This is a genomic window from Pseudalkalibacillus hwajinpoensis (assembly GCF_015234585.1).
In the GTDB taxonomy this organism is placed as follows: Bacteria; Bacillota; Bacilli; order Bacillales; family Guptibacillaceae; genus Guptibacillus; species Guptibacillus hwajinpoensis_B.
Genome location: NZ_JADFCM010000001.1, coordinates 1499457 through 1557127 on the forward strand (window position 1 = coordinate 1499457; position 57671 = coordinate 1557127).

60 protein-coding genes, 1 other RNA gene, 1 pseudogene and 1 other annotated feature (2 of these 63 cut by a window edge) are annotated in these 57671 nt (G+C 40.4%); of the genes and pseudogenes, 54 read left to right on the plus strand and 8 right to left on the minus strand.

Annotated elements, in window-relative coordinates; all coding sequences use genetic code 11:
- The 9 genes from IQ283_RS07200 to yajC form a co-directional block, all read left to right on the plus strand.
- A protein-coding gene (locus IQ283_RS07200) for a YhcN/YlaJ family sporulation lipoprotein (protein ID WP_194219411.1) crosses the window boundary here: on the plus strand, positions 1-245 show its final stretch. Its footprint begins 382 nt before the window's first position; 245 of the gene's 627 nt are visible here — the last part of the coding sequence; its start codon lies off the left edge, out of view; the stop codon is at positions 243-245.
- A 114-nt stretch (positions 246-359) separates the two neighbouring features.
- Positions 360-1109, plus strand: coding sequence for a YebC/PmpR family DNA-binding transcriptional regulator (locus IQ283_RS07205; RefSeq protein WP_194219412.1), 750 nt, complete (start codon positions 360-362; stop codon positions 1107-1109).
- Positions 1110-1211: 102 nt separating this feature from the next.
- The gene (locus IQ283_RS07210; protein ID WP_194219413.1) at positions 1212-1748 is read left to right on the plus strand and encodes a BofC C-terminal domain-containing protein; all 537 of its coding nucleotides are present in this window, start codon (positions 1212-1214) and stop codon (positions 1746-1748) included.
- Between the two features lie 127 nt (positions 1749-1875).
- The gene (gene ruvA, locus IQ283_RS07215) at positions 1876-2478 is read left to right on the plus strand and encodes a Holliday junction branch migration protein RuvA (RefSeq protein ID WP_194219414.1); all 603 of its coding nucleotides are present in this window, start codon (positions 1876-1878) and stop codon (positions 2476-2478) included.
- 12 nt (positions 2479-2490) lie between these two features.
- A complete protein-coding gene (ruvB, locus tag IQ283_RS07220; RefSeq protein WP_194219415.1) occupies positions 2491-3489 on the plus strand; it encodes a Holliday junction branch migration DNA helicase RuvB in 999 nt (332 codons plus the stop codon).
- Between the two features lie 2 nt (positions 3490-3491).
- Positions 3492-3689, plus strand: a complete 198-nt coding sequence (locus IQ283_RS07225) for a DUF2905 domain-containing protein (RefSeq protein ID WP_194219416.1) — start codon at positions 3492-3494, stop codon at positions 3687-3689.
- Between the two features lie 127 nt (positions 3690-3816).
- Entirely contained in the window at positions 3817-4863 is a 1047-nt protein-coding gene (queA, locus tag IQ283_RS07230; protein ID WP_194219417.1) for a tRNA preQ1(34) S-adenosylmethionine ribosyltransferase-isomerase QueA, read from the plus strand.
- Entirely contained in the window at positions 4860-6002 is a 1143-nt protein-coding gene (gene tgt / locus IQ283_RS07235; RefSeq protein ID WP_194219418.1) for a tRNA guanosine(34) transglycosylase Tgt, read from the plus strand. The genes queA and tgt overlap by 4 nt, the downstream gene beginning before the upstream one ends.
- Positions 6003-6042: 40 nt before the next feature.
- On the plus strand, positions 6043-6315 hold the full coding sequence (gene yajC / locus IQ283_RS07240; protein ID WP_194219645.1) for a preprotein translocase subunit YajC: 273 nt from the start codon (positions 6043-6045) through the stop codon (positions 6313-6315).
- 42 nt (positions 6316-6357) lie between these two features.
- Here the strand turns inward: yajC and IQ283_RS07245 are convergent, their stop codons facing one another.
- Positions 6358-6747: a TIGR04086 family membrane protein gene (locus IQ283_RS07245; protein ID WP_194219419.1), complete on the minus strand. Its 390-nt coding sequence runs from the start codon at positions 6745-6747 to the stop codon at positions 6358-6360.
- Positions 6748-6814: 67 nt separating this feature from the next.
- On the opposite strand from IQ283_RS07245, the gene IQ283_RS07250 reads away from it, so the two are divergent.
- Entirely contained in the window at positions 6815-8164 is a 1350-nt protein-coding gene (locus IQ283_RS07250; RefSeq protein WP_322098086.1) for an ArsB/NhaD family transporter, read from the plus strand.
- 156 nt (positions 8165-8320) lie between these two features.
- The gene (locus IQ283_RS07255; RefSeq protein ID WP_194219420.1) at positions 8321-8986 is read left to right on the plus strand and encodes a YetF domain-containing protein; all 666 of its coding nucleotides are present in this window, start codon (positions 8321-8323) and stop codon (positions 8984-8986) included.
- 33 nt (positions 8987-9019) lie between these two features.
- Here the strand turns inward: IQ283_RS07255 and spoVB are convergent, their stop codons facing one another.
- The gene (gene spoVB, locus IQ283_RS07260; RefSeq protein ID WP_194219421.1) at positions 9020-10573 is read right to left on the minus strand and encodes a stage V sporulation protein B; all 1554 of its coding nucleotides are present in this window, start codon (positions 10571-10573) and stop codon (positions 9020-9022) included.
- A 120-nt stretch (positions 10574-10693) separates the two neighbouring features.
- On the opposite strand from spoVB, the gene IQ283_RS07265 reads away from it, so the two are divergent.
- The 9 genes and pseudogenes from IQ283_RS07265 (at position 10694) to dtd (ending at position 21085) form a co-directional block, all read left to right on the plus strand.
- On the plus strand, positions 10694-11179 hold the full coding sequence (locus IQ283_RS07265) for a COG2426 family protein (RefSeq protein ID WP_194219422.1): 486 nt from the start codon (positions 10694-10696) through the stop codon (positions 11177-11179).
- Between the two features lie 89 nt (positions 11180-11268).
- Positions 11269-11526: a post-transcriptional regulator gene (locus IQ283_RS07270; RefSeq protein ID WP_226614507.1), complete on the plus strand. Its 258-nt coding sequence runs from the start codon at positions 11269-11271 to the stop codon at positions 11524-11526.
- 111 nt (positions 11527-11637) lie between these two features.
- A pseudogene (gene secDF, locus IQ283_RS24345) lies at positions 11638-13852 on the plus strand (protein translocase subunit SecDF).
- Positions 13853-13986: 134 nt separating this feature from the next.
- Positions 13987-14895 carry a cation diffusion facilitator family transporter gene (locus tag IQ283_RS07285; RefSeq protein WP_194219426.1) on the plus strand — a complete coding sequence of 303 codons (909 nt, stop codon included), beginning with the start codon at positions 13987-13989 and terminating at the stop codon, positions 14893-14895.
- 38 nt (positions 14896-14933) lie between these two features.
- Positions 14934-15269: a LapA family protein gene (locus IQ283_RS07290; protein WP_194219427.1), complete on the plus strand. Its 336-nt coding sequence runs from the start codon at positions 14934-14936 to the stop codon at positions 15267-15269.
- Positions 15270-15401: 132 nt separating this feature from the next.
- Positions 15402-17759, plus strand: coding sequence for a single-stranded-DNA-specific exonuclease RecJ (gene recJ / locus IQ283_RS07295; RefSeq protein ID WP_194219428.1), 2358 nt, complete (start codon positions 15402-15404; stop codon positions 17757-17759).
- Positions 17760-18272, plus strand: coding sequence for an adenine phosphoribosyltransferase (locus tag IQ283_RS07300; protein ID WP_194219429.1), 513 nt, complete (start codon positions 17760-17762; stop codon positions 18270-18272).
- A gap of 187 nt (positions 18273-18459) precedes the next feature.
- On the plus strand, positions 18460-20622 hold the full coding sequence (locus tag IQ283_RS07305) for a RelA/SpoT family protein (protein WP_371018278.1): 2163 nt from the start codon (positions 18460-18462) through the stop codon (positions 20620-20622).
- 19 nt (positions 20623-20641) lie between these two features.
- Positions 20642-21085 (plus strand): D-aminoacyl-tRNA deacylase, encoded by a 444-nt coding sequence (dtd, locus tag IQ283_RS07310; RefSeq protein WP_194219431.1) that lies wholly within the window; start codon positions 20642-20644, stop codon positions 21083-21085.
- Between the two features lie 92 nt (positions 21086-21177).
- Here the strand turns inward: dtd and IQ283_RS07315 are convergent, their stop codons facing one another.
- Positions 21178-22599, minus strand: coding sequence for an N-acetylmuramoyl-L-alanine amidase (locus IQ283_RS07315; protein WP_242057290.1), 1422 nt, complete (start codon positions 22597-22599; stop codon positions 21178-21180).
- A 149-nt stretch (positions 22600-22748) separates the two neighbouring features.
- Here IQ283_RS07315 and IQ283_RS07320 point away from each other — a divergent pair, with 149 nt between their 5' ends.
- The 4 genes from IQ283_RS07320 to ssrS all read left to right on the plus strand — a co-directional run bounded on the left by IQ283_RS07320 (position 22749) and on the right by ssrS (position 26668).
- Entirely contained in the window at positions 22749-22922 is a 174-nt protein-coding gene (locus tag IQ283_RS07320) for an RNA polymerase subunit sigma-70 (RefSeq protein WP_194219659.1), read from the plus strand.
- Between the two features lie 81 nt (positions 22923-23003).
- Positions 23004-23228: a binding site (T-box leader), on the plus strand.
- Between the two features lie 106 nt (positions 23229-23334).
- On the plus strand, positions 23335-24621 hold the full coding sequence (gene hisS / locus IQ283_RS07325) for a histidine--tRNA ligase (RefSeq protein ID WP_194219433.1): 1287 nt from the start codon (positions 23335-23337) through the stop codon (positions 24619-24621).
- The gene (gene aspS / locus IQ283_RS07330; RefSeq protein ID WP_194219434.1) at positions 24618-26405 is read left to right on the plus strand and encodes an aspartate--tRNA ligase; all 1788 of its coding nucleotides are present in this window, start codon (positions 24618-24620) and stop codon (positions 26403-26405) included. The genes hisS and aspS overlap by 4 nt, the downstream gene beginning before the upstream one ends.
- A gap of 79 nt (positions 26406-26484) precedes the next feature.
- Positions 26485-26668: non-coding RNA, 6S RNA (gene ssrS / locus IQ283_RS07335), on the plus strand.
- 610 nt (positions 26669-27278) lie between these two features.
- Here ssrS and IQ283_RS07345 read toward each other — a convergent pair.
- Both IQ283_RS07345 and IQ283_RS07350 read right to left on the minus strand, forming a co-directional pair.
- Positions 27279-27947 carry an RsfA family transcriptional regulator gene (locus IQ283_RS07345; RefSeq protein ID WP_194219436.1) on the minus strand — a complete coding sequence of 223 codons (669 nt, stop codon included), beginning with the start codon at positions 27945-27947 and terminating at the stop codon, positions 27279-27281.
- A 150-nt stretch (positions 27948-28097) separates the two neighbouring features.
- Positions 28098-29441 (minus strand): AAA family ATPase, encoded by a 1344-nt coding sequence (locus tag IQ283_RS07350; RefSeq protein ID WP_194219437.1) that lies wholly within the window; start codon positions 29439-29441, stop codon positions 28098-28100.
- A gap of 147 nt (positions 29442-29588) precedes the next feature.
- On the opposite strand from IQ283_RS07350, the gene IQ283_RS07355 reads away from it, so the two are divergent.
- The 18 genes from IQ283_RS07355 to IQ283_RS07440 all read left to right on the plus strand — a co-directional run bounded on the left by IQ283_RS07355 (position 29589) and on the right by IQ283_RS07440 (position 47667).
- Complete coding sequence (locus IQ283_RS07355; RefSeq protein ID WP_194219438.1) at positions 29589-30296, plus strand: YczE/YyaS/YitT family protein; 708 nt, start codon at positions 29589-29591, stop codon at positions 30294-30296.
- Positions 30229-30648 (plus strand): cysteine metabolism transcriptional regulator CymR, encoded by a 420-nt coding sequence (cymR, locus tag IQ283_RS07360; protein ID WP_160918687.1) that lies wholly within the window; start codon positions 30229-30231, stop codon positions 30646-30648. The genes IQ283_RS07355 and cymR overlap by 68 nt, the downstream gene beginning before the upstream one ends.
- A gap of 37 nt (positions 30649-30685) precedes the next feature.
- Positions 30686-31828, plus strand: coding sequence for a cysteine desulfurase family protein (locus tag IQ283_RS07365; protein ID WP_194219439.1), 1143 nt, complete (start codon positions 30686-30688; stop codon positions 31826-31828).
- A 44-nt stretch (positions 31829-31872) separates the two neighbouring features.
- Complete coding sequence (mnmA, locus tag IQ283_RS07370; protein WP_194219440.1) at positions 31873-32988, plus strand: tRNA 2-thiouridine(34) synthase MnmA; 1116 nt, start codon at positions 31873-31875, stop codon at positions 32986-32988.
- A gap of 108 nt (positions 32989-33096) precedes the next feature.
- The gene (locus IQ283_RS07375; protein ID WP_194219441.1) at positions 33097-33765 is read left to right on the plus strand and encodes a tetratricopeptide repeat protein; all 669 of its coding nucleotides are present in this window, start codon (positions 33097-33099) and stop codon (positions 33763-33765) included.
- A gap of 27 nt (positions 33766-33792) precedes the next feature.
- Positions 33793-36063 carry an SF1B family DNA helicase RecD2 gene (gene recD2, locus IQ283_RS07380; protein ID WP_194219442.1) on the plus strand — a complete coding sequence of 757 codons (2271 nt, stop codon included), beginning with the start codon at positions 33793-33795 and terminating at the stop codon, positions 36061-36063.
- Between the two features lie 177 nt (positions 36064-36240).
- Positions 36241-36429, plus strand: a complete 189-nt coding sequence (locus IQ283_RS07385) for a hypothetical protein (protein ID WP_194219443.1) — start codon at positions 36241-36243, stop codon at positions 36427-36429.
- A gap of 29 nt (positions 36430-36458) precedes the next feature.
- The gene (locus tag IQ283_RS07390) at positions 36459-37514 is read left to right on the plus strand and encodes an AI-2E family transporter (protein WP_242057263.1); all 1056 of its coding nucleotides are present in this window, start codon (positions 36459-36461) and stop codon (positions 37512-37514) included.
- A gap of 375 nt (positions 37515-37889) precedes the next feature.
- Complete coding sequence (gene alaS, locus IQ283_RS07395; RefSeq protein WP_194219444.1) at positions 37890-40523, plus strand: alanine--tRNA ligase; 2634 nt, start codon at positions 37890-37892, stop codon at positions 40521-40523.
- Positions 40524-40602: 79 nt separating this feature from the next.
- A complete protein-coding gene (locus IQ283_RS07400) occupies positions 40603-40866 on the plus strand; it encodes an IreB family regulatory phosphoprotein (protein WP_048312684.1) in 264 nt (87 codons plus the stop codon).
- 9 nt (positions 40867-40875) lie between these two features.
- Complete coding sequence (ruvX, locus tag IQ283_RS07405) at positions 40876-41295, plus strand: Holliday junction resolvase RuvX (protein WP_194219445.1); 420 nt, start codon at positions 40876-40878, stop codon at positions 41293-41295.
- Positions 41296-41307: 12 nt separating this feature from the next.
- A complete protein-coding gene (locus IQ283_RS07410) occupies positions 41308-41595 on the plus strand; it encodes a DUF1292 domain-containing protein (protein WP_194219446.1) in 288 nt (95 codons plus the stop codon).
- 273 nt (positions 41596-41868) lie between these two features.
- Positions 41869-43029, plus strand: coding sequence for an endolytic transglycosylase MltG (gene mltG, locus IQ283_RS07415; protein WP_242057264.1), 1161 nt, complete (start codon positions 41869-41871; stop codon positions 43027-43029).
- Positions 43030-43115: 86 nt separating this feature from the next.
- Complete coding sequence (locus IQ283_RS07420) at positions 43116-43760, plus strand: O-methyltransferase (RefSeq protein ID WP_194219447.1); 645 nt, start codon at positions 43116-43118, stop codon at positions 43758-43760.
- Between the two features lie 60 nt (positions 43761-43820).
- Positions 43821-44456, plus strand: coding sequence for a uridine kinase (udk, locus tag IQ283_RS07425; RefSeq protein WP_194219448.1), 636 nt, complete (start codon positions 43821-43823; stop codon positions 44454-44456).
- An 82-nt stretch (positions 44457-44538) separates the two neighbouring features.
- Positions 44539-45015 (plus strand): transcription elongation factor GreA, encoded by a 477-nt coding sequence (greA, locus tag IQ283_RS07430; RefSeq protein ID WP_194219449.1) that lies wholly within the window; start codon positions 44539-44541, stop codon positions 45013-45015.
- A gap of 148 nt (positions 45016-45163) precedes the next feature.
- Positions 45164-46891: a peptidoglycan D,D-transpeptidase FtsI family protein gene (locus IQ283_RS07435; RefSeq protein WP_206759436.1), complete on the plus strand. Its 1728-nt coding sequence runs from the start codon at positions 45164-45166 to the stop codon at positions 46889-46891.
- An 80-nt stretch (positions 46892-46971) separates the two neighbouring features.
- A complete protein-coding gene (locus tag IQ283_RS07440) occupies positions 46972-47667 on the plus strand; it encodes a DUF1510 family protein (protein ID WP_194219451.1) in 696 nt (231 codons plus the stop codon).
- Between the two features lie 31 nt (positions 47668-47698).
- On the opposite strand, the gene IQ283_RS07445 is transcribed toward IQ283_RS07440, so the two are convergent.
- Positions 47699-47905: a YrzA family protein gene (locus IQ283_RS07445; RefSeq protein WP_194219452.1), complete on the minus strand. Its 207-nt coding sequence runs from the start codon at positions 47903-47905 to the stop codon at positions 47699-47701.
- A 161-nt stretch (positions 47906-48066) separates the two neighbouring features.
- On the opposite strand from IQ283_RS07445, the gene IQ283_RS07450 reads away from it, so the two are divergent.
- From IQ283_RS07450 to IQ283_RS07475, 6 genes are all read left to right on the plus strand, one after another.
- Positions 48067-48705, plus strand: a complete 639-nt coding sequence (locus IQ283_RS07450) for a class I SAM-dependent DNA methyltransferase (RefSeq protein ID WP_194219453.1) — start codon at positions 48067-48069, stop codon at positions 48703-48705.
- Positions 48706-48724: 19 nt separating this feature from the next.
- Positions 48725-49429: a 5'-methylthioadenosine/S-adenosylhomocysteine nucleosidase gene (gene mtnN, locus IQ283_RS07455; RefSeq protein WP_194219454.1), complete on the plus strand. Its 705-nt coding sequence runs from the start codon at positions 48725-48727 to the stop codon at positions 49427-49429.
- Positions 49422-49889 carry an S-ribosylhomocysteine lyase gene (locus IQ283_RS07460; protein WP_194219455.1) on the plus strand — a complete coding sequence of 156 codons (468 nt, stop codon included), beginning with the start codon at positions 49422-49424 and terminating at the stop codon, positions 49887-49889. The genes mtnN and IQ283_RS07460 overlap by 8 nt, the downstream gene beginning before the upstream one ends.
- A 15-nt stretch (positions 49890-49904) precedes the next feature.
- Complete coding sequence (locus IQ283_RS07465) at positions 49905-50828, plus strand: PLP-dependent cysteine synthase family protein (protein ID WP_194219456.1); 924 nt, start codon at positions 49905-49907, stop codon at positions 50826-50828.
- Between the two features lie 3 nt (positions 50829-50831).
- Complete coding sequence (locus IQ283_RS07470; protein WP_194219457.1) at positions 50832-51965, plus strand: bifunctional cystathionine gamma-lyase/homocysteine desulfhydrase; 1134 nt, start codon at positions 50832-50834, stop codon at positions 51963-51965.
- A 115-nt stretch (positions 51966-52080) separates the two neighbouring features.
- Positions 52081-52311 (plus strand): YrhC family protein, encoded by a 231-nt coding sequence (locus IQ283_RS07475; protein WP_194219458.1) that lies wholly within the window; start codon positions 52081-52083, stop codon positions 52309-52311.
- 71 nt (positions 52312-52382) lie between these two features.
- On the opposite strand, the gene IQ283_RS07480 is transcribed toward IQ283_RS07475, so the two are convergent.
- Together IQ283_RS07480 and IQ283_RS07485 are read right to left on the minus strand one after the other, a co-directional pair.
- Complete coding sequence (locus IQ283_RS07480) at positions 52383-53072, minus strand: OmpA/MotB family protein (protein ID WP_194219459.1); 690 nt, start codon at positions 53070-53072, stop codon at positions 52383-52385.
- Positions 53069-54610: a hypothetical protein gene (locus IQ283_RS07485; RefSeq protein ID WP_194219460.1), complete on the minus strand. Its 1542-nt coding sequence runs from the start codon at positions 54608-54610 to the stop codon at positions 53069-53071. Before IQ283_RS07485 ends, IQ283_RS07480 begins: the two co-directional genes overlap by 4 nt.
- A 504-nt stretch (positions 54611-55114) precedes the next feature.
- On the opposite strand from IQ283_RS07485, the gene IQ283_RS07490 reads away from it, so the two are divergent.
- From IQ283_RS07490 to IQ283_RS07510, 6 genes are all read left to right on the plus strand, one after another.
- Positions 55115-55261, plus strand: coding sequence for a hypothetical protein (locus IQ283_RS07490; RefSeq protein WP_194219461.1), 147 nt, complete (start codon positions 55115-55117; stop codon positions 55259-55261).
- 27 nt (positions 55262-55288) lie between these two features.
- A complete protein-coding gene (locus IQ283_RS24255) occupies positions 55289-55423 on the plus strand; it encodes a hypothetical protein (protein ID WP_276511805.1) in 135 nt (44 codons plus the stop codon).
- Positions 55424-55544: 121 nt separating this feature from the next.
- A complete protein-coding gene (locus IQ283_RS07495) occupies positions 55545-55688 on the plus strand; it encodes a YrzI family small protein (RefSeq protein ID WP_194219462.1) in 144 nt (47 codons plus the stop codon).
- A 196-nt stretch (positions 55689-55884) separates the two neighbouring features.
- Positions 55885-56706 carry an ammonia-dependent NAD(+) synthetase gene (nadE, locus tag IQ283_RS07500; protein ID WP_194219463.1) on the plus strand — a complete coding sequence of 274 codons (822 nt, stop codon included), beginning with the start codon at positions 55885-55887 and terminating at the stop codon, positions 56704-56706.
- Positions 56707-56798: 92 nt separating this feature from the next.
- Complete coding sequence (locus tag IQ283_RS07505) at positions 56799-57230, plus strand: hypothetical protein (protein ID WP_194219464.1); 432 nt, start codon at positions 56799-56801, stop codon at positions 57228-57230.
- 107 nt (positions 57231-57337) lie between these two features.
- Positions 57338-57671, plus strand: the 5' portion of a protein-coding gene (locus IQ283_RS07510; protein WP_194219465.1) for a hypothetical protein. 113 nt of this gene lie beyond the right edge of the window; only the first 334 of its 447 coding nucleotides appear in the window; the start codon lies at positions 57338-57340; its stop codon lies off the right edge, out of view.

Genomic DNA, 57671 nt, shown 5'->3' on the forward strand with positions numbered 1-57671 from the left:
TTGCCGTTGATACAAACGACCAAAACGATGCAGATGTTAAAGACAAGGTTCGCAGCGAGGTAGCAAAAGTAACAAAGCAAAAGAACGTGTCAATCTCAACAGATGAAAATGTGTTTGGTCGAATGGGCGATGTTAATAACCGTCTCGAAGATGGAGATGGTTTTGAAGAGGTACAGGCAGATGTGAATGCCATATTAGATGATATTGGAAATGCTGCAAAACGTCCATTTGAAAACAATAAATAACAAAAATAACGAGCGGGCAGTAGCCTGCTCGACTACATATGCATAACTCTTTTCGGAGACTTGAGTCCTATGATATAGTTGGGAAATCAGTTCATTTGAAAGGAGTTCTCTTAGATGGCAGGACATTCCAAATGGAAAAATATACAGCGTAGAAAAAACGCTCAAGATGCTAAACGTGGAAAAGTATTTATGAAGCTAGCTAAGGAAATCTTTGTAGCTGCCAAGCAAGGAGGGGGCGATCCGGAAACGAATCCCTCATTAAGGCTTGCTGTGGACAAGGCGAAATCATCAAATATGCCTAACGAAAACATTGATCGAGCAATTAAGAAAGCTACAGGGGATTTAGACGGTGTTCAATATGAAAACGTGACGTACGAAGGGTATGGCCCTGGTGGTGCCGCCATTATGGTTCAACTACTTACCGATAATAAAAATCGAGCTGCAGCAGATGTGCGTCATGCTTTTAGTAAAAATAAAGGGAATATGGGCGAAAATGGCTGTGTTTCATTCTTATTTAACCGAAAAGGTCTCCTTGTGATCGATCGTTCCGAAAATGATCTTGATGGAGATGAATTGATGCTTCAGGTTATTGAAGCCGGGGCTGAAGAAATGGAAACAAATGAGGATGCTTATGAGATTTATACCGATCCCCAGGAATTCCAAGATGTAAAGCACCAATTACAAGCGAGCGGATTAAGTTTCTCTTCCACTGAAGTCACGATGATTCCAGAAACGTATGCTCCACTAGAAGATGAAGATGGGCTTCATATGTTAAAGCTAATTGATATGCTTGAAGATAACGATGATGTGCAAGATGTTTATCATAATGCTGAAATAAATGATGATGTTTATGATCAATTGTGAGCTACAGTTTTTCTGTAGCTTTTTTTGATGCATATTCCTCAATAAAATGGAAACGCTAACGGCATGAACTTCTTGAAAATGGAAGAAAGGTGTTGGAAACATATGAAAAGCCTTTATCCACTCCTTCTATTAGGTGTACTTCTTGTTCTTGGAGGAACATCGGCCGTGGCTTATGAAGGAGATGGCATATCACCGGTTACAGGAACCAAAACTCAAGAAAAAGGACCACTAGTTGTTGAAGTTGTATTGAGAACAAATTATGCGGACGGTGTTTCAACGAACCAATCTGTATATGAAACCATATGGGCAATGGAAGACTTTTGGAGTCAATACGCTGATTGGCAACTTGTAGATCAGGAAGTAGGACGAATGATATTTGAACGGAATCTAGAAGATATTTCGCCTGCGAGTAAACAAAATGGACATTTTGGATTAACAGAGGATGGCATTCTTACGATATTTGATGGAATTCCGGCAGAAGAGAAAGTCATTCAAACATTTTTTCAAATTGATGTAGGAAAGCTAGAAAGTCAAAGAAGAGAGCAGCTTATGGAAGGAATTCCAGTAGAGTCATGGTATCAGTTTGAAGACGTCATCCAGTCTTTTTCTAAAATTAAAAAAGAAGAACCTGTCCAGTAAGGGCAGGTTCTTCTTTTGATTTAGACGCTTATCTCCGTTTCTAAACGCTCGTCTCCGCTTTTCATCTTTTTATGGTAGAATGGAGAGATAGAAATACATGTTCGTATGTACAGGGGAGAGAGTAGCTTTGATAGAATATATTAAAGGCACGGTTGAATATATTGATACAGAATACATTGTTGTAGAGTCGAATGCGATAGGATATAAAATTTATTGTGGGAATCCTTTTGAATTTCAGAAGTTCCGTAATCAATCGATTCAAATTTTTACGCATCATTACGTTAGAGAAGATCTCATTGCCCTTTATGGATTTCCAACACGGGAAGAGCGACTTTTGTTTGAGAAGCTTCTAAATGTTTCCGGTATCGGTCCTAAGGGAGCTGTGGCCATTTTAGCGACTGGTGAACCTGATAAAGTTGTGAGTGCCATTGAAATGGAAGATGAGAAATTTCTAACAAAGTTTCCTGGCGTTGGTAAGAAAACTGCCAGACAAATTATTCTAGATCTAAAAGGTAAGCTTAAAGGCTTTGGCGCTCCCACTGAGGGATTGTTTGCAGTGGATGAAGTTCAAGAAGAGGGTGCTCATGAGCTAGAAGAAGCGCTAGAAGCATTGAAAGCTCTTGGGTATGCTGAACGAGAAATTAAGAAGATTAAACCAAAGCTAGTTGAAGAAACGCTAACGACAGATCAGTATATTAAAAAAGCCCTTCAGCTTATGCTGAAGCAATAAGGAGGGAGTAAAGTGGAAGATCGAATTCTATCAGGAGAGCAGGTCGGTGACGACTCATCCGTAGAATATAGCCTCCGTCCTCAGCGATTAAGTCAATATATTGGACAAGAAAAGGTAAAGCGAAATCTTGAAGTGTTTATTGAAGCGGCTAAAATGCGTGAAGAGCCCTTAGATCATGTGCTGTTGTACGGCCCTCCTGGTCTAGGTAAAACGACTCTCTCAGCCATTATTGCAAACGAGATGGAAGTGAATTTGCGTACAACATCAGGTCCTGCGATTGAAAGACCTGGTGATCTTGCAGCTATATTAACCGCCCTTGAACCTGGGGATGTTTTATTTATCGATGAAATACATCGACTACCTCGAAGTGTTGAAGAAGTTCTTTATCCTGCGATGGAAGACTACTGTCTAGATATTGTAATAGGAAAAGGCGAAACGGCAAGATCTGTTCGTTTGGATCTGCCACCGTTCACCCTAGTAGGCGCTACGACAAGGGCTGGACTATTAACGGCGCCTTTACGAGATCGTTTCGGCGTACTGAGTAGATTAGAGTATTATCTTGAAGATGAACTTCAAACTATTTTAATGAGAACAGCTGACATTTTCGATGTTGAAATGGACCACGCTGCTGCTGTTGAACTTGCCCGAAGATCGCGAGGGACACCTAGAATTGCCAATCGCTTGCTAAAACGTGTAAGGGATTTTGCACAGGTGAAAGGGGATGGCGTCATTTCGCACTCACTTGCTTCTCAGGCTCTTGAGATGATGCAAGTCGATCCTCTTGGACTTGATCATATCGATCACAAGCTTCTATTAGCCATCATAGAGAAATTCCGTGGAGGTCCTGTAGGAGTAGATACAATTGCAGCAACGATTGGTGAAGAAAGTCATACCATTGAAGACGTGTATGAACCCTATCTACTTCAAATTGGATTTCTTCAGCGTACACCTCGTGGACGAATGGTTACTCATCAGGTATACGATCACTTTGGTATGGAGATTCCTCAATAGCGATGGGAATTTCAAAACTGTTTATTATCTTAGGGATCGCCTTCTTGGCCATTGGTGTGTTGTGGTCCTTTATTGGGAAATTACCTGGTGACATCGTAATCAAAAAAGGAAACACTACGTTTTTTTTCCCGATTGTAACCTCAATAGTCGTTAGTATTGCCTTGTCTTTACTTTTTTTTATTATAGGTAAGTTCAGATAAGGGGCAGCTTTCCAAACGCCATTTTCAACATGGTCGAAGGGGAACTGCCCCTTAAGGGTGCGCCAACAGGTAGAGCTGTGGTAAAATCAATAAAGTTGAACACTTTCTAGAAACAGTGGTGAATAAAATGAACGTAAATGATTTTGATTTTGAACTTCCAGAACGGTTAATTGCTCAAACGCCGTTAAAGGAACGGACAAAGTCCAGATTGATGGTATTAGATCCATTAAAGCAAAAGCTTCAGCATCGCGAATTCTCCAATTTAGAGGATTACATAAATCCCGGTGATTGTCTTGTGTTGAATGATACACGAGTCATGCCAGCTAGATTGTATGGATCAAAAGAAGAAACAGGAGCTAAAATTGAAGTGCTGCTTCTTAAGCAAATGGAAGAGGATCAATGGGAGACTCTTGTTAAACCGGCTAAGCGAGTTAAGCCAGGCACTGTGATTTCATTTGGCGATGGACGTCTAACAGCCGTATGCAAAGAGTCACTTGAACATGGCGGACGTGTATTAGAGTTTCAATACGAAGGCGTTTTCTATGAAATTCTTGATCAGCTTGGCGAAATGCCTCTTCCACCTTATATTACTGAAACGCTCGATGATCAAGAACGATATCAAACCGTTTTTGCTAAGCATAGAGGATCAGCAGCAGCACCAACTGCTGGCCTCCACTTCACAGAAGAAATGCTTCAGCGTCTTGAAGATAAAGGCGTTCATGTCGCATTTATCACACTTCATGTGGGTCTTGGCACTTTCCGACCAGTTTCCGTCGATAATATTCTTGAACATGAAATGCACGGGGAATTTTATCAACTGACAAAGGGCACGGCTGAACTGTTGAACAGTGTAAGGGAATCGGGAGGCCGAATCATTTCTGTCGGTACTACTTCAACGAGAACACTTGAAACCGTGGCATCAGCACATGATGGACAATTTGAAGAAGCTTCTGGTTGGACCGACATTTTTATTTATCCGGGTTATACTTTTAAAGCAATCGATGGGCTGATTACAAACTTTCACCTGCCTCAGTCAACATTGATCATGCTCGTGAGTGCCCTTGCGGGAAGAGATTTTGTGCTTTCTGCTTATCGCACGGCTGTTGAGGAAGAGTATCGCTTCTTCAGTTTTGGTGATGCAATGTTGATTTTGGAAGGGAGTACGAAAGAATGACAGAACCAATTCGCTATGAATTAATAAAAACGTGTAAACAAAGTGGGGCACGTCTTGGAAAGTTGCACACGCCACATGGTACGTTTGATACACCGATGTTTATGCCTGTTGGAACACTTGCGACAGTGAAAACGATGAGTCCAGAAGAACTAAAAGAAATGGGCGCTGGCGTTATCCTTAGTAACACGTATCATCTTTGGCTTCGTCCTGGTCATGATATTGTCAAAGAAGCTGGGGGCCTTCATAAATTTATGAACTGGGATCAGCCGATTCTTACTGATTCTGGAGGATTTCAGGTCTTTAGCTTAAGTGACCTGAGACAGATTGAGGAAAAAGGCGTTCATTTTCGGAATCACATGAGCGGTGAGAAGTTATTCTTATCTCCAGAAGGCGCAATGGAAATCCAAAATGCACTCGGTTCTGATATTATGATGGCATTCGATGAGTGTCCTCCATACCCAGCAGAATTTGATTACATGAAAAGTTCTGTTGAGCGTACGAGTCGCTGGGCTGAACGATGCCTGACAGCTCATGAACGAAAAGACATCCAGGGGTTGTTTGGAATTGTTCAAGGTGGAGAGTATGAAGAGTTAAGAAAACAAAGTGCTGAGGATCTTGTTTCACTTGATTTCCCGGGCTATGCTATTGGAGGCCTTTCAGTAGGTGAACCGAAAGACGTGATGAATCGCGTGCTCGAGTTTACGACGCCTCACCTTCCAACTCAGAAACCTCGTTATTTAATGGGGGTTGGTTCACCAGATTCTCTTATTGACGGAGCTATTCGAGGCGTGGATATGTTTGATTGTGTTCTTCCTACTCGTATCGCGCGAAATGGAACACTAATGACTAGCAATGGTCGTCTAGTCGTTCGAAATGCAAAATATGCACGTGATTTCCGTCCGCTTGACGAGAATTGTGATTGTCATGTCTGCCGCAATTATTCGAGGGCGTATATTCGTCATCTTGTAAAATCCAATGAAACATTTGGCTTTAGATTAACGACTTACCATAATCTCTATTTTCTGTTAAACTTGATGAAGCAAGTTAGGCAGGCGATTATGGATGATCGTCTCCTGGACTTTAAGGATGAGTTTTTTGAACAATATGGGTTTAATAAACCAAATGCGAAAAACTTTTAATCCATAGATTGTATGATTGCTGGAAAGGGGTGAAATGAATATGGGTTCTACGTTAATGAATATAGTCCCGCTTCTACTAATGTTTGCGATTTTCTATTTCCTTTTGATTCGCCCGCAACAGAAGCGTCAAAAGAAAACGAAAGAAATGCAAGCAAGCTTAGAAAAAGGAAATAAAGTTGTAACGATCGGTGGTATGCACGGCATCATTGATGCAATGGATGAAGGTACAATTACAATCCGTACTACAGACGGTACAAAAATGGTGTTTGACCGAGCGGCTATCCGCGAATCAATCACTGAAAACAGCAAGTAACATAATAAAGAGCGTCCTCATCAGAGGGCGCTCTTTGTTCGTCTAAGCCTCTCGATGATTTCCGCCTCTAACATTTACCCCCATGATTCCTCCTAGAATGCAAATCAGACCATAACCAGCATGGTAAAGCAATTGTTCAAGATTCATGTTTATTCTGTAACCCAGATACTGAATGAGAAAGAGGAGAATGACGTACATAATGGCTGTTCCTCCTCCTAGTAGCCAACCGCGTTCTCCTCCTTTCCCACCTGAAATAAATCCACCTATAAAAAATGCAATAACGGTAGCAACAATAATGAACGGGCTCAGTCCGTTTTCTGATACAGATGTGAAACGAAGAATTAAAGAAAAAAGCACGCTAGTTGCAAGAACAATCACGATTATTGCTAATAGCCCTGAGCCCATACTTGAGACTGCATGTTTCGATCTCATTGTCTTCCTCCTTAAACGAGATAGTTTGTACATTCTATTCGTTTGAGAAGGAAATAGAAGTCTATTCATGAAATCGAACAGCTCGTCATACGATGTTAGAAACGGGACAGGGAAGGGGCAGCATGGATTGGAAATGATCATCGCGCTCATCATATTTGTTCTTGCTTACGTCGGCATATTAACTGAGAAAATTAATCGTGCGATCGTTGCCTGTGGCGGTGGTCTTCTCATGCTACTTTCAGGAATTACAACCACCGATTCTGCTTTCATGAACCACGTTGATTGGAATACGATTGCATTATTGTTTTCAATGATGATTCTTGTCTCCATTACAAGTCAGAATGGTTTGTTTGAATATATTGCCATCAAACTTGCGCAACAGGTACAAGGAAAACCGCTGCCGCTACTTGCTGTAATAGGGACATTGACTGCAATTGGATCAGCTTTGTTAGATAATGTGACGACTGTTCTTCTTCTCGTACCAATTACTCTTACCTTGACAAGGATACTTAAAATTACGAGCATGCCCTTTTTAGTAACTGTTATTTTATCTTCTAATATAGGTGGAACAGCAACATTGATTGGTGATCCGCCGAACATCATGATCGGGCAGGCTGTTGATCATTTAGACTTTAATGATTTTCTATATAATCTGGCACCGGTAGTTGTTGTCATTTATGCCGTGATCATGACAGGTCTTTTATTTTTATATCGAAAGGGATTGACTGTAGACGACGACCATCGACAGACGTTGCTTCGAATTAATGCAGATGATTATTTAAAGAGAGGACCTCTTCTTTATAAATCATCGATCGTTCTGCTAATGACGATTTCAGGCTTTCTGCTACATCCTATTTTACATACAGAGCTAACTAACATTGCGATGGCAGGAGCGGTCCTCTTATTACTCATCACACAAAATGAACACAAGATTGAAGAGGTTTTCGAGTCAATTGAATGGGTGACCCTGTTCTTCTTTATTGGATTGTTCATTTTAATCGGTGGATTAGAGGAAGTAGGGATTATTGATGAAGTGGCGAGAAGTATTCTCTTATACACGGACGGCGATTTGCCTAAAACATCGCTTGTGATTTTATGGGGATCTGGTTTTCTCTCAGCCTTTTTAGATAATATTCCATTTGTAGCAGCGATGATTCCTGTCATTACGGAATTTTCGGGTTATGGAATGACAAACCTTGATCCATTGTGGTGGTCGCTTGCCTTAGGCTCATGTCTTGGGGGGAACGGCACGTTAATCGGTGCTTCAGCAAACGTAGTAGTAGCAGGTCTAGCGCTGAAAGATAAACAAGAAGTTCGCTTTATTGAATTTTTGAAAATCGGAATACCTGTTGTTTGTGTTTCACTTGCCATTAGTACAATCTACATTTATTTCCGCTACTTGCTTCCCTACTATTGAGGGAAGCTTTTTTTTATTTGGGCTAAGATCATCCTATATTTGGTTCACACGTAATTTTAATGAAATGTAAAAATCCGTTTTTCCAATACATTCCCTCATGCTGAGCTGAAACATGGTTACACTAATCAAAACAAGACTGGAAGGAGGGATTCAGGGATGGAATTTATGACAGTCATAATGAGGACACTTGTTTTATATTTTGTCATCATTTTTGTTTTTCGAGTCATGGGAAAACGAGAAATTGGTCAGTTAAGCATTCTTGATTTTGTTGTCTCCATTATGATTGCTGAGCTTGCCGTTATGTCAATTGAAGACCCTCAAACGCCAATGATAAATACAATTGTTCCAATGGTCATTCTAGTACTTATTCAAATGATTATGGCTTATATTTCATTAAAAAGTGAGAAGGTTAGAGAAATTGTAGATGGAAAGCCGTCTGTTTTAATTGATCGTGGTCGAATTGATGAGATCGAAATGAAAAAACAACGGTATAACTTTGATGATTTGCTTATTCAACTGAGAGAAAATAACGTTGCTTCTGTTTCGGACGTGGAATTCGCCATCCTTGAGCCTTCTGGAAAGCTATCTGTCATTAGAAAAGAGGAAGATAATAAGAAGGAACACCCAGAGACATTGATGCCACTCCCTCTCATTCTCGACGGGAAAGTACAGGAGGAACATCTTGAACGAATTGGAAAAACAGCTTTATGGCTTCGTCAGGAATTAAGAAAAGTGGGTCATAAGGATATTAAACGTATCTCATTTTGTTCTCTTCATAAGAATGGCAGCTTTTTTATTGATTTAAAGAATGAAAAAAGGTAACCAGAGCGGTTACCTTCTTTTTTTCCTCCTCATTTAATGCACATATTTTCCGATAAGAGGGATTCTTCTAAGATCATTTCGATTAATTAACCCAAGTAATAGAAGGAGGATGCAATAAATAATTGATGTTACACAAATAGCAACAAACGTACCGAGTATATCTGATGATGAAGAAGCGAGGTTCTCATACAGAAAGTGACCAGCAACTCCGGCACCAATAATGGACGCAACCCCTTTCAATAAATCTCTCACTATGATGGAGAAACCAATCGCTTTTACGAGTGTTGCAAAATGGAGAAGCGTTACAAGTAATATCCCAATAACAATCGCTAGAGCAGCCCCCATAATGCCGAGTTCAGGTCTTGAAGCTAGGAAGAAAATTGCGGTGAGCTTTACGCCTGCTCCGATGAAGCTATTGATCATCGCTGCTTTAGCTAAATCTAATGCTTGAAGTGCGGCCGCAAGTGGTCCTTGAAAATAGTAGAAGAAAAAGAAAGGAGCCATTACTTGCACATAGATAGCTACATGAGGTGCTTGATACATGATATCCATTAAGGGAACTGCAAAAATATACGTAACAACAACTGAAAGGCCACCTGCAACCATGGATAGTCGAATCGCCTGGCTGAGACGATGCTGAATCTGTTTGTATTGTTTCTGAGCGTGAGCCTCACTGATTGCGGGGACGAGTGAGACTTGTAAGGAATACGTAATAAAAGTAGGCAGAAAAAGGAGTGGGATGGCAAGGCCTGATAAATGCCCGTATTGTGTGGTGGCAAGCGTTGTCGCAACACCAGCCATCGCCAGACTACGGGCAACCATGATTGGCTCAAAGAAATAAGATAACGAACCAATTAACTGGCTTCCTGTTGTAGGAAGGGAAATTTTCATTAAGCTGTTAAATGTTTCCCTCCCGCCTTTTAAATAATTGAAAAAACCGCTTCGAATTTTAATGCGCTTCTTCATTTTGAACATCGAGAACATAAATAGTAAGGAAGCAAGTTCTCCGAGAACAACGGAAATCATAGCGCCCGCAGCTGCAAACTCCACACCGTATGGAAGGAAAGCCCCTGTTAGAACCGCTACAAGGCAAATGCGGACAATTTGCTCGATTACCTGGGAATAAGCAGAAGGTCGCATATTTTGTAATCCTTGAAAATAGCCTCTTAGCACAGAGGAAAGAGCTACAATCGATACAACTGGAGCGATAGCAATAAGAGGATAAAAGGTACGGTCGTCTGTGAAAACTTCTTTTGATAAGAAAGGTGCAGCTAGTACCATAATTGTCGTAAAAATGACACTAAGGACAGTGGTAATGGAGAGCGATACAATTAAAATTCGTTTAATCTTTTGTCGATCTCCTTCGGCATCCGCTTCCGCGACCATCTTTGAGATTGCAACGGGGAGTCCCATACGTGTTAATGTAATGGTTAGAATTAGTGTAGGAACAGCCATCATATAAAGACCGACACCTTCTTCGCCCATCACACGAACCATCACTATACGGTTAATAAAGCCTAGTACCTTTGTAATTAACCCGGCGAGAATGAGAAAAAGAGTCCCTCTAAGAAAGGTTTGCTTTGACATATTCACCCTACTTTCTATCCAGAATGCACCTGCGAAATTGTAGAAAAGTCTAGATATTTTTTATCACTATGTATATGCTTATTAGGGGACAAAGCATGACAGGCATATAGGAGTGTTTCAATGAAAGAAGAAATTAAACAATTTGTCGTAGAGAACCTTGGTTTTCTACCTCATGAAGTGATTGTAGTTATTGTTTCAGCGCTTCCAATATTAGAGCTGAGGGGTGGATTACCTCTCGCGTATACCTTTGATTTTTCATTTTTAAAGGCGTTCTCACTTAGTCTTTTAGGAAATGTGTTACCGATTATTCCATTGCTTCTTCTTTTTCAGCCGTTAAGCAATTGGCTAATGAGATTTGGCTGGTATAAACGATTTTATGACTGGCTTTATCATAGAACGATAAGCAAAAGTAAAAATGTCGATAAGTACGGTGCAATCGGGCTTATTCTTTTTACCGCTGTCCCGCTTCCGACGACTGGGGCATATAGCGCATGTGTCGCTGCTGCTTTATTTGCGATTCGTTTTAAATATGCTTTTCTTTCCATCCTCACAGGAGTCATTATTGCAGGCCTTGGGGTTGGCGCAGCGATTTATTCCATTTTTTAATCCAGAGTGTAAAATGTTTGAAAGGTTATAGCGCCTCTTGATTTAATGCTATGTTGGACGCTAGCTTATTTGAGAAAGGAGACGGCGAGATGAAAGAGTGGAAGAAGGAAATATCCCCAGCGCTTGAAAGCAAGAGAGACGAGTTTTTGCTGTTAGGGTATAGTGGAGCGACCATGGACGAAATCTGGGAATGTCTCCTTGCACGCCTTGAAAGAAACAATGAATTAGAAGAAGTAAAGTTGCACAGACTTGTGAATGAAATTATGCGTTTATCGGTGAATGAATATATGAATTGGTTAACCATTCATGCATATAAAGGCACGAAAACGTTTGAAAGTCAGACTTAGAAAAGACTAAAATTGACAGAAAAATTCATATTTCGATATAATAGCTAATATTGTGTGCTATCCGTTTTACATAAGCATTAATGTTGGGGGTTTAGAGAGGAGTTTTATTCCATGGTAAAAAAAGGCCGGATCGTTGCGTTCTTTTTGATCGTCCTTTTACTTGGCGGATTAATTGGAACAACCGTCATGGGTGTAACAAAAGATATTAAATTAGGCCTTGATCTGCAGGGTGGATTTGAAGTTCTATATGAAGTAGAACCGGCTCAAGAGGGCCAGGAACTTAGTCAGGACCTGTTAAACAGCACAGTAAGCGCTTTGTACAAGCGTATTAACGTATTAGGGGTTTCAGAACCTCGTATTACGATTGAAGGGGAAGATCGCATTCGCGTTCAGCTCGCTGGAGTGAAAGATCAAAACCAGGCGCGTGAACTTCTTTCCACTCAGGCTGAGCTCACCTTCCGAACCACGGATGATGAAGAGAAAATGAGCGGAGCTGATCTTAAAGAAGGCGCCGCCAAGGTTGTATTTGATAACAACCAACCCGTTGTTCAGGTAACGCTTAAGGATCCCGAAAAATTTGCAAATATAACTCGAGACCTCAGTCAATTGCCTCAGCCGGATAATCGACTAGTGATCTGGCTTGATTATGAAGAAGGCGATTCTTATAAAGAAGAAGTTACAAAGCCAGCTGATGAACAGAAATTTATTTCCGATCCAGCGGTCAATCAAGTGCTTTCTCAAAATACTGTAGTTATTTCAGGACCACCATTTCAGCTTGAAGAAGCTGAAAATCTAAAAGAGCTTTTAAACGCAGGTTCTTTACCGGTTCAGCTAGATGAAATTTATTCAACTTCAGTTGGTGCACAGTTCGGCGAACAGTCTCTTGATAAAACGGTTATAGCAGGATTTATTGGAGTCGGTTTGATTTTCTTATTCATGCTGTTCTATTACCGTTTGCCGGGAGCAATTGCGGTGATTACGTTAACTACGTACATCTATTTGATTCTTGTTGTCTTTAATTGGATGAACGCAGTATTAACTCTCCCTGGTATTGCTGCACTCATCCTCGGCGTAGGGATGGCGGTTGATGCGAATATTATTACGTATGAACGAATTAAGGAAGAGCTTCGTTCAGGTAAATCCGTCATGTCGGCCTTCAAGGCTGGGGGAAGACGTTCGTTTACAACTATTTTTGACGCAAACATCACGACGTTAATTGCAGCAGGAGTTCTATTTGCATATGGAACAAGCTCTGTTAAAGGATTTGCAGTGATGTTAATTACTAGTATCGTCGTTAGCTTTTTGACTGCCGTTTGGGGTTCACGAATTCTTCTCGGCCTATGGGTCAAGAGCAGGGCACTGAATAAAAAGCCCGGACTTTTTGGCGTAAAGGAGAGTGAAATCGATGAGCTCTAAAGTAAGAGACATTAAGTTTGATTTTGTCAAACATCGAAATAAGTTTTTTGCGATTTCACTAGCTTTAATCGTTCTTGGTGGGTTAGCGATTGCTATATTTGGTCTAAATTTAGGAATTGATTTTTCTAGTGGATCACGTGTTGATCTCCAATCTGATAGTAAACTAACAACAGAAGAAGTAAGCGACGAATTCGATGGACTTGGATATAAACCCGAATCAGTAACTCTTGCTGGTGGTGGTGATATTGCCGTTGCTGCATTTAAGGATGAGCTTGACAAAGATGAAATTGCTGAAATTAAAAATCACTTCACAGAGCTTTATGGTGCTGAACCAAGTATTAGTACGGTCTCACCTGATGTAGCAGTTGATTTTGCTAAGAATGCGTTTATCGCAGTTGCTATTGCTTCGATAGGAATTATCGTATACGTTGCACTAAGGTTTGAATGGTTACAAGGGCTTGCCGCTGTCGTTGCGTTATTCCATGATGCGTTCTTCATAATTGCGGTATTCAGTATCCTGCAGATTGAAGTGAACATTACGTTTATAGCAGCAGTACTAACGATTGTCGGTTATTCCATAAATGATACAATCGTTACCTTTGATCGCATACGTGAGAATATGAAGTTTGAAAAAAAGGTCAAAACATTTGAGGACGTCGCACGTGTTGTGAATAAAAGTCTTGTTCAAACGCTTGCTCGTTCCATTAATACAGTGCTAACGGTTGTCTTTGCTGCTGCTGCTCTTACGGCCTTTGGCGGCGAAGCAATTAGACCATTTGCGATTGCCTTATTGATTGGACTAGTCGCAGGTACGTATTCATCTCTCTTCATTGCCTCGCAGCTTTGGGCAGTATGGAAGGGGAAACAATTGAAGAAGAAAAAGTTCGCTCCTGTTGAAGGTGAAGCATAAGAGAATTCCTTTGAGGGTGCACGGATGAAGTGAAGCCATGGCTTAGCCATGGCTTTTACGTGTCCAAATGGAGCGGTGTGAGATTTCGAAATAAGGGAAAAGCTATAATGACTTGTTACGTAAGAGGTGAAAAAATGAATAAAGAAGAGCGGTTTCGAAAAGCTGAGATTGCAGCGATCATTGGTATACTAGGAAATATTATCCTAGCAGTACTTAAAGGCGTTATTGGGTCGATCTCCAATAGTCGAGCTCTTATTGCCGACGCCGCACACTCGGCATCAGATGTAGCTGGCTCCTTTGCCGTTTTTGTTGGTTTGCGAGCCGCTAAGCTACCACCCGATAAAGATCATCCCTATGGTCATGGAAAAGCAGAGTCAATTGCAGCTATTATTGTAGCTGTGTTGTTGTTATTAGTTGGCGTTGAAATTGGAATTAGTTCAGGGAAGGCGATATTCGAACCTATTGAGGCCCCCGGTACTCTTGCTCTCTATGCAGCTCTCATCTCGATTGTGGTCAAAGAAGCGATGTTTCGATATAAGTATCGGTTGGGTAAAAAGATAAAAAGTGATGCACTGATCGTGAATGCGTATGAACATCGCTCAGATGTCTATTCTTCCATTGCTGTTTTAATAGGGATTGCAGGTGCCATTTTAGGAAGCAAATTTAGCTTGCCATGGCTCATTTATGCCGATCCGATTGCAGGAATTTTCGTTTCTGTTCTGATTGCTAAAATGGCTGTGAAGCTTGGTTTCGAATCCATTCACACAACACTCGATCATGTGCTGCATGAGGAGGATACGACGGAGTATAAAAAAGTGATTACCGGGATGCCAGGGGTTGTGAACCTTGATGAGTTCTATGCTAGAGAGCACGGACACTATGTTATTATTGATATCAAGCTTGGTGTAGACCCGGATATTTCTGTTAAAGAAGGACATGACATCGGTAAGGACGTGAAGAAGCGACTTCTTGAAGAAGATGACGTGCATGATGTGTTAGTCCACATTAATCCTTATGAACCGAAGGAAAAAAAGAGAGAGTAATGGAATAGGTATTGTAGTAGAAGAGGAGGTAGATAAGGATGAAGGGACAATGGGGATTAGTTGTAGCACTTATTTTCGCCTTAATTATAGCGGTGTTTTCAGTCGTGAATGTAGATCCTGTACAGGTTAACTATGTATTTGGAACTTCGGATTGGCCGCTTGTGCTTGTCATATTGGGATCTGTATTGATGGGTGCGATTCTTGTGCTTGGTTTTGGAATGGTTAAGTATTACAGACTGAAAAGAGAGCTGAGAAAGTTACAAAAAGAAAATGAAAGGTTAATAACAGAGCCAGCATCAAATGAATCAAAAGCTGTCCATACTCCACTTGATGGTGAGGCAGCAGATGAGGGCACCGGTACTGAAGGGGAATAATGACGAGAAAGCCTTGATTAAGTTCAAGGCTTTTTATAGTGGAGTGAAGAGGGATTGTAAAAGATTCCTCTTCTTGAACTATGGTCAAACCTCCTGAAACTATATATAATGAACAAGTTAAGAGGTGATTCGATGTTAAGGTCTAAAACACGCTGGAAACTGGCTGAAACAGATGAAACAAACATTGATCGGCTCCAGAGTGAACTTGGAATTTCTCGACTTGCTGCTTCGCTTTTAGTTAATCGAGGTATTGAGGGAGAAGAAGAAGCGAAAAGATTTCTATATAAAGAGAATTTAACTTATCACGACCCATATTTAATGGATGGTATGAAGGAATCGGTCGAAAGAATTCAACAGGCGATTGCTTCTGGTGAGCGAATCCTTATTTTTGGTGACTATGATGCCGATGGCGTTAGCAGCACGACTGTACTTGTCTATACGTTGCGCGAGCTTGGCGCTATATTTGATTACTATATTCCTAATCGATTTACAGAGGGATACGGTCCGAACGAAGCTGCTTTTAGGCAGGCAAAAGAAGATGGGTATCAACTAATAGTGACTGTAGATACAGGGATATCCGGTGTACATGAGGCGGAAGTTGCTAAAGAAATCGGTATTGATCTCATTATTACTGATCATCATGAGCCTCCTCCGGTTCTGCCCGATTCCTACGCGACAATAAACCCTAAAAAGCCAGGGTGTGGTTATCCATTCAAAGGTTTAGCAGGAGTAGGGGTTGCATTTAAACTTGCGCAAGCTTTGCTTGGAAGAATTCCAGGGGATTTATTAGAGATCGCCGCAATGGGTACCATCGCTGATCTTGTGCCACTTCAGGATGAGAACCGTCTTTTAGCAAGCGAAGGTATTCGCGCCCTTCAAAATTCAAATAAGCCAGGAATAAAAGCTTTGCTAGATGTATGTGGTTTAAAGGGTCAGGAGCTTAACGAAGAGCATCTTGGTTTTGGGATAGGACCGAGACTAAATGCTGCGGGCCGTCTTGATAGTGCAGACCCAGCAGTTGAACTGCTGACAACAGATGATCCGATTCTTGCTGAACAGCTGGCATCTGATATTGATGCTCTTAATAAGAATCGTCAGGAACTAGTTAATACAATGACGAAAGAAGCGATTGAAGAGGTTGAGTCAAAGTACTTGAGTGATGAAAGCAATCGTGTACTCATCATTGCTAAGGAAGGATGGAATGCGGGGGTCATTGGAATCGTGGCTTCACGACTTGTTGAAAAGTATTATCGCCCAACCATCGTGATGAGTATTGATCGTGAGAAAGGTGTCGCAAAAGGATCTGCACGAAGTATTGAGGCCTTTGATATGTTTGCAAACCTTTCTGAGTGCAGAGACATTCTCCCTCACTTCGGTGGTCATCCAATGGCCGCTGGTATGACAATTGATTTAAGCTACCTAGAAGATTTGCGTTCAAGATTAAACGAACAGGCTTTAGATAAGTTAACAGAAGAAGATTTGACGCCACTTACAAAAGTAGATCTTCACTGTCGTGTAGAGGATGTTACTCTTGAGACAATTGAAGAAATGAATCTTTTGGCTCCTTTTGGAGTAAGTAATCCGAAACCAGTCGTTATGCTAAAAGACGTTCATCTCTCTCAAATCAGAAGGATTGGGAGTCAGGACAATCACCTCAAGGTAGGTCTTGAGGAAAACGGCGCTACTCTAGATGGCGTAGGGTTTCATTTCGGTTATGCATTTGAAGAAATAGCATCAAGAGCTGCTGTAAGCGTAATTGGCCAACTCTCCGTCAACGAGTGGAATGGACTTCGAAAGCCACAAATCTTTGTGAAAGATATCGCTGTGAATGAATGGCAGCTCTTTGATTATCGAGGCATTCGAGATTTGAAAAAACGACTTGAAATGCTGCCGCTCGATAAGCTTGTTATGGTAGCTTTCCAAAAAAACACCATGACAAAGCTTGGACTTGAGAATTGGAAAGATTACATTATTGTTGATCCAACAGAACAAGAGAAACTAGCAATTGAGAATAAATATGTTATGCTACTCGATCTTCCGGATTTAGAGGAAGATCTTGTCAATCTGTTTCGAAAAGGTGGATTACCAGATCGAACGTATGCGGTATTTGAGCATGAGGAGGATCACTTTTTCTCAACGCTTCCGTCACGTGAGGATTTTAAATGGTTCTATGCTTTCTTAATGAAGAGAGGTAGCTTTAACTTACGCGATGCTGAAAAGCTCGCAAAGCATAAAGGTTGGTCAAAAGAAACAGTTCCGTTTATGTCAGAGGTGTTTTTTGAGCTAGATTTTGTTACAATGGATAATGGACTGATTTCTCTAAATCCACAATCTGTAAAAAGTGAATTAACTTCTTCTAAAACGTATAGGAGTAAGCTTGAAAAAGCAAAGCTCGAAAATGATTTTTGCTATTCCTCCTATCATGCTTTGAAAAGTTGGTTCGATCAATCAGTTAATTGTTTCAATAGCACTGAGGAGGCCATTAAGTAAATGAATTATAAAGATTATATCGCAGTGGTTGAAGACTATCCGAAAGAGGGTATTCGTTTTAAAGACATCACTCCGTTAATGCAAAACGGCGAAGCTTACCGAGGAGTCGTTAATGATATTGCGGATTTTGCGAAAGATAAAGATGTTGATGTTATTGTAGGACCTGAAGCAAGAGGATTTATCGTAGGGTGCCCGGTTTCATATATTCTTGGTATCGGTTTTGTACCTGTTCGAAAAGAAGGTAAATTACCACGCGAAGTAGCTAAAGTAGACTATGGTCTTGAATATGGTAAAGACGTCCTTACGATTCATAAGGATGCTATTAAGCCAGGTCAACGAGTATTGATTACGGATGATTTGCTTGCGACTGGTGGTACGATCAATGCAACGATCGAGCTAGTTGAAATGCTTGGTGGAGTTGTTGTAGGACTTGCTTTCATGATTGAGCTTTCCTATCTTGAAGGGCGTAAAAACCTTGACCGCCATGATATCTTTACTCTAATGACATACTAAAGAATGGAGTGTCCGAATAGCCGGACGCTCTTTCTCTTTATGCACCTTAGACACAAAGATTGAGCGTTTACTAATTAGGGAAAACGACATTTTTCTCTTAATCTCTTTACATGCTGACTTTTTTTAACGATAATAGAAGCAATATACCAACAGTAATCAAGGTGATTTGATGACGATAGAAGAAGTGATGGAAAGAGCGGAGAAGTATCTGTCTGAGGACGATCTCTCTTATCTTAATAGAGCATTTGAATACGCGAGAAACGCACATGAAGGCCAGTACCGCAAATCGGGTGAACCCTATATTATTCATCCTATTGAGGTTGCTGGCATTCTTGTGAACCTTGAAGTAGACCCTGTGACAGTGGCTGGGGGCTTTCTTCATGATGTCGTTGAAGACACCGACGTGACGCTTGAACAAATTTCTGATGAATTCAGCCCGGAACTTGCCATGCTCGTTGATGGCGTTACGAAGCTGAAGAAAATCAAGTATAAGTCCAAGCGGGAGCAGCAAGCTGAGAATCACCGGAAGATGATGATCGCTATGGCTCAAGATATTAGGTGCATTCTGATTAAATTGGCTGATAGACTTCATAACATGCGTACGCTTAAGCACATGCCAAAAGAAAAACAAATGCAAAAAGCGAATGAGACGCTAGAAATATTTGCGCCTCTAGCCCATCGTCTAGGTATTTCCACTATTAAGTGGGAGCTTGAGGATACGGCGCTTCGTTATTTAAATCCACAGCAGTATTATCGCATCGTGAATTTAATGCAAAAGAAACGGGCTGAACGTGAAGGATTTGTCCATGAAGTTGTGGACGAAATTCAAGAGCGTGTGAAAGAAGTTTCCATTGAAGCTGAAATTTCAGGTCGTCCGAAACATATCTATAGTATCTATCGGAAAATGGCTAAGCAACATAAGCAATTTAACGAAATTTATGATTTGCTCGCGGTACGTATTGTTGTGAATAGCATCAAGGATTGCTACGCCGTTCTTGGCATTATTCATACATGCTGGAAGCCTATGCCTGGTCGTTTCAAAGATTATATTGCTATGCCAAAAGCGAATATGTACCAATCGCTTCATACGACAGTCATTGGACCAAAAGGTGACCCTCTCGAGGTGCAAATTCGAACGTCTGATATGCACAAAGTTGCTGAATACGGGATTGCCGCTCATTGGGCCTACAAAGAAGGCGATGAGAATCAGGTGAATAGCTCATTTGAGAAAAAGCTATCATGGTTTAGGCAAATTCTTGAATGGCAAAATGATGTTTCGAATGCTGAAGAATTTATGGAGTCTCTTAAGATTGATCTATTCAGTGATATGGTTTTTGTCTTCACGCCTAAAGGGGACGTATTTGAATTGCCTACTGGCTCGGTACCTCTTGATTTCGCCTACCGCATTCATACTGAAATTGGGAATCATTGCATTGGCGCAAAAGTGAACGGCAAAATGGTACCACTAGATCATCGGTTGAAAACAGGGGATATCGTTGAAGTTCTAACTTCTAAGCACTCTTATGGTCCAAGTAAAGACTGGTTAAAAATCAGTCAAAGCTCCCACGCTAAGAATAAGATTAAGCAATGGTTTAAGAAAGAAAAGCGTGAAGAAAACGTTGAAAAAGGTCGAGAGCTTGTTGAGAAAGAAATTAAAAACCATGGCTTTGAGTTAAAGGCTGTTTTGACTTCAGATAACATTGCAAATGTATCTAAGAAATTTAACTTTACAAGTGAAGAAGATATGTACGCAGCTGTTGGATATGGTGGAATTACAGCTGCACAAATCGCAACAAGGCTGACAGATAAGGCTCGTAAAGAACGGACGAAAGAGCAGGAAGAAGAGCTAGCAAAATCAATTATTGAAGGTAAGACCCATTCACCTTCTCGGCCGCCAAAGAGAGCGGAGTCGGGTGTGCGAGTGAAAGGGATAGACAACCTGTTAATCCGTCTTTCACGATGCTGTAACCCTGTTCCAGGTGATGATATTGTGGGATATATCACGAAAGGGAGAGGTGTCTCGATTCACAGGAAAGACTGTCCTAATGTGAATGAAGAGAATGGTCAGGAACGCCTCTTAGAGGTTGAATGGGAAAGTGACTCTCCAAAAAACTATAATGTTGATATCGAAATCAGTGGTTTTGATCGCAGAGGTCTTCTGAATGAGGTTCTTCAGGCTGTAGCAGAAACCAAAACCGACATGACGTCTGTTTCTGGTCGATCAGATAATAACAAGATGGCAACAATTAGTATGACTGTCTCCATTCGGAACACAGCTCATCTTCAAAAAGTAGTCGAGCGCGTTAAACGAATTCCAGATATTTATGCTGTTCGTAGAATTATGCAGTAGTTAAGAAAGGAAGTTCTCCATGAAAGCCGTTATACAACGTTCAAAGCAAGCCTCAGTCACCGTGAATGGAGAAACTACAGGTGAGATCGAACATGGCCTTGTGGTGCTCCTAGGGGTCACGCACGAGGATACAGAAGAGGATGCAGGCTATCTTGCCACTAAAATTGCAAACCTTCGTATATTTGAGGACGAAAATGATCGAATGAACCTCTCAGTGAAAGACAAAGGTGGAGCTATTCTATCTATATCACAATTCACGTTATATGGTGATTGTCGTAAAGGGCGACGTCCAAACTTTATGAAGGCGGCAAAACCTCCTGAAGCCAGCGTACTTTATGATAAGTTTAACGCTTTACTTAGAGAAGAGAGTCTCGAGGTGCAGACAGGTGTTTTTGGTGAGATGATGGACGTACAGCTTACGAATGACGGACCTGTAACTCTTATCATTGAGAGCAAAGAATGACAAAAAACCGCAATTCCTAATTGGAATTGCGGTTTTTGGTTCATCCATATAGATAGAAAAGCAAGTCAAACTGTTCTTCATCTTAAGCGTTACTACTGTAAAAAAGTAAGGATGCCATTTGAAATTTCAGTAGTCACTTTTGATTGGTAATCCAACCTATTCACTAATTGCTCTTCCCATGGATTTGAGAGAAAGCCAAGCTCAAGAAGGACAGAAGGCTGCTTATTGTTCCTTAGAACATAATAATTTCCATATCGAATACCGCGATCTCTCAAAGTTGTATCATCTCCGATTTTGGCGTGTATCGCTGAAGCTAGGGACATATCATTCTCACCATAATAATACGTTGTTGCTCCATTTGCAGTTGGATCAACTGTGCTATCGAAATGAATACTTACAAATGCGTCAGCTTTATAACGATCTGATAAAAGAGTTCGTTCAGAAAGAGAGACAAATGTATCATCATCTCTCGTTAAAATAACTTGAACCCCTGCATTCTTTAATTTTTCCGCGATAGTTGTTGTCGTTTTCAATGTAAGGATTTTTTCAAGTGTCGTAATGCCTAGGGCACCACTGTCGTAGCCACCGTGACCAGCATCAAGAACAACTGTTTTTCCAGATTTCAAGACAGGCGAAGTGGATAGTTTAGATGCAGTAGAGACGACCCAGTCAGCAACGTATGCTGAACGACCATCGTCAAGAAGGATACGAAACCATTTGCCTTCTTTTGCAGCTATTTTGTAGCGCGCTTTTGCAGGCGCTTGTTTAATAACTTCATAATTCAACCCCGGCCCACTTCTTAAGTTTGTTGCCTGGTATAGAATTGTAAGAAATTCTGACTCCTCTTGTTTGTCTGTTTCTTGCAAATAGGTACTGTCTACCCAACCAGTCTGTCCATTCTGATAGCGAATGAAGCTCCAGTTTTTTTCTTGACGAACTTCTTCTACAATTGTTCCTGAAGGGAGTTGAGATATGATCCGATTCTCTGTTCCTGGGAAGTCACGAACGTTTAAGATACGCGCCTTTACTTCTTTTACCTGGCTTGTTTTTTGATCTGGGCTAGCTGTTGTAGAACTTACTAACCAGGACGCTACCCATCCGGTCTGTCCTTTAAATTGAATGGAGGTCCAATCGCCTGCAGTCTCAAGCACATTCCACTCAGAATCTTGAGTGATATTTCCAATAACTTTGTATTCTTTACCAGGGCCAGCACGGACTTGAAGATCAGACACGGTTGATTGTATTGATTTCCTCTCTTTGGAATCAGAAGAAATGCTTACTAGTCTACTTGAAACCCAACCTTCTTCCCCAGTATGAAGTTGAATGTTTGTCCAATCGGTCTTACTTTCGAGAACGATGGCTGAATCCCCTTTATGAACCTGTGTGATAACAGATGAAGTAAGAGAGGGTTCGGCGCGAACATTTACAGTTTCCTCAAAATAAGCATTTTTCTCAGCCGAAGCAGAAGTAGAGAAAATAATGGGTATGACAAAAAATAAAAATGCAAAAATCATTTTTTTCAAGTGATGACTCCTTTCAATGACGCCTGCTGCTTTCATAGATAATTTCTTTATCGGATAAAAAGATTCCTTCGTTAAGTAGTAAAATGCATTCTTTTTGGTGAAACTAAGAAATAATTGAACTAATAAAAGGGTGGGGTCTTGTGAGATCAACTAATAAAGAAATGATGAGCTATCATATGTCACAGCCGGAATTTGGTATCGACTTTCATGATTTTCTACAAAAAGAACAGTGTTTGTCAAATATGGAACTCGCGGAAGAATTTGGACTGTCATTAAAAAGTGTGAAAATCATGAAACAAAAAATGAAGCGATAATGTTTTGTAAAACCAATCCTAATATACTTGACAAAAAAATCACTGACTCGTATGATAGAAAACAATTCAGTAAATCGATACGAAGCTCCGATGAGGAAGAAAAGTAAAAAAATACCGGGTTGATCAGAGAGGAAATGCCGCTAGGCTGAGAGCATTTCTCGATACCGCTTTTTTGAAAGACACTTCCAAGGATCGTCTCCGAACAGATAACTCAGTAGGGGACGACGTAGACAGGCGTTAACTGTTTTAAGAGGAAAGATTTATCTTTCCATTAGGGTGGCACCGCGGGTAACTCTCGTCCCTGAATTTCGATTCAGGGATGGGAGTTTTTTTGTATCCAAAAAAAGGATTTAGCCCGTTAGAATTAGCCGTTAGAAGAGCTTCTTGCTAGTGATTAAAGGAGGATATAAACATGAGTTTTCAAATTCCTAGAGGTACTCAGGATATTGTTCCTGGTACGTCGGAGTTATGGCAATACATTGAAGATAAGGCAAGAGATATTTGCCGCAGATACAATTATCATGAACTTCGAACGCCAATATTTGAGCATACCGAGTTATTTCAACGCGGAGTAGGCGATACAACAGATATCGTTCAAAAAGAAATGTATACATTTGAAGACCGCGGTAATCGTAGTTTAACACTCCGACCTGAAGGAACAGCTTCGGCGGTTCGAGCTTATGTGAATAACAAGATGTACGGTTTACCCGAGCAGCCAGTTAAACTGTACTACATCGGCCCTATGTTCCGCTATGAACGTCCTCAATCTGGGCGGATGAGACAATTTGTTCAGTTCGGAATTGAAGCGCTAGGAAGTAATGACCCTTCGATTGATGCCGAGGTTATTGCGCTTGCGATGAGTTTGTATCAAGAATTGGGACTTAAAAAGCTTAAACTATATTTGAATAGTCTCGGTGATAAAGAAAGTCGTGAGGCACACCGTCAGGCATTAATTAATCATTTTGAGCCAAGAATCGGAGAGTTTTGTAGCGATTGTCAAAATCGCCTGGAGAAAAATCCTCTACGTATTCTTGATTGTAAAAAGGATCGTGACCATGAATTAATGGGAACTGCGCCTTCCATCATCGATTATTTAAATGAGGAATCGACTGTTTACTTTACAAAAGTAAAAGAAGCCTTAGATCAAATGGGAATTGATTATGTTCTTGATGACCGCCTTGTACGCGGACTAGATTATTATAATCACACAGCATTTGAAATCATGAGCGACGCTGATGGCTTTGGAGCTATTACGACGTTGAGCGGTGGTGGTCGCTATAATGGACTTGTTGAAGAGATGGGTGGCCCATCAACACCTGGAATCGGTTTTGCAATGAGCATTGAGCGTCTATTAATGGCCTTGGAAGCAGAAGGTGTTGAGCTCCCGATTGAAAAGACAATTGATTGTTATGTTGTCACAATGGGGGAAGAAGCACAAAAGGTTTCTAATGGCCTTGTTCAGAAGCTTAGAAATGCTGGGATTTCCACAGAGCGTGACTACCTTGATAAGAAGATGAAAGGTCAGTTTAAAGCGGCTAATCGACTCAAATCAAAGTACGTAGCTATTCTAGGTGATGAAGAAATTGAAAAGAATGAAATTAACATTAAAGATATGAACTCAGGTGAGCAAGAATCAATAGATTTAACACATGTTGATTCTTATCTGAAAGGGAAATTAAAGGAGGAAGTTGGAGAATGATCGGAAGAAGCCATTCATGCGGGAAAATTCGTGAAAGCGAGATCGGGCAAACAGTAGAATTAAAAGGTTGGGTTCAAAAGCGTCGTGATCTTGGTGGATTAATCTTCATTGATTTTAGAGACCGTTCAGGTATTGTACAGGTTGTATTCAATCCAGACCTTTCAAAAGAAGCGCTTGAACTTGCTGAGAAAGTTAGAAGTGAATACGTACTAGGCATTTCTGGTAAAGTAGTATCTCGTGCGGAGGGAACGGTTAATCCGAATCTTCCAACAGGGTCGATTGAGGTACATGCTGAATCACTTGAAATCCTCAATGCTGCGAAGAATCCTCCCATTAGCATTGCGAACGATGTAGAAGTTGGAGAAGATATTCGCTTGAAATATCGCTACCTGGACTTGAGACGTCCGGTGATGCAAGAGACATTCAAGCTCCGTCATCGAACAACTAAAGTCATTCGTGATTTCCTGGATCATAATGAATTTCTTGAAATTGAAACTCCAATGTTAACAAAAAGTACACCTGAGGGCGCTCGTGATTACTTGGTACCAAGCCGTGTGCACGAAGGAGAGTTCTACGCTCTTCCGCAATCTCCGCAGCTCTTTAAACAACTGTTAATGGTTTCAGGATTTGAACGCTATTACCAGGTCGTTCGCTGCTTCCGAGATGAGGATCTTAGAGCGGACCGTCAACCTGAATTTACTCAAGTCGACATTGAAACATCCTTCCTTCCAAAAGAAGATTTAATTGCGATGATGGAAGAAATGATGAGTGCGGTATTGAAGGAAACGAAGGGATTAGAAATTGAAAAGCCATTCCAACGCATGACTCATGCTGAAGCGATGAATCGCTACGGATCAGACAAACCTGATACGCGTTTTGAAATGGAATTTGTGGATGTATCTGATCTTGTAAAAGACTCTGACTTTAAAGTATTCTCTAGTGCTGTTTCTTCTGGTGGAGCTGTTAAAGGTATTAATGCAAAAGGTGCAGCAAGTAAGTACTCACGTAAAGATATCGATGCTTTAACAGAGTATGTGAAAACGTACAAAGCAAAAGGACTTGCATGGTTAAAAGTAGAGGAAGATGGTTTGAAAGGCCCTATTTCTAAATTCTTTGACGAGGCTCTTGCATCTCAACTAAAAGAAGCATTCGATGCAGAAGCGGGTGACCTTCTTCTGTTCGTAGCTGACAGTAAATCTGTTGTATCAGACAGTCTCGGTTCTCTTCGTTCAAAGCTTGGAAAAGACCTCGACCTTATTGACTATTCCAAGTTTAATTTCCTTTGGATCATGGACTTCCCACTGATGAGTTACGATGAAGAAGCTGATCGTTATTTTGCGGAACATCATCCGTTTACAATGCCGTTGAAAGAAGACCTTCATCTTCTTGAAGAAGAGCCAGGAAAAGTTCGTGCAGATGCATATGACCTTGTCTTAAATGGTTATGAGTTAGGCGGAGGTTCCCAACGTATTTTCCAGCGTGATATTCAGGAAAAAATGTTTAAAGCGTTAGGATTTACAAAAGAAGAAGCAGAGGAAGAATTTGGTTTCCTTCTTGAAGCGTTCGAATATGGTACCCCACCACATGGTGGAATTGCATTTGGTCTTGATCGTCTCGTGATGTTGCTTGCAGGAAGAACGAACCTTCGCGACACAATTGCTTTCCCTAAAACAGCTAGCGCAAGCTGCCTGTTAACAGAAGCTCCTTCTCCAGTTAGTGAGGATCAACTAAAGGAGTTGAATCTTGAGCTAGCTAAGAAGCCAGTTGGTGCTGAGAAAGAGTAAAAAAATAATAAAAAGGACCTAATACCTGATGATTGAAATCGGTTTGAAGGTCTGCTATAATTCAATTACAAGTTAACGAAGAGTCCTGAAGTGTTCGTTTACTTCCATAATAATTTGAGCCAACACTTTTACAACGGGAGCCTGACTCTTTCCATTCAAAGTACATGCCTCGGTAGCTGAGGACTTACGGAGAATGGGATAAGGCACCCACCTGCCAATGCAGGTTCAACGATTATGGAAAGGACGGCACAGTTGGGGCTCTTCTATTTTTATGACAATTAATAAAGCATCCGTTCATTTTGAACGGATGCTTTTTCTGTTTGAATGGTTTATTAAGTGTTCTAGTTCAAGAGTTCCAATATCTCCGTTTCTAAACGCTCGTCTCCGCTTTTCGTGTCCAGCTGCAGTGGGCAGACTCTCGGTCACTTCACCTTTTCATCCGAACACAAAGACCGTGTTCAAATGAAAAGGCTCCAGTGCCTGTCGTGTCTAAACGCCCACTTCCGCTTTTGGTGTCTAGTTGCGACTCACAGAAACTGCGATATTTCGCTCTTGAACTAGAACACAAAAGGCGTGTTCTAGTTCAAGAGCTCCAATATCTCCGTTTCTAAACGCTCGTCTCCGCTTTTCGTGTCTAGCTGCAGCGCCCAGCCTCTCGATCGCTTCACCCTCTAAAATGAACACAAAGAGCGTGTTCTTTTTAGAGGGTTCCAGCGCTTGTCGAGGCTAAACGGACGCTTCCGCTTTTCATGATCTAGCTGCAGTGGGCAGACCCTCGGTCACTTCACCTTTTCATCCGAACACAAAGACCGTGTTCAAATGAAAAGGCTCCAGTGCCTGTCGTGTCTAAACGCCCACTTCCGCTTTTCGTTTTCACCTTGCGACTTTTTCTAGGTTCCCATTCTTATCCATTTTGAATGTTGGGACGTTGTGGTCTTCGTTGTCGTTTAGGACGACCATTCTTCTGGCTCGGTCCATGATTTGGATGAGGGATTGGTAATCTTCTTTCATGATTTGTTGTTCGTTCTCGAGTGTTTTGATTTTTTGATGAAGAAGGGTGTTTTCTTCTTTTAGGTGTTGATTCTCTGATTCTAGTTTCTCGACATTTGTTCTAAGTCTGTTTGTTGAGGAAGCGGATTGTTCTAAGTTTGATAAGAATGAGATTACTTCTCTCATAGTCATTTCTTTTTTTATTTGTACCGGTTCGGTGTATGGTATTGAAGTTTCAATTAATGGTTGTGAGATTGGTTGTTCTTGGGTGGAAACAGTCGTATGTGTTTCTTTATTTGTGTATTCAGGCTGCCTTCGTTCGGCTCGTTTCATTTCTTTTCGCTGCTTTTTCGCTAGCTTTAAGGCCTGCTCGTATCTTTCGCGGACAATGGCATTCCAGCGGAATCCGACAGCGGCTGATGTGCGACTTAGTCGATCACCAACTTCATCAAAGGCTTTTAATTGCGTACTGCCTTCTCTTACATGCCGCAGCACTGTTTCGGCAAGCATTAAATCATCTTCATGAGACCAGGCATCTTGTCTTACTTTCATTTTCATTCAGCTCCTTTATGTGATTAACATTTTTGCGTTTTGAAAGTAATCATAGCTTTGCCAGTATGGAAGAATTTATACAGAAGTCTTGTAAATTTGAGGTAGATTGCAAGAGTGAATAGAAAAAACAGCAGAGCATAAGCCCTGCTGTTAAGATTTCTTGCTATCGGATTTGATGCGTTCAGCGAAATAATCAAGTCTCTTTTGGATCGTTCTTTCGTGCCCGCGCTCAGTAGGTTTATAGAACGTTTTTCTGACCATGTGATCAGGAAGGTACTGTTGAGGGACATATCCTCCTGGATAGTCATGCGGGAATTTGTAGTCAATCCCATGCCCTAGTTCTGAAGCTCCTTTGTAGTGTGAGTCACGTAAATGAATAGGAACTGTTCCGTTTTTTTCTTTTTTTACTGCTGCAAGTGCAGCATCTATACCTGAAATCACCCCATTGCTTTTTGGAGCGGTGGCAAGATATAACGCTGCTTCGGCTAGTGGAATTCTAGCTTCCGGCATACCGATAAATTCGACCGCATAGCTGGCCGCATGGGCAATCAGAAGTGCGTTGGGGTCGGCTAATCCAACATCCTCGGCAGCATGGACATAAAGGCGTCTCGCGATAAATCTAGGATCTTCACCTGCATAGATCATTTTTGCTAACCAGTAAAGCGTAGCGTCTGGATCAGATCCTCGTATACTTTTAATAAAGGCCGAAACGGTATCGTAGTGATTATCGCTATCCTTGTCATATTGAAGCACGCGTTGCTGGATGGATTCTTCTGCAATTGCAAGACTAATTACAAGCTTCCCATCTTTATTTGGAGTCGTTGTAAGGATGGCGAGTTCTAACGCGTTTAGAGCTGTTCTAGCGTCTCCATTAGAAACGTCTATGAGATGCTCAATGGCTTCATCCTCGATTTCAACATCGTACCTTCCAAAGCCGCGATCCTTATCGTTAATCGCCTGATAAAGAATGTTTTTAATAGTTGTTTCATTAAGATGTTCAAATCGAAATAATCTTGAACGAGAAAGAAGAGCCGCATTAATTTCAAACATTGGGCTTTCTGTTGTTGCTCCGATTAACACGATCGTTCCATCTTCAACAAAAGGAAGAAGTGCATCCTGCTGTGATTTATTAAAGCGATGGATTTCATCTATAAAGAGCACCGTTTTTTGATCATCAAGCTTTAAGCGATCTTTTGCTTCAGACGTGAGTCTTCTAATGTCAGCTACTCCTGAAGTAACAGCATTTAACTGTTCGAAATGAGCAGATGTAGTGTTGGCTATAATACGTGCAAGTGTTGTTTTACCGGTTCCTGGTGGACCGAAAAAAATCATTGGAGTAAGTTGATCAGCTTGGATGGCTCTTCTCAATAATTTGCCATCGCCAATAATATGGTCTTGGCCGATAAATTCTTCAATGGATCTAGGTCGCATTCTGCTAGCGAGAGGTCCAGAAGAAGTATTGTTGTTTTCTTTTGGGTAATCAAATAAATCCATAGAACACCCGTCCTTTCATAGTTAGTTGAAACATACTATACGGGTTTTGGAAATGCAAGAAAAACCGGTTCGTGCTATAATAGCGAAGGTTTACTAACAGAATCAATGGCTAAATAGATGATAGAAGATTGAGTTAAGAGGGATGAGATGAAACCAGATAACAAAGGCATACCATGGTTCTGGATGAGCTGGGGAATATTTGTATTAGGTCTTTTGGTTATGGCTTTTGGCATTTCTCTGATGATTAAAGCTGAATTCGGTAGCGCGCCATGGGATGTCTTCCATATTGGACTGTATCAGCAGTTTGGATTAACAATTGGCACATGGTCAATTCTAATTGGTTTTCTGATTATAGGCTCGACTTCATTATTAGATCGAACCTGGCCAAAATTAGGTGCTTTTCTAAACATGCTGCTCGTAGGTGTGTTTATCGATATTTATTTATGGGTTCCTTTTTTAAAAACTCCGGATCATTTGATAGGCAAATTGGTTATGCTTGTTAGTGGTATTCTGATCATGGGGTACGGCATCGGTCTCTATATTGCAGCAGATCGTGGAGCAGGTCCAAGAGATAGTTTAATGCTTGTATTAACAGAACGAACGGGATGGAAGGTACAACATATCCGACTTACTATGGAAATAGTTGTCCTTTCTCTTGGATGGCTTTTGAATGGTCCTATTCATGTGGGAACACTTTTGTTTTGTATTACGATAGGGCCAATTGTGGGTTATTCATTGCCACAGTGCAAAAAACTTGTGGCTCGATTGATAGAAAGAGGTGGCAGATTTGAAGATATCAACAAAAGGAAGATACGGATTAACAATTATGATGGAGTTAGCAAAAAAGCACGGTGATGGTCCGATTTCTTTAAAATCCATTGCTAGAAGCAAAGATTTATCAGAGCATTACCTTGAACAGCTAGTCGCTCCATTAAGAAATGCTGGTCTTGTTAAGAGTGTTAGAGGGGCATATGGTGGTTATATTCTAGCGCAAGAAGCAAGTTCAATTACAGCGGGAGATATCATTCGTGTTCTAGAAGGGCCCATTAGTCCTGTTGAAGTTATGGACGATGAAGAACCTGCTAAACGAGATCTGTGGTTAAAAATACGAGACGCTGTGAAAGATGTTCTCGATTCTACAACGCTAGAAGATCTTGCCACCTATGAAGGTGAAGGAGAGCAAGATAGTTATATGTTTTATATTTAGTAGCCGGCTCGCTGCTGGTAGTAAGAGGTGACTAATTATGAGTGCAATTTATATGGATCATGCTGCGACCTCTCCGGTCCATCCCGATGTTATTGAAGCGATGGTTTCATCACTAAAAAGTGATTTTGGTAATCCTTCAAGTATTCATCAGTTTGGCCGTAAGTCGCGTCATGCACTTGATGAAGCGAGAAATAATCTTGCGAGCAGTATTCATGCTCTAGCTAATGAAATTATTTTCACAAGTGGGGGTACAGAAGCAGATAATCTAGCAATTGTAGGAGCTGCTAAAGGAAACTTTGCTAAAGGAAACCATATTATCACAACAGAGATTGAGCATCATGCTGCACTGAATGCTTGTAAAGTACTTGAAAAAGAAGGATTTGTCGTAACGTACTTACCTGTAGATGAGAATGGTAGAATTTCTATAGATGATCTAGAAAAGGCGATTCGGCCAGAGACAATCTTAATAACAGTTATGTATGGTAATAATGAAGTTGGGACAGTACAGCCAATTGCAGAGATCGCCAGGTTGGCAAACGATTCTGATATTCTGTTTCATACCGATGCCGTCCAAGCGTATGGCTTAATCGATCTTGATGTAAAGCAACTTGGCGTAGATCTTCTTTCTGTTTCAGCACATAAAATCAACGGTCCAAAGGGCGTTGGCTTTCTTTATGTTAAGGATGGGACAAAGCTGTTGCCTCATTCATTTGGCGGTGAACAGGAGAGAAAACGACGAGCAGGTACGGAGAACGTTGCTGGCATTGTAGGAATGGAGAAGGCAGCTGAATTAATGCGGATTGATCGAGAAGCGAAAGTGGAGCTTTATCAGAATATGAAGCAAGTGATGCTAGGTATTTTTGAAGAAGCATCCATTCCTTATCGTATCAACGGTGATCAGGATCATATCCTTCCACATGTATTCAATGTTAGTTTTTTAGATGCAAAAGTGGAACCGATGTTAATGAATCTAGATCTTGCAGGTATTGCAGTATCGAGTGGTTCGGCCTGTACGGCTGGATCGCATGAACCTTCACATGTGTTGACAGCGATGTTTGGTGATAATGAGAGAACACAAACGGCCATTCGTTTTAGCTTTGGATATGGAAATGCAATTGAAGATGCCACAAAAGCTGCGAGTGAAGTCGTTAAGATTGTCAATCGTTTGAAGAAGTTATAAAATAGTCAGGACACAATTTGTGTTAAAGAAGAGGAGGTGCAACCATGGCAGCACGTAAGAATGAAGATATACGAGTCGTGGTTGGAATGTCCGGAGGTGTTGATTCATCAGTAGCTGCATTAATGTTGAAAGAACAAGGCTATGACGTGATCGGCATTTTTATGAAAAACTGGGACGACACCGACGAAAACGGGGTATGCACAGCAACAGAAGATTACGATGATGTTATTCGTGTATGCAACCAGATCGGCATTCCGTACTACGCAGTCAACTTCGAGAAGCAATACTGGGATAAAGTGTTTACTTATTTCCTAGATGAATATAAAGGTGGACGTACACCAAATCCTGATGTTATGTGCAACAAAGAAATTAAATTCAAAGCATTTCTTGAACATGCACTAACGCTTGGAGCAGATTACCTTGCGACAGGGCACTATGCGCAAGTGGTCGAACGCGACGGAGAAGTCAAAATGCTTCGTGGTGTAGACGACAATAAAGATCAAACTTACTTTTTGAATCAGCTCACGCAAGAGCAACTTTCTAAAGTAATGTTCCCACTTGGAGGCATCGAGAAGAAAAAAGTTCGAGAGATTGCGGAAGAAGCGGGTCTTGCTACAGCTAAGAAAAAGGATAGCACAGGAATTTGCTTTATCGGCGAGCGTAATTTCAAAGAATTTCTTGGACAATATCTTCCTGCTCAACCAGGCAAAATGATGACGCTTGGTGGAGAAGAAAAAGGACAGCATGATGGATTGATGTATTATACAATTGGTCAGCGTCATGGCCTTGGAATTGGTGGCGACGGTGAACCATGGTTCGTGGTAGGTAAGAATCTTGACGATAATGTTCTTTATGTTGACCAGGGTTTCCATAATGATCTCTTATACTCTGATTCCCTTATTGCAGTGAATTCAAGCTGGGTTTCGAATCTTCCGATAGAAGAGCATATCTCTTGCACAGCGAAATTCCGCTATCGTCAAAAAGATTCAGGCGTTACGGTGGAAAAGCTGGATGACGATCGCTTGAAAGTGACATTTGATGAACCAGTACGCGCTATTACACCTGGACAAGCCGTTGTTTTCTATAACGGTGATGAGTGTCTCGGCGGAGCAACGATTGATCAAGTATTTAAGAATGCAAGTGAACTAACATACGTTTAACAATTAGCCTCATTTCGAAATGAAATGAGGCTGTTTTTTGAGGTGGAGAAACCGCCGCTAACTTATGCTAAACTAGAGATTAAGTTAAAGAAATAAGGAGTTTTTTAAATGAGTAATAAAAATGAACAAGCGATTGAAGCAATGAATAATGGACAATTAGAAAAAGCTGTAACGCTACTTTATGAAGCAATAGAAGAGAATCCTAAAGATCCAGTTGCTTATACGAATATTGGAAATCTCCTCGCACAGGCAGGAGAAATTAAGCAGGCTGTCGCATATTTTGAAAAAGCGATTGATTTGGATGAAACGCAGGGGACTGCTTATTATGGCGCAGGAAACGCATTCTTTGAACTAGAGCAGTATAAAGACGCTGCAGATATGTACCAGAAAGCAATCCAACAGGGGCTTGACCAAAGTGATGTTCACTTTATGATTGGTCAGTGCTTTATGATGCAGGATGCACTTCGATTAGCATTACCTTTCTTCCAGAGAGCTGTTGAGCTCAATGAGGAAGATACGGAAGCGCGTTTTCAGTATGCACTTTGTCTCGCGCAAGATGGGGCAATCGATGTAGCGCTTCCTCAGTTTGAGAGAGTCGTTGAAGAGGATCCGGATCATGCCGATGCGTGGTTTAATTTAGGTGTGAGCTATGCTTATCAAGAAAATTTGACGAAAGCAATAAGCTGTTTTGATCGTGCACTCGCTATCCAACCAGATCATCTCTTAGCAGGAAACGGGAAGAAACAAATGGAACAAGCGATGAACAATAACAATTAAATTTTAAGTTATTGGAGAGAAGATCTTATGGATCAGCCACAAAAAGGGTATATCAAAGGAAGACCCATTCAAATGATTTTTTTTAATGAAGATAGTTTGTATGGAGTGGCAAGACTTCGGATTTCTGAAACGAACGAACCTTATGATGAGAAAGAAGTCGTCGTGAATGGAATGATTCCTCGACTTCTTGAAGATGAGACGTATGTATTTTACGGACGCTTTACGGATCATCCCCGTTATGGGAAACAGTATGCTGTTGAATCATTTGAGAGACAGATGCCTGAATCAAAGCCAGGGCTTATCCAATACTTATCTAGTGATTTATTCCATGGAATTGGTGAAAAGACAGCTGAATCGATTGTTGATGTGTTAGGTGAGCGCGCCATAGCTAAAATTATGCGTGATCCATCAATATTAAGTAAGGTTCCAAAGCTATCTGAAGAAAAAGCAAAGGGACTATATGATTCTCTAATGGAGCATCAGGGGCTTGACCAAATTATGATTCGATTAACTGAGTTAGGATTTGGACCGAGACTATCGATGAAAATTTTTAAAGCCTATAAGCAAGAAACGCTCGAGATTGTTGAGAAAAATCCATATCAGCTTATTCAAGATGTGGAAGGTATTGGTTTTCGACGTGCGGATGATTTAGGGAGATCGATTGGTATTGAAGGAAAGCATCCTGATCGCATTCGGGCAGCATGTCTTCATACGTTAAATGAACAAACGTTACAGGAGGGACATGTGTATCTTGAGTACGATGCATTGATTCAATCTGTGAATGAGTTACTAGGTGATAAGCTTGATGAAGCAGATATTTCAAGGGAACTGATCTCTCTTTACGAGAGTGATAAATTGATTCTTGATCGAGAGAGAATCTATTTACATTCACTTTACTATGCTGAAAAAGGTCTTGTGACTGGATTAAATAATGTGATGTCGCAAACGGAGTATGCTGACTCTTTTCCCGAATCTGAATTCTATCGCGCTCTAGGAGACCTTGAAGAACGACTTGGTATTCAATACGCTCCCTCACAGCGTGAAGCGGTACAAAAAGCAATCGCTTCTCCGTTTATGATTTTAACTGGCGGACCAGGTACGGGGAAAACCACGGTTATTAAAGGGATTGTGGAGCTCTATGCTGAGCTAAATGGACTTTCACTCGAACCGAAAGATTACTCAAAGGATAAGCCGTTTCCAGTGCTACTTGTAGCACCAACAGGAAGAGCAGCGAAACGGATGAGTGAAGCAACAGGACTACCGGCTTTTACGATACATAGATTACTTGGGTGGAAAGGTGAGGCGGGATTTGAGCATGATGAGAATAATCCGATTGAAGGCAGGTTGTTAATTGTCGACGAAGTATCCATGGTTGACGTGTGGCTTGCCAATCAATTATTTAAATCCTTACCATCTCAAATTCAAGTGATTGTTGTTGGTGATGAAGACCAACTTCCTTCGGTAGGGCCAGGACAGGTGCTCAAGGATATGATCGATTCACATGCAGTTCCCGTTAGTAAACTGACGGACATTTATCGACAAGCTGAAGGCTCTTCGATTATTGATCTCGCGCACTCTATTAAAGAAGGAGAGCTTCCAGAAGAGTTTCGGAAACCAACGCCTGATCGGAGGTTCTTTCCTTGTTCCCAAGCACAGATTATAGAGGTTGTCTCGCAAGTGTGTGGCAATGCATTAAAGAAGGGATACTCTCCTCGGGATATTCAAGTTCTGGCTCCAATGTATCGAGGATCGGCAGGAGTGGATCGGCTAAATCAGGAGCTTCAAAAGCTATTTAATCCTGCAACAGAGCAGCGAAGAGAGCTTTTGCATGGAGATCTCGTTTATCGAGTCGGTGATAAAGTTCTTCAACTTGTAAACAATCCTGAAGACAATGTCTACAATGGTGATATGGGCGAAGTAGTTTCTGTATTCTTTGCGAAAGAAAATATTGAAAAGCAGGATCAGCTTGTTGTTTCATTTGATGGACAAGAAGTAGTTTATGACAGGCCTGACTTTAATCAATTAACACATGCCTACTGCTGCTCCATTCATAAATCCCAGGGTAGTGAGTTTCCGATTGTTGTTCTTCCTATTGTAAGAGGGTATTATCGGATGCTACGAAAAAATCTTCTTTATACAGCCGTCACAAGGAGTAAGGATTATTTGATTTTATGTGGAGAAGAAGAGGCCATTAAACTAGCTATCCAAACAGAAGATGATCAGGTTCGAAACACGCAATTAACGGAGAAATTGCAAGAAATGATTGGGGAACAAAAGACAATTGAAGAGTCGATGTAGAAGCCAGAGAAAATCTCTGGCTTTTTTCTATTTAGCTTTACTAGGTAATTCACGCCTTATGAACATGAGGCTCTGTTGAAAAGAAGCGATTACTTTACAAATGCCGTATAGAATGATTTCAAACTGGACAGGATGGTGTATATCTTCTTAAATAGCTGGATTAGGAGGCATATGGAGATGGAATGTCCAAATTGTAAAAGTAAAAATATAGGGAAAATCGGGGCAAATCAATTCTATTGTTGGAACTGTTTTGTGGAAATGTCGATTATTAAAGGAGTTCTTTCCTTACACCAGGTGGAAGAGGACGGATCGCTGACATCCCTGGATGATTTATTTGAAGACTATGATATGCGAGTTGAGTTGTAGATGGTATTTGCTAGCAGGAGGGATTGACAGTGAAGCGTGAATGGAACCTGAACTGGATCATTTATTTAACGACCCTTCTGCTAGTTTTTTTATGCATTTATTTATTGCTGAAGCTTTCTCCAATTTGGGATCCGATCATCGATGTGTTAACTGTTTTAATTGTTCCATTTTTAATTGCTTCTCTTATAACTTATTTGCTTCATCCCATTGTAGAGAAAATTCATAAAGAAGGTTTGCCAAGAGGGATAGCTGTACTTTTAATCTATGTTCTGTTTTTTGGAGGTACTGGCTATGCAATTTTTAAGGGGCTACCTCATATTGTGAAACAGTCACAGGAGTTAATGGAGAACGTTCCAATGTTCATTGATATGTATCGGGATGCTGTGCATCATACATATGACTTCACTTCAAATTTACCTCCTGCTTTACAAGGAAAGGTTGATCAAACTTTTCAGGATGTTGAAGATGCTGTTAACAATACATTGACATTGGCGGTTGAATTAGCAAAGAAGTTACTTAGTTCTTTTTTTGTCATTATGATTATTCCTTTCATCGTGTTCTATTTACTGAAGGATTTTGAGACGTTAAAAAAAACAGCATGGAGAATAACGCCACCTAAGTGGAGAGCACCCGGAAAGAACCTACTCATCCGAATTGATGAATCGCTTGGTAATTATATTCGAGGTCAATTTTTTGTCATTTCGGTGTTAGGTGTTCTTGCGGCACTGGGGTTCTGGTTGATTAAGCTTCCATATGCAATTCTACTGGGGATTATCGTTGGTATAACGGATATTATCCCATACTTTGGACCTTTTCTTGGCGCGGCTCCAGCACTATTAATTGCATCGACCGTTTCAGTTAAAATGACGATCATTACGATTATCGTTATTGTGGTTCTTCAGTTTATTGAAAGTAATATTCTATCGCCCTATATTGTTGGGAAAAGTCTGCACATTCACCCGGTCATCATAATTTTTGGACTTCTTGCAGGGGGAGAGATTGCTGGCGTAATCGGACTAATTCTTGCAGTGCCTGCTCTTGCGGTTCTGAAAGCACTCTTTCTCTATCGAAACGAAGATGAATGAAGCAATTGACAAACGAATGCTGCTCTGACTATAATAATCCCAGAGATTAAGAATTAAACACATTGACGGAACGAGTATGTTGACCCCTATTCTTGAATACGAACTGTATTCGTTAGAGAGAAGCTCCCTGGCTGTAAGAGCTTTAAGAACAAGATCAGCAGAAAGCTAATCCTGAGTGCGGGTTAATCCCCGCCGTCTCGACCTCGTTACGGTCGCTTGAGGTGATAGACAGTTTTGTCTATAACCAGGGTGGTACCGCGTGAGCATTTAAACAAAACTCTCGTCCCTGATTTATTCAGGGGTGAGAGTTTTTTTGCGTTCAAAAAACACCACCACCAACATCCATTACTGAGTAACTAAAGGAGGATAATTAGTATGAAGAACTTATCATCAGCAGATGTAAGACAAATGTTTATCGATTTCTTTAAAGAAAAAAGTCATTCGGTGGAACCAAGTGCATCTCTAGTTCCACATGAGGATCCAACTTTACTGTGGATCAATAGTGGTGTAGCTACGCTTAAAAAATATTTTGACGGTCGCGTAACACCTGACAACCCAAGAATTGTAAATGCTCAAAAATCAATTCGTACAAACGATATTGAGAATGTAGGCAAAACAGCACGCCATCATACGTTCTTTGAAATGCTTGGGAACTTCTCTATCGGAGATTATTTTAAAGAAGAAGCGATTGAATGGGGATGGGAATTCCTAACTAGCGAGAATTGGATTGGATTTGATGCTGATAAATTATCTGTCACAATTCATCCGGAAGATGATGAAGCATTTACCATTTGGAAAGAGAAAATTGGACTTCCAGAAGAGCGTATCATCCGTCTAGAGGGTAACTTCTGGGATATCGGGGAAGGGCCAAGTGGACCTAATACGGAAATTTTCTATGATCGTGGAGAAGAGTATGGTTTCGAAGATCCTAAAGAAGAACTTTATCCTGGTGGAGAGAATGAGCGTTATCTTGAAATCTGGAACCTTGTTTTCTCCCAATTTAATCATAACCCTGATGGTACTTATACACCATTACCTAAGAAGAATATTGATACGGGCATGGGACTTGAACGAATGGTATCGGTTATTCAGGATGCAAAAACAAACTATGATACAGACCTCTTTATGCCAACCATTCGTGAAACAGAGCGAATGGCAGAAGTGAACTATGGAGATTCCAGAGAGGGAGATACAGCATTTAAGGTAGTCGCTGATCATATTCGAACAGTTACATTTGCCATTGGTGACGGTGCCCTTCCATCGAACGAAGGTCGCGGATATGTACTAAGAAGATTACTTAGAAGAGCAGTTCGGTTCGCTAAGCAAATTGGTATTAACCGTCCATTCATGTATGAACTTGTACCAGTCGTTGGGGACATCATGGTTGAATTCTATCCTGAAGTTAATGTGAAGAAGGAATTCATCCAAAAAGTAATTAAGAATGAAGAAGACCGCTTCTATGAAACATTAAATGAAGGACTCTCAATTCTTTCAGACATTATGAAGAAAGAAAAAGAAGCTGGTAATCATGTCATCTCTGGTAGCGATGTGTTTCGACTTTATGATACGTACGGTTTCCCTGTGGAATTAACGGAGGAATATGCTGAAGAAGAAGGCATGGAAATTGATCGTACAGGTTTCGAACAGGAAATGGGAATGCAGCGTAAACGTGCTAGAGATGCTCGTCAGGATGTAGGTTCCATGCAGGTTCAAGGTGGCGCGCTTGGCGACATTTCAGTCGAAAGCGATTTTGTCGGTTATGAAGAGCGGTCTGTTGATACAGAAGTAGTCGCAATCATAAAAGATAAAGAGCTGACTGAGGTAGCGTCAGAAGGCGACGAAATCCAGGTTATTCTCCAAAGCACGCCTTTCTATGCTGAAAGCGGCGGGCAAGTTGCAGATCCTGGTATCATTCGTGGTGAAGATGTTCAACTTCGCGTAACGGATGTACAAAAAGCGCCAAATGGCCAACACGTCCATACGGCGGTTGTAGAATCTGGAACGATAAAAACTGGAGCAAAAATAATAGCTGAAATCAATCGTTCAAACCGTTCTGCAATTGTAAAGAATCATACGGCAACTCACTTGCTTCATCAGGCTTTAAAAGATGTTCTTGGTGAGCATGTAAACCAGGCTGGTTCACTCGTTGGTTCAGAGCGACTTCGCTTTGACTTCTCTCACTTTGGACAGATTACATCTGAAGAGCTTGAAGAGATTGAAAAACAAGTGAATGATCAAATTTGGGCTAATATTCCAGTGAATACGATGGTAAAGCCTATTGACGAAGCTAAAGCAATGGGAGCTATGGCATTGTTTGGTGAAAAGTATGGAGATTCTGTTCGCGTTGTACGTGTTGGTGATTATAGTCTTGAACTATGTGGAGGTACACACGTTCAAAATACAGCAGAAATTGGATTGTTTAAAATTCTTTCTGAATCAGGCATTGGTGCAGGAACGCGTCGTATTGAAGCTGTGACAAGCGAAGGAGCTTACCAGGTTCTAAATCAACAAGTATCAATTTTGAAAAATACGGCTGACTTGTTAAAATCAAATGTGAAGGATGTTCCATCAAGAACAGAAGCACTACTTGGTCAGATTCGTGAATTACAACGCCAAAATGACTCATTGACGTCAAAACTTGCAAATGTTGAGGCAAAACAGATGGCAGGAGATGTTCAAGAAGTAGACGGTGTGAAAGTAGTTGCTAAACGCATCGATACAGATATGAATAACCTTCGTAGTATTGTCGATGATCTGAAGGCACAGATTGGCAGTGTCATTGTTGTACTTGGTAGCGGTGCAGACGGGAAGGTTCAGTTAGCTGCTGGAATTACAGATGACCTCGTAAAAGAGGGGTATCATGCAGGGAAATTGATTAAAGAGCTTGCTACTCGCTGTGGTGGCGGTGGCGGTGGCCGACCGGATATGGCGCAGGCAGGTGGCAAAAATCCAGAGAAACTGGATGATGCTCTTGCTTACACAACAGATTGGGTGAAATCCATTTCCTAATTTGGTTTTAGTAGTGTACAATAAGAATTAGTTGACTAGTTACGATTCTAGATGGGGATCGGAGAAAGAGGTGTAAGGAATGAGTTCGATGGACAAAACAATGAAATTTAATTTTCCAGACGACGCATATAATCATGATGTCCAGGAAGTGTTACTCACCGTCTATAGTGCTCTTCAAGAAAAGGGCTATAATCCGATTAACCAGATCGTGGGTTACCTCCTTTCTGGGGATCCGGCTTACATTCCGAGACACAATGATGCGAGAAGCTTAATTCGTAAGCTTGAAAGAGACGAATTAATTGAAGAGCTTGTGAAATCGTATCTTACTCATCATCAGGGATAAGGAGACAGCATGAAAACACTTGGATTGGATGTCGGTACAAAAACAATCGGCGTAGCGCTAAGCGATGCGATGGGGTGGACGGCACAGGGATTAGAAACCGTGAAACGTAACCCAGAAGTGCAGGATGTGATTCCTGATCGTTTAATGGAAATCATTAATGGGAATGATGTCAGCAAGATTGTCGTTGGACTTCCTAAAAACATGAATGGCTCAATTGGTCCGAGTGGCGAAGCCTGCCAGGCATTTGCAGAACTTATTCAGACAACGACTAATATTCCAGTTGACATGTGGGATGAAAGACTAACAACCGTCGCTGCAGAACGCATGCTGATTAGTGCTGATGTGAGTCGTAAGAAGCGTAAGAAAGTGATCGACAAAATGGCTGCTGTTATGATTCTGCAAGGATACTTAGACAGCAAGCAAAATTAATGAGGTGAAAACATGGAGGAAAAAGAACGTATTATCATTCCAGATGAAAATGGAGACGAGCATCTATTTGAAGTTCTCTTTACATTTGATGTAGCTGAGAACGGTCAATCTTATATGACTGTAGTTCCTGCTGATCAAGCTGATAGTGAAGAGGAAGTGGAAGTTTATGCTTTCCGCTATGAAGAAGAGGACAATGAAGAGCGAGACTATAAGCTTTTCCCTATTGAATCAGATAAGGAATGGGAAATGGTCGAGGAAATGCTCAACACTTTCTCTGAAGAAGAAGAAGATAGCGAGTAAATTTCAATCAAAAGCTGCCGGTGAAAATCGGCAGCTTTTTTTCTTGATTATACGTTTAGAATTACTGTCTCATGATCGGTTTGAGTAAGATTTCTTATGTGTTTGGATACCTTAGGGCAAAGAATCTTCTTACTGTTTTTTGGAAATGACTACAAACCTTTCAAATAACCTTGTATAATACATAATGGATAATTTTTGGCGAACGTTGGCATCCTTGCCGACAATATGTCGACATATAGTATAATAGATGAAGAATGAAAGGGGGCCACGGCGTTGTCTGATTTTAAGGACTTGTATAAAGAGAAGCTTATGAAGCGCCAGACCGAGAATCAAACGGTAAGAAAAATAGTGTTTATCATTTTACTGCTTTTAACCATAACGGTGGCTGCCGTTATAACAGGTGGTTACTTCTACATAAAAAACATACTCGAACCAGTTGATTCTGATAGCAAAGAAAAAGCAGCTGTGACTATTCCAATTGGATCTTCAACATCTTCAATTGGAGCTAAACTGGAAGAAGAAGGCATCATTAAAGATGGCACAGCTTTCCGTTATTACGTGAAATATAAGAATGAAAGCGGCTTTCAAGCAGGTGATTATGAACTTTCACCTTCTATGACGATGGATGAAATTATTGCCATTATGAAGAGTGGGAAAGTAATGAAAGAAGCTGTTGCCACTATATCTGTACCAGAAGGAATCTGGTTAGAAGACATAGCTGCTCGTATTGCGAAGGAACTTGACTTAAAGCAAGAAGATGTTATTAAGAAATTAGATGATGAGAAATACATGAAAGCTTTAGTGAATGAATATTGGTTTTTAACAGAAGATATTTTAAATGAAGACATTCGTCATCCGTTAGAGGGTTATCTCTTCCCTGCTACTTATGATTTTGAAGAAGAACCTTCAGTGGAAGTCGTTGTGAAAGATATGTTAGACAAAACTGATAGCGTCTTAAAAAAATATCGCTCTGAAATAGAAGATCGTGATTATTCCATCCATGAAATGATGACACTTGCTTCGATCATTGAAGAAGAAGCGTCAGCAAAAGCTGATCGAACAAAAATTTCGAAGGTGTTTTATAATCGTCTTGATAAGAATATGATCTTACAAACAGATCCTACAGTTGTATATGCGAGAGGAGAGCAATCAGGAGAAATCACCCAGGATGATCTTGATGCAAAGTCGCCTTATAATACGTATAAGCAAAAAGGTCTGCCGATTGGCCCTATTGCCAACCCTGGTGAGTCGTCAATCATAGCGGCAATAGAACCAGCCGATACAGAAGCACTTTATTTCTATGCTCGACCGAGTGGCGAAACGCTGTTCTCAGAGACTAATGAAGAGCACAATAAGAAAGTTGCTAAGTATAAGGAAGAGTGGACAGAGTATTATAAGAAGAAAGAGAAAGAAGAGAAAGAAAAAGAAGAATAAGAAATTTATGGGGAATGGCGAGTAAGACTACCATTCCCCTTTCGATTATGATAAAATTATTCGGGTTACATGAAGGAGGACCGATCATGATATCCGATCATGTGGAACAATATCTGGAATCTTTACGCCCGAATCGAGAAGACTTAATAAAAGAGATAGAAGAATATGCACGGGAAAAACATGTTCCAATTATGGAACAAACGAGTCTTGATGTGATGCTTCAACTCCTGACCTTTTTGAAACCGGGCCGAATATTGGAAATTGGTGCAGCCATTGGCTACTCAGCAATCCGTATGGCTGAGCGTTTGCCAGATACTGCTATACTTACTGTTGAACGAGATGAAACTCGTTATAATGAAGCGATCGCAAATATTGAAAAAGCAGGATACTCTGATAGAATAACCGTTTTATTTGGGGATGCATTTGAGCTGGCTGATGAGCTTAAGAGCTATGGTTCATATCAAGCGCTCTTCATTGACGCGGCCAAAGGTCAGTACCAGCGTTTTTTTGATGAATTTTATGATGAATTAGAAAAGGGCGGAGTAGTGTTTTCGGATAATATTCTCTTTAGAGGTATGGTAGCAGAAGAGGAGATCGAAGAGAAGCGCTTTAGATCAATGGTAAAAAAGCTCCGTCTTTATAATGAATTTTTAATATCCCATCCCGAACTAGATACTACAATATATCCTATTGGAGATGGATTAGCTGTTAGTCAGCGTAAAAACTCATGATGAAGAAAAGCCGACGTACGTATGTACGAGCGGTTTTTCTATAATAGAAGGGGAAGAATTATGGTTAATAGACCCGTAGTAATTGGTGTTGCCGGAGGTTCAGGCTCAGGTAAAACCACTGTAACAAGAGAGATATTTAAACAGTTTGCTGATCAATCAGTGTTAGTCATTGAACAGGATTCTTATTATAAAGATCAGAGTGAAAAGTCAATGCCTGAAAGACTAGGTACAAACTATGACCATCCACTAGCGTTCGATAATGACCTGTTAATTGACCATGTGAAAGAACTAATGTTATATAACCCTATTCAAAAACCTGTCTATGACTATACAGTTCACACAAGATCTGATAAAATTATCCCTGTCGAACCAAAAGATGTCATTATTTTGGAAGGTATCCTAATTCTTGAAGATGAACGTCTCCGTGATTTAATGGATATTAAGCTATTTGTAGACACGGATGCTGATCTCCGTATTTTAAGAAGAATGGTTCGGGATATCCGTGACAGAGGGAGAACGCTTGATTCTGTTGTAGAGCAATATACTTCAGTTGTTCGCCCCATGCATCTTCAGTTTATAGAACCTACAAAGCGTTACGCAGATATTATTGTTCCAGAAGGCGGGCAGAATAGAGTAGCCATCGACCTAATGGTAACGAAGATTCATACGATACTCGAAGATAAAGCCATGTTATAACGATTAAACGAGGTATATTTACCTCTTTTTTTCATACAGTTTATTACGATTGATGCCCTTAATTGATGAAGGAGTGAAAGAAATGGCAGAGGATAAAAAGTATTACATGACACAAGATGGTAAAGAAAAGCTTGAAAAGGAACTTGATTCCCTTAAAACAGAGAAAAGAAAAGAAGTAGTAGAACGAATTAAAATTGCTCGTAGTTTTGGAGATCTATCTGAGAACTCTGAGTATGACGCTGCAAAAGATGAGCAGGCATTTGTCGAGGCGCGTATTCAAACAGTTGAAAATATGATTCGTAATGCTGAAATTATTGAAGAAGACAATAGCTCATCGAATGTTGTATCAATAGGTAAGCGGGTTAAATTTGTTGAGATTCCAGATGGAGATGAAGAAGAATATATTATCGTTGGTAGTGCTGAAGCTGATCCATTTGAAGGGAAAATTTCAAATGACTCACCTATGGCAAGAAGTCTTCTCGGCCGTCAAATTGGAGAAAAGGTTAACGTGCAAACTCCAGGCGGAGAAATTCGCGTTGAAATTCTAGAAGTTAGCTAATAAATGCAATGTTTAAAAAGACAGCCAATCCGGCTGTCTTTTTCTATGGAATATCAATTGAATTAAAGTTATAAGTCAACAGCAAGTCCCAGGTTACTTATGTTTGAAATAGGGGACATCGGTCGACACTCATATAGAGGTGAGTGGTATGAGTAGGAGAAGGGTGACCGGAGTTGGTTTCCTCTTTATGTGCTTGATGTTCGTGCTAGTTGGGCGATTGATTCAGCTACAATTAGTTGAAACGGAATCTTATTCAAAGCATGAAGTGAATTTAATAGAAGCTAGCATCGATCAGCGTACCCAATCTTATGTACTAGATGAAGGAAGGGGAACGATGCTAGATCGAAATGGTATTCCGATGAGTGAGACCATTCCAGCTTTGGTTCTATTTCCGTTTTTGAAAGATCGGGACTGGCCGATTGAAGAGGTAGCAAAGATTATAAAGACTTCTCCTGATGAAATCGACCGCTCTTTTGATAAGCGAAAGCAACCATTTAATTATGAAAAAAGACTAACATCTGAACAGATGAGGCAAATAAACGAATTAAGTATTCCGGGTGTTTACGCTGTAAATAAACCATTGAACGAAAATCCGTTAGCTGCTCATGTTATTGGAAGTGTAAGACCAAATCCAGATCTAATCAAATCGAAATATCCTGAGAAATGGGCAGAAGGAATAATTAATGAACACACTAAATTAGGTATTTCAGGACTCCAGGCTGCTTTTGATCCCTTTTTAATATCTGAAGGAGATACCACACTCCTTTATCATGCTGATCGTCAGGGAAATCCTCTACTCGGACTTGATGTGAAGCTTTTTTCAACAACAGACTCTTTCTACCCCCTTCAAGTGAAGACAACGTTGGATATGGAGATCCAGAACAGTCTTGAGGAAGCGGTAGATGAAGCAGGTATTACAAATGGTGGAGCAGTTTTACTTGATATCGAATCGAACAATCTTATTGGAATGGTGAGTCGTCCTCTCTTTGAATCGGATGATCCACTTGGAAAAGGCGCAGTCAATCAAATGGTAAAAGGATATTTTCCAGGTTCGGTATTTAAAACGATTATTCTAGCAGCTGCCTATGAGAACGGGATAAAAGACACCCGCACATTCAACTGTGATCTAAATTTATATCGAGATGGACCTGGGAACCGTGACCTAGGAATCATGAACCTAAAGAGTAGCTTTGCAGCTAGCTGCAATGCCGCTTTCACAGAACTTGCTGAAGAGCTCATCAAACTTGATCCGGATGTGATTGAAAATACTGCAACAAAACTAGGGATTGGCAAAACTGTTGGTTGGGAAGATATGCTCTATCATTACGAAGATTTTAAACAGTTTCCCGACGAGTCGGAACCGGTCTTTTTTAAAGATGATAAAGATAAAGTTGTGATTAAGGCGATTGACCAAACAGCGATTGGGCAATTAAATGTTAAGTTAAGTCCACTGGCTATCGCCAATATGATGGGGACAATTGGAAGAGAGGGAGAAGCAAAACAGGTGAGGGCCGTTAGTGACATACTTTATAAAAATGGCACAACTTTCCTTAGTTTTAGTGAAAGAAACTTGAACGGAAAACTTTCGAATAAGGTAGTAAAGTCACTACAAGAATCGCTTCGAGAAGTAGTTGTAAGTGGAACCGGTCGTACATATTTAGCTGATTTACCAGTAAAAGTAGCTGGTAAGTCAGGTACTGCTGAACTTGGTGAAGATTTGTCATTTGATCATCAGTGGTTCGCTGGTTACTTTCCTTATGATTCTCCAAAGTATGCTTTGGTTGTTGTTGATTTCGAACGAAAGGAGAAAGAATATAAAACTTATGAAGCTTTTGCTTCAATCGTTAAGCTGTTGCAACAATTTGAGAGACAATAACGAAACAAAAGTCAAGCCTTCTACGAATCATTTAGAGATGATAAAATAAGAGCAACAGCTAAATAGAGGAGTGGATGGGTTTGAGATCACGATATGGGGACCGACATTCAAAGAGAAAACAAAATATCGTATTAAATAGTTTAATTGGAATTGTTCTCGCAGTGATACTTGTACTTGTTGCCAACATTGTGTTTACGGGTAACGACTCTCAACAAACAGCAAGTGAAGAACAACCACCAGCACAAACAAGTTCAGATGAAAAATCGAATAAGAGCAGTGACGATTCCATTACTTCTGATGAAGCCGACTCGAAGGATTCAGAGTCCAATGATTCAGATTCTGACAGTAACGCTAATCAAGATAGTTCAAAAGATGAAAGTACTGACGAAGAGAAAGAAAAAGAAGAGAACGAAAAAGAAGAGAACGATAAAGAGAAAGAAGATAAAGAAGACCAGGACAAAGAGGAAGCTGATCAAGAGCCAGGTGAACCAAATCTTGAAGGACCGTGGGAGCCTGTGGGTACAGTGCAATCAGGTCCACATAAATCCAGTTATACCAAAGGTACTGATGACTGGAATGAAAAAATAAAAGCTGCAGAATCTGTTATGGGTCTATCAGAAGATCAAATGACGATCTGGAGAATAGGTGGTAATGGTGGGCCACAAAAGTCCTTTGCACGTGTTAGTAAAGCAGGATCTGGAAATCAAGTCTATTACATCGAACTTGAGTGGGTTGATGGAGAAGGTTGGAAGCCGGTTAGTGTTAAGCCAGAATAACAAAAAGCAGGAGCAAATGCTCCTGCTTTTTTTATTTAGCTTTAAAATGAACAACAGCAGAGTAATAAGGTCTGCCTGTTTTTTCATGTGTAAGAGCGTGATGCTGAACAGAATGAACTTGAAGCAGCAGTGCACGGTTGTTATCGATCTGAGTCTGAATTTTATTCTCGATTTCTTCAAGCGAAAATCCTTCGAAAAATTCTACTTTATCATCTATCCGTTCAAGGGAAAAACTCATTTATTGCTCCTCCTTAAAATACTTTCCACATAACAGTGTACACATTTTTGTTAAATCATACAAATTGATATTCAAAAAAGAATATGATAAGTTAGAACCATAATGCATATTATTCATACCTTAATACTATGAATTAAAAACAGGAAAGCGATGTGACAGCAATGGGAAGAGAGTTTATTGATTTATTTGAGCGCTGGGCTGACTCGTATGACACAACGGTGTCTGGTCAAGATGAAGAGTATCGTGATGTCTTTAAGGGATACGACGGCATTCTATCTGCAGTTGCTCAAGCTTCCTCAGGCCACGTGTTAGAATTTGGCGTTGGAACAGGGAACTTAACTTCTATTCTACTTAAGAAAGGCTTGTCGGTAACCGGTATAGAGCCATCAAAAGCGATGAGAGAAAAGGCGAGTGAAAGATTACCTCATGTCACGCTTCATGATGGTGATTTTATGGATTTTCCAACTCCGACTAACCCTGTACAAACAATCGTGAGTACCTATGCATTTCACCATCTCACTGACGAAGAAAAAAGTATCGCCATTCACAAATATAGCCAACTACTGGCTCAAAATGATAAAATTGTATTTGCGGATACAGCATTTAAGGATGACAATGCTAGAGTAAAGATGCATGAGAAAGTGAAAGCAAAGGGATATTACAATTTGCTACAAGATTTACAGTCGGAATATTATACGACGATTTCAGTGTTGGAGACATTATTTCGAAAGCATGGATTCGACGTTACTTTTACTCAACTAAACGATTTTGTTTGGTTGATGGAAGCCATCAAAAATTGAACAAGTAAAGGAGTTCGTCATGAAGATCGGTATTATTGGAGCAATGGAAGAAGAAGTTAGAATTTTACGTGACCGTCTCGATCACAGAGAAGAACAGGTGATTGCAGGATCTGAGTTCACTACAGGAAGCATAGATGGCCAGGAGGTAGTTCTCTTAAAATCAGGCATTGGTAAAGTGAATGCGGCCATCGGAACAACATTAATGAATCAACTATTTAAACCAGACTACATTCTCAATACAGGCTCTGCGGGTGGATTTAATCCTGAATTAAAAGTAGGCGACATCGTGATTTCTTCAGAAGTTCGTTACCATGATGTAGATGCAACCATTTTTGGTTACGAATACGGCCAGGTTCCTCAAATGCCGGCTCTTTATGAACCGAACAGCATGCTTGTTGAAGCTGCTGAGCGAAGTGCTGAGAAAGTAACGGAACATCAGGTAGTAAAAGGAATGATCGCGACTGGCGATTCCTTTATGGATGATGCGGAGAGAGTTGACTATGTCAGGTCAAAACTTGCGAACCTAGACGCTGCAGAAATGGAAGCAGGAGCGATTGCACAAGTTTGTTATCAGTTCGGTACACCTTTTGTGATTATCCGCTCACTTTCTGATATTGCAGGGAAAGAATCAAATATTTCTTTCGATCAATTTCTTGAGACAGCTTCAATTAATTCAGCAAACTTAATTTTAAATCTAGTGGAGGAGTTGAGTAAGAATGGCTAAAAAAATGAATGTAGAAAGTTTTAATCTTGATCATACAAAGGTAGCAGCACCATATGTTCGTCTAGTAGGCGTAACAAAAGGACCAAATGGTGATGAGATTTATAAGTATGATATTCGTTTCAAACAACCAAACAAAGAGCACATGGAAATGGCTGGTCTACACTCAATCGAACACTTGATGGCAGAAAATATTCGTAATCATATGGAGAACGTCGTTGATATTGGTCCGATGGGATGCCAGACTGGGTTTTATCTTGCAGTTCTAAATCATTCAAACTACGACGAGATTCTAGAAGTACTCGAGAAAACATTGCAGGATGTTCTAAATGCACAAGAAGTACCAGCGTGCAACGAAGTACAATGCGGCTGGGCTGCTAACCATAGTTTAGAAGGAGCAAAAGAAATCGCAGACGAAATGCTGACACATCGTGATGAGTGGCACATTATCTTCGCCAAATAGAAAGGATTTCACGCTATGGAAATCTTTCATAATATTCATGAGCTCGTAGGCCGAACTCCGGTCATCGAGCTCCATCATTTTGATCTACCAGGAGGCGTTCGCCTTTTTGCAAAGTTAGAGTTTTATAATCCTGGGGGAAGTATTAAAGATCGTCTTGGTCAGGAACTACTTCAGGAAGCGATTGATCATAATCGAATAGCCCCGGGCGGAACATTTATTGAGCCTACAGCTGGAAATACAGGCATTGGTCTTGCTCTTGCAGCGGTTAATCGAGGGTACACCGTGATGTTTGTGGTTCCAGAAAAATTCAGTATGGAAAAACAGGATTTAATGAGGGCGCTTGGTGCGAAAATTGTCAATACCCCTACTGAGCTTGGAATGAAAGGGGCAATAGCTCGAGCTGAAGAGCTAATTGAGGAAATCCCTAATTCATACATGCCTCGTCAGTTTGGTAATCCTGCTAACCCACTAACCTACTACAAAACACTTGGTCCAGAGTTGTGGAAGCAGCTTGACGGTGAGCTTGATGTTTTTGTAGCTGGGGCTGGAACTGGTGGAACATTTATGGGTACAGCTCGCTATTTGAGGGAGCAGAAGGCGAATGTGAAAACCGTTATTGTAGAACCCGAGGGATCCATTTTAAATGGTGGAGAATCTGGTCCTCATAAAACAGAGGGGATTGGTATGGAGTTTCTACCTGATTATATGGACGAAGCCTACTTTGATAGTATTCATACCGTAACAGATGAAGTAGCCTTCAAACGTGTAAAAGAGCTCGCTGAAAAAGAGGGCCTTTTAGTTGGAAGTTCCTCTGGAGCAGCGCTCGAGGCGGCTCTTATCGAAGCACAGCACGCTCGTCCCGGAACAAATATCGCTACGATTTTTCCAGATAGTAGTGAACGATACTTAAGTAAGAAGATTTATCAAGGAGGCATTTAACCAATGAAGCCAAAAACAAAACTTATTCATGGTGGGATTACCGGTGATCCACAAACTGGAGCTGTATCGGTACCGATCTATCAAGTAAGTACTTACAAACAAGAAGCCGTAGGAAAGTTCAACGGCTATGAATATTCCAGAACAGGGAATCCAACACGTCATGCACTAGAAGAGCTGATTAAAGACCTTGAAAATGGCGTCGCAGGATTTGCATTTGGATCCGGAATGGCAGCCATTTCCTCTGTTATGATGATGTTTAATTCTGGAGATCATGTTGTTATGACAGATGACGTTTACGGTGGAACTTACCGTGTAATGACAAAGGTTTTAAACCGTCTTGGTATTGAATCAACTTTTGTCGATACGACTGATTTAGCTGTTGTTAAAGCTGCGATTCAGGATAATACGAAAGCGATTTACGTTGAAACACCAACGAATCCGTTGTTGAAGGTGACCGATATTAATGCCATCTCCAAATTGGCAAAAGACCACAATCTTCTAACTATCGTTGATAATACGTTTAATACGCCTTATTGGCAAAATCCAATTGACCATGGTGCTGATATCGTTCTTCACTCAGCAACAAAGTATTTAGGCGGGCATAGTGATGTCGTTGCTGGACTTGTTGTTGTTAATTCAAAAGAGCTGGCGGAAGAAGTGCATTTTGTTCAAAATTCGGCAGGTGCCATTCTTGGACCGCAGGATTCATGGCTGCTTATTAGAGGATTGAAAACACTTGGGGTTCGTATGGAAGAGCATGAGAAAAACACAGCGAAAATTGTCCAATTCCTTAGTAATCACCCATCAGTCGAGAAAATATATTATCCTGGGCTAAGTACACATCCAGGTAATGATATCGCTGTTAATCAGTCTCGTGGCTTTGGTGGTATGATCTCTTTTGATATCGGAAGTGCTGATAAAGCAGATGAGCTGTTAAGCAAAGTGAAATATTTTACTCTTGCTGAAAGTTTAGGAGCGGTGGAAAGTTTAATTTCAGTTCCTGCTCGCATGACTCACGCTTCTATTCCGAAAGATCGACGAGATGAGCTCGGCATCACAGAGGGTCTTGTACGTATTTCTGTTGGACTTGAGGATGCAGATGATTTAATTGAAGACCTTTCAAACGCATTAGGATAATAGTAGAACCCTTATCTGATATATTTGGATAAGGGCTCTTTAATGATTGGAAAGAGTTACATCTCTAGTAGACCCGTTTCTTATGGTAGAATAAGAGACGGGAGAGGTGAGCGCTATGAAGCAACTTCAAGACAAAATGAAAGATTATAAACGTTTTGCGTTTGTATTGCTTAGTCTTAGTGTTTTCTTATATATTGGTTCTTTTCTTCCAGTTGAAGGGAAGACGGATGGTGCAGCCCTTATTTTAACGGGTGGTGGGTTTGTACTCGTTGGGATTGCGATTTTCTTCTATTCTCGCGCTATCGCTATTCAAAAAAAAATAAACGAGCAAGATATAAACTATTAAACGATATATGATGAATGATCCATATGTTTTAATGAAAGCCGCTTCCTTTTTGGAAGCGGCTTTTGTATTTCCTAATAAGTCATGATTTCTTTAAGGCGTCCCTGCCATTTCTCGTCATCAAGAATAATTTGAAAAGAGATTCTTCTGTTTTTCTCGTACGCATCACTTGTATCTTCTTCAATAACTGGTTTATATTCTGAATATCCCGTTGCCGCTAAATATTTTGCATATTCTGGAGTATCTAGTTTAGGGTTTGCTTTCATCAATTCCTTTACAACTGCGACAGAGCGATCAGCTGAAAGTTTCCAGTTATCATAGGGAACCTTATCAGTATGTCCTTCGATTAAGATGATATAGAGGTACTGACTAATATCTTCTTCATCGATTAAATTAGCAAAAACATCCGCCAGGTCGTTTAAAACTTTTTTCCCCTGAGGGCTAATTTCGGCGCTTCCTGTATCAAATAAAATATCTCCTTCGACTGAAATCGTATTATTTGGTCCGCGAACGATCTTATCTTTGCCAACGTTTTCTTCAAGCTGTTCCTCAATTAAATCACTAATATGCTTTTTGACATCTGCTACTTTGGCAAGCTCTTGTTTCATAACCGTTTGGTCATATGCATCATAGATCATTTGAACGAACGCGATGATCGCGATAAAGAGCATGACAAGAACGATCATCGCCATCATATCAGCAAAACTAGGCCAATAATGTTCTTCATCACTCTGTATTTGAAATCGCCTTTTTCGATTTTTCATCGATTGTCACCAATCATCCTTGATTGGACATGCTGCTGTGCCATAGATTGACGACGCATTTGCTCCTCGTACAAGCGTAGCTGTAGTTGATGTGATTCTGAGAGCTGGTGTTGAATATCTTTTAGCTCTCGAGCTAGACCTTGGTAAAGAGAATCAAGACTGTTTGATATAGCTCTCATTTCATGCTGAAGAGGTTGATCACGCTGGTCCCGTTCCATTCGATGAATAATTGGCTCCAGTGCTTCACGCTTAATTTTATCGAGAGAGCTATACCAGGCTTTTTCAAGCTGTAAAACTGATTCAGCGAATTCTTGAGAAGCTCTTCCATATTGATTTTGCTTATCTTGATAGCGGTAATACCATTCATCCTGCATTTGGTGAACGCGCCTCTCAAGCTCCTCCTGCGAGCCTTGGAACCGCTGCATTTGTTCATCTAAGCCTCTTAAGTAATGTTGACCTGTTTCTTCTGCTTTCTTTTGAGTTTCCTTGATTAATTGATCCGATCGTTGAACAAGCTGCTCGAATTTACGCTGACCAGATTCATGGTGTTTAGATAAAGATTGAAGTTGACTTTCGAGTGTTTTTAATCGATTCCCAAGATCGATAATTCCGTTCGTTGCTTTTTCTTGAACACCGTCAAGCTGGGTAAATGAGTCTTTAAGTTTTATCCCGAATGATTCCAACGTCTCGGTGCTACTTGAGAATTGTTCGGTATATTCACGTTGAGCTGTTAATGTAGCTTGAACGTCTTTCATCGCCTGTTCAAGACCAGCTGTAAAGTGGACCATATTAGTAGAAAAATCTCCAAGTGTTTCATGAAAACTATCTTGAATCCTACATGCAAGGCGATCTAATATGCGTTCCATTTCATCGTGAGGTTTTTCCTGCGTTAAGCTTGCATTTAGATTATGATCAAGAAGGGACTCACAATCCGAAATGATTTTCTCCAAATAATAAGCAGTTGTTCGCCCATTTGTTAATACACCATTTTGGATAAGTGTTAAAAATAGAGCATTACCAATCCCGGCTATGCTTGTGATGAATGCAACGCTCATTCCTTGAAAAGGACTTGAGATCGCTTCAATCACGGAAGCAAGATTGAGGTTTGCATCTTCTGGTTTCTGTGAAAGAAACATAAGCGTTTCTTGCATCGATGAAATGGCGAGTGTAAGACCGATAAAAGTTCCTAGTATTCCTATGATAATGGAGGTAGGGGGTAGCTGCTGCATGAATCGCATCATTCCACCTGCTGGAACACGAGCAAAGCCAAATAGAGGAACGGATTCTTTATAGAAATGTTTCTCAATAAGAGCTTGTGTATTGACTTGAGATACGCCTGCTAAATGGTATGACTTGTATTCTTTCATAACATTTTGAATCCATGGTGCAGTATGAGTCGTAGAATCATTTTGTATCTCAGCATTCTCAATATCTCGGAGCCATTTTTTCATTTGTAAACTAATCTGAATCGTAGCTGTTACCCCGAACACAGCAAGAAATCCAATGATAAAGAGGACGATTGTTGTCACGTTCAGCATATGTTCACCTCCACTTTGTATATATGTATGTCCTCTTTAGCAGAACTTTCTTGGTTTCTTATAATATAAGGGGATTTAGGACAATGTTGAAGATTGTCGAAAATATTCATATAAATAAAATATTTAGGAAATTTAGTAAAAAAGGTTTACTTAAATGGTGGATTTGGATATACTTACCTTTGTAAACAAATATGAAAAAAGGAGGTCGAACAGAATGATGAAAATGATGAAAGCAGATGCAACGACTGTAACTGAATATGCACAATCTGTTCGACCAGTGCCTCGATAAGAGGAATCCTTTTTAATATCGGATTGAAAAGCCGCAGGTCGATGCCTGTGGCTTTTCTATGCTTTTTTTGCCGCAGGCTAATATCCTGCGGCTTTTTGTGTCCAAAAATGGAGAGGAGGAATGTAAATGGTAAATGGAAAAGTGTTGAACGTAAAGCAACTAAAAAGGAAAAAATGGGTCCCCTGAAGTAATTGAATAGAAAGGAGGTCGTTAACATGTTGCCATTCCATTTAATGATCATAACAAAAGTGAAGGGTGCTTTTCATCGTAGTTTATCTACGGAACTACATCAACGCTCCATTCATCAACGCATGTCAGAAGCCGAAATGAAACGAAACCGAGCTTCGATGTGGTTATCCTAATTTAAAAGACAGTAAGGAGAAATGATCATGTTAACGATACATTTAGTTTTTGTCACAATTCGTCTTCGCGTTCATGAACGAACTTTAGCTGAGGAACAACATTATTTGCGAGTGAAAAGACAAATGAATGTAAGAAGTGAAAAACCAATCTGGATGCATTAATACCAAAACGGAAAGGAAGAGAATGATGATTATCGATCAGAAGAAATTAGCCATTCAAAAATGGATCGCAGTAGAGAAAGGGTTAACCTGAAGTAATCTATCTGGAAAGGAGTGAAGTGGAATGACTTTACATTTATTGTTTGTTACAATCACTTTTTCGATCAAACGTAATCGGCATACGCTTGATCAGGAATTAGACCATAAGAGAAGGCAAGAACTGATTGATTCAAACCAATACAAACAAAGTTTCTATATCCATCAATAAGTCATAAGGCAGGCGCTCCCTGCCTTATGACTATTTTCTTGAATGCATCGCTATTTTGTATGAAAAGGTAAGATGCGAGTCAAAATAGTAGTGTACATATAGCTGAATCTGTTTTTAAAAGTAGGCAAAGGGGTATTGATTAGTAGAGAAAATTATATAAAAATAAGAGATGTGGTATTTAAAAGGAGTGACAATAATGAGAGAAATGCAAAAAGAAATTATTGAAGAGCTTGGTGTACAACCTTCAATTGATGTAAAAGAAGAAGTCAAAAAGCGCGTTGGATTTTTACAAGATTATCTCAAGAAAAGTGGAACAACTGGATTTGTTCTTGGAATATCAGGTGGACAGGATTCTTCACTTGCAGGGCGTCTTGCACAAATTGCAGTTGAGGAACTTCGTGAAGAAGGAACTGATGCAAGTTTTATTGCTGTGCGACTACCATACGGAGAGCAAAGTGATGAAGATGACGCTCAGGCTGCACTCAAGTTCATTAAGCCTGATCAAACGGTTACGATTAATATTAAACCTGCCGTTGATGCTTCAGTCTCAACATATCTTGAAGCCACAGGAAATAGCCTTACTGATTTTACAAAAGGCAATAACAAAGCTAGAGAGCGAATGATTGCTCAGTATAACATTGCAGGCGATGAGAAGAAGCTTGTTATTGGAACAGATCACGCAGCAGAAGCTGTGACGGGCTTCTATACGAAGCATGGCGATGGGGCATGCGATATCACGCCCCTTTTTGGTTTGAATAAACGTCAAGGTAGAGCGATTCTTGAAGAAATCGGTATGCCAGACCATCTTGTGGAGAAAGTGCCGACAGCTGATTTAGAAGATGATCGCCCAGCACTTCCTGATGAAGAAGCGCTAGGAGTAAGTTATAAGCATATCGATGATTACCTTGAAGGAAAAGAAGTTCCTGAAGAGGCTTCTAAGACAATTGAGAATCATTTCATTAAAACAAAGCATAAGCGAAACATGGCCGCAACAATATTCGATAGCTGGTGGAAGTAAGATGAGAAAGAGACCTGAATAAGGTCTCTTTTTTTTGCGTATGAATAAATAAAACAGGAGATGGCGCTATCAAGGTGAAAGGGTTTGGGGACATGAGCGATAATATAAATTATCTTCAAGACATTAGTCACAAGCTTCTCAGAGATTCAGGTTTAGATGTGCAAATTCAATTAAAAGACTATTTTCCTGAGCGAAGACTAATAGGAGGAAAATATTCATTAGAAACGAATCAAGTCACAATTTATGTAGAAGAGGTACGAACGCAGTGTGTTAAGTTAATTGGATCAGAGGAACAATTTCTTGATTTTTTCACTGTGATTTTGGCTCATGAACTTGGTCATGCCGCAGACTCTAACCTTCCTATTTTAGCTAGTAAGAGGGCACATACTGAGTGTTTAGAAATGAAGAAGCAAGTATCCATCCTAATTGAAAATAATGCCTGGAACTATGCTTACAATCTTGTTCCACAATTCAAGGACATTCTAGCGCTTCTAAAAGAACACTCTATGAAGCTTTATAAGTAAAACTTTATAATATGTAATTTTCTAAAAACATATACAGATGATAAACACCTTGTTAAAATAAGTGAAAAACGTGCTTCACATCCATTTAACGTAAAGGTGTGACGTTTATGAAGGTAATCAAAACGTATTACCCGAAAGTGAAAGCAATCGAACTTTTTATGATGCTTGTGTATAGTATTGTCGTTTGCTTTGGCACCCTATTGTTGTGGTTAAAAGAAGATTTAACATTTGAACGCTGGCGAAGTTTCATGCTAATTGGGCTCATTTATGTCTTGTTTTGTACCTTTCTTAGTTTCTGCATTCGAACACAGCGAATCGAACTAACAGAATATAGGATCGAACACAAGTTACTAGGATTTAGCTGTCGAAGTGTAGCTTTTTCGTCCGTTAAAGAAGTTATGTTTGGAAAAATAAACGGTTCCCCAGTTATTGCTATTATTA

Excerpts from the sequence above, each read along its gene's own strand:
- IQ283_RS07505 (WP_194219464.1), top strand. The coding sequence starts at position 56,799 with ATGAGCGATAATATAAATTATCTTCAAGACATTAGTCACAAGCTTCTC.
- IQ283_RS07300 (WP_194219429.1), top strand. The coding sequence starts at position 17,760 with ATGAATTATAAAGATTATATCGCAGTGGTTGAAGACTATCCGAAAGAG.
- yajC (WP_194219645.1), top strand. The coding sequence starts at position 6,043 with ATGGGTTCTACGTTAATGAATATAGTCCCGCTTCTACTAATGTTTGCG.
- IQ283_RS07290 (WP_194219427.1), top strand. The coding sequence starts at position 14,934 with ATGAAGGGACAATGGGGATTAGTTGTAGCACTTATTTTCGCCTTAATT.
- IQ283_RS07225 (WP_194219416.1), top strand. The coding sequence starts at position 3,492 with ATGGGAATTTCAAAACTGTTTATTATCTTAGGGATCGCCTTCTTGGCC.
- IQ283_RS07435 (WP_206759436.1), top strand. The coding sequence starts at position 45,164 with ATGAGTAGGAGAAGGGTGACCGGAGTTGGTTTCCTCTTTATGTGCTTG.
- IQ283_RS07475 (WP_194219458.1), top strand. The coding sequence starts at position 52,081 with ATGAAGCAACTTCAAGACAAAATGAAAGATTATAAACGTTTTGCGTTT.
- IQ283_RS07315 (WP_242057290.1), bottom strand. The coding sequence starts at position 22,599 with ATGATTTTTGCATTTTTATTTTTTGTCATACCCATTATTTTCTCTACT.
- IQ283_RS07480 (WP_194219459.1), bottom strand. The coding sequence starts at position 53,072 with ATGAAAAATCGAAAAAGGCGATTTCAAATACAGAGTGATGAAGAACAT.
- IQ283_RS07270 (WP_226614507.1), top strand. The coding sequence starts at position 11,269 with ATGAAAGAGTGGAAGAAGGAAATATCCCCAGCGCTTGAAAGCAAGAGA.
- IQ283_RS07345 (WP_194219436.1), bottom strand. The coding sequence starts at position 27,947 with ATGAAAGTAAGACAAGATGCCTGGTCTCATGAAGATGATTTAATGCTT.
- IQ283_RS07250 (WP_322098086.1), top strand. The coding sequence starts at position 6,815 with ATGAAATCGAACAGCTCGTCATACGATGTTAGAAACGGGACAGGGAAG.
- IQ283_RS07375 (WP_194219441.1), top strand. The coding sequence starts at position 33,097 with ATGAGTAATAAAAATGAACAAGCGATTGAAGCAATGAATAATGGACAA.
- IQ283_RS07490 (WP_194219461.1), top strand. The coding sequence starts at position 55,115 with ATGTTGCCATTCCATTTAATGATCATAACAAAAGTGAAGGGTGCTTTT.
- recD2 (WP_194219442.1), top strand. The coding sequence starts at position 33,793 with ATGGATCAGCCACAAAAAGGGTATATCAAAGGAAGACCCATTCAAATG.
- IQ283_RS07450 (WP_194219453.1), top strand. The coding sequence starts at position 48,067 with ATGGGAAGAGAGTTTATTGATTTATTTGAGCGCTGGGCTGACTCGTAT.
- aspS (WP_194219434.1), top strand. The coding sequence starts at position 24,618 with ATGATCGGAAGAAGCCATTCATGCGGGAAAATTCGTGAAAGCGAGATC.
- hisS (WP_194219433.1), top strand. The coding sequence starts at position 23,335 with ATGAGTTTTCAAATTCCTAGAGGTACTCAGGATATTGTTCCTGGTACG.
- IQ283_RS07350 (WP_194219437.1), bottom strand. The coding sequence starts at position 29,441 with ATGGATTTATTTGATTACCCAAAAGAAAACAACAATACTTCTTCTGGA.
- IQ283_RS07410 (WP_194219446.1), top strand. The coding sequence starts at position 41,308 with ATGGAGGAAAAAGAACGTATTATCATTCCAGATGAAAATGGAGACGAG.
- IQ283_RS07210 (WP_194219413.1), top strand. The coding sequence starts at position 1,212 with ATGAAAAGCCTTTATCCACTCCTTCTATTAGGTGTACTTCTTGTTCTT.
- greA (WP_194219449.1), top strand. The coding sequence starts at position 44,539 with ATGGCAGAGGATAAAAAGTATTACATGACACAAGATGGTAAAGAAAAG.
- IQ283_RS07465 (WP_194219456.1), top strand. The coding sequence starts at position 49,905 with ATGGAAATCTTTCATAATATTCATGAGCTCGTAGGCCGAACTCCGGTC.
- mtnN (WP_194219454.1), top strand. The coding sequence starts at position 48,725 with ATGAAGATCGGTATTATTGGAGCAATGGAAGAAGAAGTTAGAATTTTA.
- IQ283_RS07385 (WP_194219443.1), top strand. The coding sequence starts at position 36,241 with ATGGAATGTCCAAATTGTAAAAGTAAAAATATAGGGAAAATCGGGGCA.
- IQ283_RS07265 (WP_194219422.1), top strand. The coding sequence starts at position 10,694 with ATGAAAGAAGAAATTAAACAATTTGTCGTAGAGAACCTTGGTTTTCTA.
- recJ (WP_194219428.1), top strand. The coding sequence starts at position 15,402 with ATGTTAAGGTCTAAAACACGCTGGAAACTGGCTGAAACAGATGAAACA.
- IQ283_RS07205 (WP_194219412.1), top strand. The coding sequence starts at position 360 with ATGGCAGGACATTCCAAATGGAAAAATATACAGCGTAGAAAAAACGCT.
- ruvX (WP_194219445.1), top strand. The coding sequence starts at position 40,876 with ATGAAAACACTTGGATTGGATGTCGGTACAAAAACAATCGGCGTAGCG.
- IQ283_RS07365 (WP_194219439.1), top strand. The coding sequence starts at position 30,686 with ATGAGTGCAATTTATATGGATCATGCTGCGACCTCTCCGGTCCATCCC.
- IQ283_RS07445 (WP_194219452.1), bottom strand. The coding sequence starts at position 47,905 with ATGAGTTTTTCCCTTGAACGGATAGATGATAAAGTAGAATTTTTCGAA.
- dtd (WP_194219431.1), top strand. The coding sequence starts at position 20,642 with ATGAAAGCCGTTATACAACGTTCAAAGCAAGCCTCAGTCACCGTGAAT.
- IQ283_RS07245 (WP_194219419.1), bottom strand. The coding sequence starts at position 6,747 with ATGAGATCGAAACATGCAGTCTCAAGTATGGGCTCAGGGCTATTAGCA.
- mnmA (WP_194219440.1), top strand. The coding sequence starts at position 31,873 with ATGGCAGCACGTAAGAATGAAGATATACGAGTCGTGGTTGGAATGTCC.
- IQ283_RS07305 (WP_371018278.1), top strand. The coding sequence starts at position 18,460 with ATGGAAAGAGCGGAGAAGTATCTGTCTGAGGACGATCTCTCTTATCTT.
- tgt (WP_194219418.1), top strand. The coding sequence starts at position 4,860 with ATGACAGAACCAATTCGCTATGAATTAATAAAAACGTGTAAACAAAGT.
- queA (WP_194219417.1), top strand. The coding sequence starts at position 3,817 with ATGAACGTAAATGATTTTGATTTTGAACTTCCAGAACGGTTAATTGCT.
- spoVB (WP_194219421.1), bottom strand. The coding sequence starts at position 10,573 with ATGTCAAAGCAAACCTTTCTTAGAGGGACTCTTTTTCTCATTCTCGCC.
- IQ283_RS24255 (WP_276511805.1), top strand. The coding sequence starts at position 55,289 with ATGTTAACGATACATTTAGTTTTTGTCACAATTCGTCTTCGCGTTCAT.
- udk (WP_194219448.1), top strand. The coding sequence starts at position 43,821 with ATGGTTAATAGACCCGTAGTAATTGGTGTTGCCGGAGGTTCAGGCTCA.
- nadE (WP_194219463.1), top strand. The coding sequence starts at position 55,885 with ATGAGAGAAATGCAAAAAGAAATTATTGAAGAGCTTGGTGTACAACCT.
- IQ283_RS07420 (WP_194219447.1), top strand. The coding sequence starts at position 43,116 with ATGATATCCGATCATGTGGAACAATATCTGGAATCTTTACGCCCGAAT.
- IQ283_RS07400 (WP_048312684.1), top strand. The coding sequence starts at position 40,603 with ATGAGTTCGATGGACAAAACAATGAAATTTAATTTTCCAGACGACGCA.
- IQ283_RS07285 (WP_194219426.1), top strand. The coding sequence starts at position 13,987 with ATGAATAAAGAAGAGCGGTTTCGAAAAGCTGAGATTGCAGCGATCATT.
- IQ283_RS07495 (WP_194219462.1), top strand. The coding sequence starts at position 55,545 with ATGACTTTACATTTATTGTTTGTTACAATCACTTTTTCGATCAAACGT.
- IQ283_RS07460 (WP_194219455.1), top strand. The coding sequence starts at position 49,422 with ATGGCTAAAAAAATGAATGTAGAAAGTTTTAATCTTGATCATACAAAG.
- IQ283_RS07355 (WP_194219438.1), top strand. The coding sequence starts at position 29,589 with ATGAAACCAGATAACAAAGGCATACCATGGTTCTGGATGAGCTGGGGA.
- IQ283_RS07470 (WP_194219457.1), top strand. The coding sequence starts at position 50,832 with ATGAAGCCAAAAACAAAACTTATTCATGGTGGGATTACCGGTGATCCA.
- alaS (WP_194219444.1), top strand. The coding sequence starts at position 37,890 with ATGAAGAACTTATCATCAGCAGATGTAAGACAAATGTTTATCGATTTC.
- IQ283_RS07255 (WP_194219420.1), top strand. The coding sequence starts at position 8,321 with ATGGAATTTATGACAGTCATAATGAGGACACTTGTTTTATATTTTGTC.
- IQ283_RS07485 (WP_194219460.1), bottom strand. The coding sequence starts at position 54,610 with ATGCTGAACGTGACAACAATCGTCCTCTTTATCATTGGATTTCTTGCT.